Source organism: Symplocastrum torsivum (assembly GCF_059505465.1).
On record NZ_JCACKQ010000045.1, the window covers coordinates 226210 to 274179 of the forward strand.

A 47970-nucleotide genomic window follows, 5' to 3' on the forward strand; every position below is an offset into this window, starting at 1 on the left:
AGGCGCTGGACTACCTTTGCTTCTGGGATTTGTTGCTGCTTTATTGTTGTTTGCCTCAGTTTTGGCACATGAACTGGGACATAGCTTTGTCGCGATCCGACAAGGAATTGAGGTTAAATCGATTACACTGTTTCTCTTCGGTGGAATGGCAAACCTCGATAACGAGTCAAAAACGCCTGGTGAAGCATTCTGGGTTGCGATCGCCGGCCCAGCCGTTAGCATCGTCTTGTTTGGTCTCTTAACAGCCATCAGTATGGGGGCAAATCTCTCAGGACCATTGGCAGCAATGGTACAACTGGTTGCTTACATCAACTTAGTTCTGGCACTATTCAACCTGATTCCGGGCTTACCCCTAGATGGCGGTAACATCCTCAAATCGCTGGTTTGGAAGATTACAGGTAATCCTTACAAAGGTGTAGTCTTTGCCAGCCGCGTTGGTCAGGTTTTGGGGTGGATTGGAATCGCGATTGGACTACAAGCGATTTTGGGTATCAGCACTTTCGGTAGCTTCTGGACACTGTTGATTGGTTGGTTCTTGCTACAAAATGCGGGTCGATCTGCTCAATCTGCTTCTATTCAAGAAAAGCTAACAGGTCTGAAAGCTGAAGATGCTGTGGCTCCCAACAGCCCGATTGTATCTGCTGACTTGTCATTAAGAGAGTTTGCCAACAACTACATCATTGGTAAGGCGGAGTGGCGCAGGTTCTTAGTCACCGACGAACAAGGTCAACTCCTAGGTGCGATCGCTGTTGATGACTTGAAAACAGTTCCTACCTCCAACTGGCCGATTACTCCAGTCAGAGAATTGATGCAGCCTGTAGATCTGTCTACAACCGTTCAATCTGACCAGTCACTCTTAGACGCGATCGTGCTTTTGGAAAAAGCCAAACTCAATGAAGTGCCTGTAGTTCGCGACAACGGTGTGCTTGTAGGAATGCTGGAAAAAGCTTCGATCATCCGCCTCATTGAGCAACAAAGATCGCAAGCTAAACCTGCTTGATGAGCAATCTTTGAGTAACCTTTAACTAGCTTTCCTTGGACAAAACATCTTTGCAAATGTCCAGGGAAATTTTTTGTGCCTAAGTTGTCCGTTATATCAATTTCATTAAAACTTGCGCTAAATACTGAAACCTTGACCCGTCAATGTTTCCCTTCTGCCTTCTGCTATCTGTTTAGACGGGATACAGTCGATCCAGTTTCAGAAAAGTTTGCAGCAGCATATTCGATCCTTGAATACATTGCTCAGGTGAGGTGTACTCATCTTCAGCATGGCTAATTCCAGCACGACTGGGAACAAAGATCATTCCCATGTCAGTGAAGCGTCCTATTTCTTGAGCATCGTGTCCTGCACGACTCGGCAGATGGCAATAGCTCAAGCCCAATTCTTCACAAACTTGAACAATGGTATCTATGATTTTGGGCGCTGATAGCGTCGGCAGCACATGCAACACTTGGTGCATGACAATTTCGGTTTGGGTAGCAGTTGCGATCGCATTAAACTCCTGCTCCATCTGGCGAATCAAATCCTCCAAATGCTCTTGGGAAAGGTCGCGCAGGTCAATTTTTAGATCGACTTGTCCAGGTACAATGTTCACTGCATTGGGTGACACATTAAAATAACCTACGGTTGCAACTTGTTCCCCTGGCGTTTCAACACCCAATTTATTGACAGCCAACACCACTTGAGAGGCAGCAACGAGCGCATCTTTTCGCATATTCATTGGCGTGGTTCCCGCGTGGTTGGGTCGCCCTGTTACAGTTACAGCGAAACGATACTGTCCGACAATGCCTTTGACAACACCAATCTGAGCCTCTGTAGTTTCTAAGACACCCCCTTGCTCAACGTGCAACTCGACAAAGGCAGCAATCTCAGTGCGATCGCGTTTGGCAGTTGCAATCTTTGACCAATCGCCACCAATCTTTTCCAGACAAGTCTGAATCGGCGTACCATCATTGCGACGGTAGTATCCTGGGTCATTGACAACCTCACCCGCCATCGCTTTACAGCCAAGTACAGTACACTCTTCATCAGTGAAAACGATAACCTCAATTGGGTGATCTAGTCGCAGGTGATTGTCATGCAACACCCGCACCACCTCAATCCCTGCCAATACTCCCAAACAGCCATCATAGCGCCCTGCCACTGGAACGGTATCAATATGTGAGCCAGTTGCCAGTGCCGCCCTACCTTCGCGCCGTCCGGCATACTTGCCGATAATATTACCAGCGGCATCCGTGCGAACCGTCATGCCTGCTTCAATCATCCAGGACTGAACAAGCTGACGAGCGAGTAAATCTTCAGTGGTGAAGGCAACTCGACTCACACCCCCATGGGGTAATTTGCCAATTTCTGCGAGTTGGGCAAGGCTACGGTTAAGGCGATCGCCATTTATACTCAGTAAGGGAAGCACTTCCATAGATGAACTCCTGATATTTCTATTTATCATCTGGCTGGATCGAGAAGCTGGCATTGTGTTCGGATGTTACTCACTCTACTAATTCCAGCAGACGGAACTTAGCAATTTGGGCAATCTCGGTGAGGGCAAGTTCCATTTCAACATCTACTGGATTTTTCAATCTGCACTCAAACGCTTCTATAAGCGTTGCTTTCGTGTGGTTCTTCACAGCAATGATGAACGGAAAGCCAAACTTGTCTTTGTAGGCTTGATTGAGCAATAGAACGCGATCGTATTCTTCAGGCGTTAACTGATTCAATCCAATACCCGCCTGCTCTTTCACCGAAGCTTCTGCCATTTTTGCCTTACTCCCTAAATCCGGATGGGCACGAATTAACGCTAGTTGCTCCGATTGACTCATCCCTTGCACCACCTCCACCATCTTTTGATGCAGAGTATTGACATCAAAGAAAGGGCGTTGAGTCCAGGCTTGTTGTGCGATCGAAGGCGTATGCTCAAACACTGCTCCTAATGCTTCAACAAAAGCCTCTTCATTCATCTGGTTGAGTTCAGTAATCGTGTAGGACATTCATTAATAAAGGAATAGTTCTAGCAGTCGCCAAGGCAATTAGGACAAAGTCAATTACTGAAACATGACCAGTTAATCTTTTTCCTTAATGCGAGCTAAGCAGGCATTTAGACCAACCGCAAACTCATAGCGGCTTAAGCTTCGATTACCACGATACGTTTGGTCAGGGTAGCCAGCAATACAACCATACTGTTCGACAAGAGATAGTAGTGCCTGGTACGCCCAATCACTCGGTTGCACATCTGCAAGTTGAGAAACAGAGGTCACTTGTCCCATGACTGGTTCAACAACTAGAGAGGACTCATCTGGTTGTGAGATAGGCTCATAGCGAGTTTCAAATGAATCGACCACACGCAGACCTCTCTCCAAACCTCTCTCCTGCAAGGAGAGAGGCTTTGATTTCTCCCCTTCCCTACGAGGGAAGGGGCTGGGGGTTAGGTTCTCATATTCGGATCTAATTACCTGAAAACTGCTGTCAACGCCTGTTTCTGGCTCTAAGGAAGTTTCTGAATCCTGGACAACCTCGATATGAATTGGCGATCGCTCTTTAGTAACCGTATCTAATTCCTCTATCTGTGCGGGTTCGGCTGTTGCACGTTGGGTAATCCCAAGACCCCCGATAATTAAGACGGCTAACAAAGGTTTCCACAGGTTAAATTGCACCACAAATTTCCTCACACTTAATCGACAAAAAGAACGGGATGAAAAGTTATCGATCACGCCTATCTCATAAGGCGCAATCGGAAGAAATCAACTGCCGCGATAGGTACTGTACGACCACGGTGAAGCGAGTAGCGGTACATGGTAGTGAGCAGTGGGATCGGCAATACCAAACTGAATGGGAACGCGATCGAGAAATGGCGGATTGGGGAGATTGGGCATCTTCTGAGCAAAATACTCACCCACGACAAACACCAGTTCGTAAACCCCCACATTAAATTCATCATTGATGAGTAAGGGTGCATCGGTACGCCCATCGGCATTAGTTGTAGTGGTTTTTAGCAAGGTTTTCTGACCGGATTTGGAATCCACAGACCACAGTTCAATTGCCAAATTAGCTGCCGGACAACCGTGAACTGTATCAAGGACATGAGTTGTGAGTTTGCCCATATTTTGAGTTCTCCAGTTAGCTTGGCTCAGCCTTTATCAATGCAAGGGTCCTGCAAGAATCGTTTTCGAGATGGCAGCAATAATGTCGCTTCCATCTTCATCTTTCAGTGCGCTATACCATTGCTGGGTCTTTTCGGGGTCTTTGCCGTGAGTCATATCCGATCGCTTCCGTGCGCCGAGAATCACTTGAGCGGTTCGCTCCTTACGCGCTGCTTCGTAACGCTTGAGCGCATCTTCAACGCTGAGATTCGTAGTTAGCAGACAGTTAGCCAAGACCAATGCATCTTCCATCGCCTGACAACCACCTTGTCCTAAATCTGGCGCGGTGCTGTGTCCGGCATCTCCTAACAGAGCAACTCGACCCTGAGCCAATTTCTCCAAGGGTTCAATGTCGTGAATTTCCACACGATTAGTTTTTAACGGATCGAGGCGCTGGATTAGAGTTTGGACGGGTTCAGCCCAACCTTTGAAGAATCCAGCGAGTTCTTCCCGACGCTGTTCGGGTTCACTGACAGTGCCTTTGGGTAGGGGAACATCAAAAAAGAAATAAAAGCGATCGCCTCCTACTGGCATCATTGAGGCACGCTTGTGTTCGCCGACATAAATCACCCAGCTATCTTTTGGAGCGAGATCGTCGCTGATGGGAACTAGACCATTCCAGTTGACATAGCCAACATAGCGGCGTTCGGAAGCATATCCCAGCAGATAACGACGCACCGTTGAGTGAGTGCCATCTGCCCCAATTAGAACATCACCTGTTGCTTTGTGTCCGTCTTCAAAAATCGCTGTGACGCTATTTGCATCTTGTTCCACGGCCACACATTTTGAGTTGAGTTGAACATTCTCTGTCCCAAATGCATCCAGCAACATTTGCTGCAAATCAGTTCGAGAAACCGGATACGGGCGCTGCCCTACCTGCTCAACTAAAGGTGAAAGACTAAAATCAGTCAGTTTTTCCCCAGTATTGCTGTAGTACGCAATACGCTCCATTTTGCCACCAATACTGGCAATTTCCTTACCCAAGCCCAGCCTGTTGAGAACCTTCACCCCATTTGACCAAAGAGAAATTCCGGCTCCTGCGGGGCGTAATTCACTAACCTTGTCGTAAATTTCCACCTCGTAGCCAGCCTGACGCAACGCAATGCCAGTCGCTAAACCGCCCATTCCGGCACCGATAATCACGACTTTTAGGTTGTCCATGGGTGTTTCTTCCTCCTTAGTTATTGATGAAACCCTGACAATTACTTGAACTAGAATTTCAATGCCAGTAAACTGTATAAATTGGTACAGAAATTAATTCAACGGCTTATTCTTTTATTACTGAATTAATTCCTGACCGAGCGATCGCAGAAACGGTAGTAGAGAAAAATGCGATCGCTAAGCGTTTCTACTGAATCGAAACGTAACTCGCTACACGATTACGAAGTAATGACCAATGAAATTTCAACATCACAACTCGGCTAAAAAATCCCACTGGCAAACCTACAAAGCTTTAGAACTCATTCCTGACTCAACACCAAATCCTCAAGCTAACAAACGAAGCTTTGCATTTGGACTCAATCATCTCTGGCGAGTCGTTCTCATCACACTCACGGAAGAGATGCTTGAGGAACAACAAGTCGAGCATTTAGAACGGTGTTGGGCGCTGAATGCTGATGAACTGGTTACAACCTCGACCGCGAACAGTTGGCGTAGACTCTGGTGGGATGTCCTGACACAATAACGTCACAAGCCATTTATTGAAACTCGGTGCAGCGCGGCGGAAATAACTATCCAGTTGGACATTGGCTAAAAGGTTTACTATAAAAGCGATATTACTTCTGCCTCCTGCCTCCTGCCTCCTGCCTTCTTGCACTCAGCTATCGAGTTCCGATTCAGCGGATTGCTCAACGATAGGACTATCCATCTGCTTAGGCAGGAACGCATTTAAAAGAATCGCCGTTAGTCCACCCGTAGAGATGCCGGACGAGAAGATGTTCTTGATGAGTGCTGGTTTATCATTCAGAATTTCAGGGACGTAAACAACGCCTAAGCCCAAAGCGAGGGAAGCCGCTACGATAATCAAGGCGCGACGATCGATTTCTGTTGACGCAATAATATTGATTCCGGCGACGGCAATGGAACCGAACATGATGATGGTTGCACCACCAAGTACGGGTTGAGGAAGGGCTTGAAAAATTCCGCCCACGATGGGTAGTAAACCTAAAACGGCAAAGATACCCGCCACGTAGAAGCCAACATAGCGGCTTCCCACTCCAGTCATTTGAATCACGCCGTTGTTCTGGCTGAATGTTGTGTTGGGAAAGGTGTTGAACACGGCAGCGAGGAGCGAGTTTATCCCATCCCCCAATACACCTCCTTTGATGCGACGGAAGTAGAGGCTTCCTTTAATCGGTTGTTTTGAGACAGCAGAAGTTGCTGTTAAGTCACCAATCGTTTCAATGGCGGTAATGAGGTAAAGCAAGATAAAGGGAACAAACGCGGCGAAGTCAAACCTCATCCCATAACGAAATGGAATAGGCAGACTAAATAAGGGCAGCCGACCCAAAACACTGAAGTCTACAAGTCCCAAAAATATTGAGATGATATAGCCGACAAATAAACCAATTGCGATCGCGCCCATTCTCAAGTATCGATTTCCCAAGACGTTGAGCAGGATGATGATCGCAAGAACTAATCCTCCCAACGCTAGGTTTTGACTACTCCCAAACGTCCCATTCTGCTGAGCAACAACGCCTCCTGCCATGCTGATAATTCCGGTTTTAATCAAGCTCAAACCAATAACCATTACCACCGTGCCGGATACAACTGGGGTGATGATTTTTTGTGCAAGGTGAAGGAAGCGACTCAGAATGATTTCAATAAACGAACCAAAGAAACATACACCAAAAATTAGGGCTAAGGCTTCTTGGGGAGAACTTCCAGCTTGTACTGCCGCTGTTCCAATTCCGATGATCGGCCCTAAAAAGGAAAAGCTGGTTCCTTGCAGACTCAGCAACCCAGAGCCAACCACACCAATTCGTTTGCACTGAATGAATGTGGAGACACCTGAAATGAACAACGACATACTGACGATGTAGCTGGTTTGTGCCGGATCTAACCCCAGCGCATTGCAGATGATTAACGGTGGAGTGATGATGCCAACGAACGCTGCAAGGACGTGCTGAAGTGCGACAAAAAAGGCTTCAACTACTGGTGGTCTATCATCTAAGCCATAAATGAGTTCAACATAGACTTTTGCTTTGTTCGGATCTGGAGCTTCGTCTACAGCTAATTCATGATTGGACTGCGCCATATCTCCTCCTTTGAAGGTGCAAGTTTCTAACTTTCGGAATCACAAACTTGTTGCTCAGTGACCTGGATTGTGTTCTACAATCCATTAGTTATGTATGCTGTATACAGGCTGATGTTGTATGCTGTATACAATGAACGCTGAGATTGAAAAATAAAGTATTTGAGGATACAAATTGCCAAATTGATCAACATCTTGCGATCGCTCTTTAGTTGTACCAACCGCATCTGGCAAAGTGGCAGTTCTGTTTACGCAAATGCCCTTTGGGCCGTGCCTAAGGCAATCGTGCTTTAAGACTCGTTTAGAGCGATCGAAATAACCTTGATCTTCGTAACACGATGCATGGGTTTACTGGGTTTCTCAGTCGTTATCAGTTCCTCAGCATTCACCGACATCATTTTGCCCACGGGCTGCTGCAATCAACACACCTGTATCAATGAAAGTACGCTTCATGGAATGTTCTAGCCGTTTTCGCCTCAACGTTCAGCTACTTCCCGATTGACTTCTTCCCAACCTAGAAGGGGTTCACCCGTAGCAACAATTTGCTGACGAATTCGAGAGAGTTTCCTACCTAAGGGTGTTTGCCCTACTTCTACTGTGTTAGCTGAGAGCAAACGCTCGTATTCAGCGATGGAAAGCATAACCACCTGAGGCTTCCCCTCAGATTCGATAATGAGAGGCTGCTGCTGTTCAACAACCTGCTGGATCAATTCACTAATGTGGTTACCGACTTCTGTTGCGTCAATTGCTCGTGACATTGCTAACTTCCTGATTGCTCTGTTCTCAAGGTTAACTTGTTGGAATGGCAGGACAGCACTTCTTGCTTTACAAAGGCGATCGCTCTTTAGTCGTACCAACCGCATATTCAATGCTTGAGGTTGATTGTGTTTTTGACGGCGAAACCGAGTTCCCGCCTAGTCCCTACGAACCCAAACATGAGAGGGAGGAATAACTTGTGAAAAGATGGATTGTCTTCAAAACTGAATCCGCTTCATCGAAGGAGTGGAAGGAACGCAAGTTGCAACCTGCTGGACACTTAACCCGGATGCTGGCTGAATATTTGGATTGTTCTGACAAGGTATTGCCAGAACCAGGCTATCGTCCGCGTGAGTTTGCCCGCTTTGAAGAGTCCGTCGATCCAAACTTTCCAGATGCTAGTACTCATGTTCGTTGGTCTGACTGGGAAGTGAGTCGGGTTGAGCGGTTCAAGTCCGTTGATTCGGCTGAGTATGATGAGATCGTTGTGTGCTATTGCCGCTACTCACCGATTGAACCGGAGTGGAAGGAGTTACCCAAGATTGGTGTTTTGCAAGAGGGTAACTTTAATCCAATCACTTGATGAGCAGGACGCTGCCTGGAATAAACCAGAACGAAGAGATTAGGAATAATATGATAAATAAATGCATTAGATTAGCAACAAACAAATTTCTATGATTAACGATATTCCATCAGATATTTGGTTTTGGAAAGCTCAGCACAAATTTGTGTGGGATAGTGACACTTTTCTTGATTATATTGAGCTGATGAAAGAAGTTATGAATAGATTGATTAAAGAATATTCTTCTACTCCTAAAAACGCTGAGATATGGGTTTCGCCAGAAATAGGATTTTTATACTGTAACGCTCCTCAAAATACCACTCAATTACATTTTTTTTTAATTTACATTGACAAAGTTAAGATAAGAGAGCTAAATACTACACTTTTCAGTGAATTTAAACGTCGTTATAGGGTTCACAGAGATCTATTCTCAGAAGAACTAGCCAGAGAACTTAGAGAAATACATGGAGATAAGGCTGAGATTATTATCACGAGATTAAGAAAACGAAAACAACTAAACAAGCATTTTAAGAGCCTAGCCAATAAATCATTAAACCATCGACGAGAAATAAGCCCCCAACTTCGATATCAGGTATTATTACGAGATAAATCTACTTGTCAAATGTGTAGACGAAGCGCTCCATCTGTTGAGGTAGAAGTTGACCACAAGATTCCAGTCGCATGGGAAAAAGATTGGAAAGCTAGTAGCAATATTGATGATTATCAAGTGTTATGTAGAGAATGTAATGTAGGTAAGGGCGATATGTCTTGGCTATGGAGCCTGTTACAACCGCTCAAATAATCATAGTTTTTAAGGCTATAGTGTGTAGTGGTTGGTGCGGAAGAATGTAAAGCTACCGCTGATTGCGATCGCACCACTAACCCTATCATCCTCTACTCAACAGAGACACAATGTACTGATTGAGACTCACATTTTCTCCGTCTGCCTTCTCAGCTAAACGACGATGCAAAGATTTAGGCATCCGCAGGAGTAGCTTACCGTTGTAGGTATCATCAGTACTGGGTAAAGGAATCTCATCTCCAGCTTCGTAAGCAGTTTCAATCCACAACTCCCGCGCCTCATTAATGTTTGCGATCGCTTCATCCAGCGTTTCACCTTGAGTTAGACATCCAGGCAAGTCTTTAATCTGAACCACATATCCCCCCTCTGGATCGAGGTAAAGTGTTACTGGATACTGAAGATTCAAATAATATTCCAGTAGCTGCTTCTCAATCTGCTTGTTCTTCTGATTCAGTGTCGTCATCGCTCCATTCTTCCAAGTTCAATAGTTCAACAATTTGCTGGACATAAATTCCCTTAACGAGAAGCGGTAAGCGAAGCCATGCCGTAGGCTTATCGCACATAAACTGCAAGCATGAGGATACTGAAGTAGAGAGCGATCGCAACCTAGAAGCCACTGCTCACGCAATTCGAGAACACTTGATTGCCAGTAAAGAACGAGTCATTCGAGGGATTGGACAACTGGATCAAAAAGCTAGCATCATTATCAAGTTGAGGGATTTATGTTGTAATTGTTATTGATGTGTAATTTCGCGAAACTCCTTCAAAAATTGGCGAAATAGTGGATGATTCCACGAGTCATACCGATAGTTATCAATTGTTTCCAAGGGTCTTAACTCCATCATTGTTGCGGCTAAAAAAGCACCATCAAAATTCCCAAGTTCATCAGGTCTTATATCGCGTTCAACCACCTCAATTCCCAAAGATTGGGCAATATCAAGCACTGTGTCGCGGGTAATACCGGGGAAAATATTTGGAGTCAGCGCTGGCGTAATTACAGTGTCTTTTTGAAGGAGAAAAAGATTAGCGGCAGTTGCTTCGGTGATTCGACCTTCTTGGTCAAGCAGAATTGCATCATCGAATCCACTCAGTTGGGCTGCACGACGGCTTAAGTAACTGTTGACATAGGTTCCACATATCTTCCAAGTAATTGGAATCGCATGACCTGAAACGCGCTCAAAGCTTGAAATGTGGCTTTTAATCGGTTTGTCTACATCCCGTGCGATGGTAACCCCCAAAATTGTCACATCCACGGGCATTGTTTCACTAAAGTTTAGGTAAGCTCCAGCACGGTAAACAATGGGTCTGATGTAGTAATTAGTTTGAGGTAGTTGATCCAGGAGTGACTTAATCCCTAATGTTAGGTCTTCATTCGACCAGGAGAAGGCAAGCCCCATCTGCGTAGCCGCGTGACGAAGGCGGGTTAGATGCGCTTCTAGACGATGAATGTAATAGCGATCGCCATTCCAGTAAGCCATGATGCCATCAAAGACACCGATGCCAAGGTGCAGTGAATGGCTAGCAATGGAAGGTGCAGCTTGTTCGCGTTGAACCAGCTTGCCGTTATGCCAAACAATTGGCGTAGGTTCAAAAAACATTCAGCAAATAATAGGCTAGTTTTGGATCAGTAGGACTTAGACAAAATATGAACGGCAGATAGCTTAGAAAGACACAAATCAAAGTCAATAGAGGACAACCAAAAACCAACAACTAACTAACAACCTCTACCTTTTGCCAAGCCAATTTTGCCGCACCCACCATCCCAGCTTGATTACCCAACTCAGCCGTGAGTAGTTGTAAACCAGCACGGGAACTGTAAAGAACTCGTCGCTCAATTTCTGCTAATGCCGCCGGGAAGAAAAATTCGGCACTCGCACTCACTCCACCACCAATGACAATGGCTTCTGGCGTTAGGACATAGATGAGACTCGCCAAACCAGCACCGAGATTGCGCCCGTAACTTTCCCAAAATTCGAGAGCAAATTTGTTGCCTTCTCTTGCCATGACACCGAGTACATTCGGTTCTTTGCCAGTACAACGGCGAATTGCTTGAACGGAGGCGTATTGCTCTAGAGAACCCTGATTGCCGCTATTACACATTGGTCCATCTGGGTTCAAGGTAATTAACCCCAACTCACCAGCCGCACCCTGATGACCTGTGAAGAGTTTCCCATCTAAAATAATTGCGCCTCCAACACCCGTGCCTAAAGTCAGCAAAATTAGATTGCGAAATTGACGACCCGCACCTAGCCAAGCCTCTCCTAAGCCTGCACAATTGGCATCATTAGCAAGAACAGTCGGGTAACCCGTCTTTGCTTCTAACCAATCCGCAAGGGGGACATCCTGCCAATTTGCCAAGTTGATAGCAACTCTAGCAATCCGACCCTCGGCATCAGCCGGCCCAGGAGTGCCAACACCAATAGCGGCTACCTGATGACTAGCCTCTTCAGAATTTAATGAATTGATTGCCTCCACCAGTGCCTCGACAACAGCCGTAGGCGTTGCTGGTTGGGGTGTTGGTACGCTCAAAGACTGGCAGCAAGTTCCATCCTGACGAAATCGCCCCAGTTTAATTGCTGTTCCCCCTAAATCAATGCCAATTACTTCCGGCTCCATCACACCCGCCAACCCAAAACTGCTTGCTAAATTGCTACAGCATCTTAGCGCCACTTCTGCAAGAAGTCTAATTTTCCCGCCGCCATCGGGGATTGATAAACTCGCTCAAGCCCTCTCCGACGAGAGATAATCCCACTACCATTAATGTCATGGCTAAACCAGGGAAAAGCGCTGTCCACCAAATACCTGTCGGTAAAGCATCGAGTGCTTGACGTAAGTCATGTCCCCATTCGGGTGTCTGTTCTGGTAATCCCAAGCCTAAGAATCCCAAACCGCCTAAGAGCAAAATCGCGTCAGCCGCATTGAGGGTAAAGATTACTGGCACACTCTGAATCACATTGAGAAATAGGTAGCGAGACAAAACTGTTTTCGTCGAAGCGCCCATCGCTTGTGCTGCTTCGATGAATAGTTCGTTTTTGACGCTAGTTGTGTGGTTACGGACTACTCGAAAGTACTGGGGAATGTAGGAAATACTAAGTGCGATCGCGGCATTCAAAACCCCTCGTCCTACCACAAATGCTAGCGTGACCGATAGCAAAAACCCAGGCAGGGTGTAGATAGTATCCATCAAAAACAGCAACGCCCTATCCAGGTTGCCACCCAGATAACCACTCACCAAGCCCAAAGGAACGCCAATAATTAGACTCAGGGTTGTGGCAAGAATTACCACTTGCAATGCCGCTTGAGAACCAAACAAGGTACGGGAAAAGACATCATACCCCTGGCGATTGGTGCCGAACCAGTACTTCCCTCCAGGCGGTTCATGAATCGGGTTAATTAGAGATGCTGTCGGGTCTTGCAGCCATCCCCAAGCCTGAAACGTGGAAGCGAGAAGTGCAACTGCTATGAAGGAAACTGTAATCACAATTCCCACGAGCATCAACTGCATCGAGAGACTGCGACGTTCAGAAAGGCGTAAAGACTTGGGTAATCGGAGTCTGGTTAAGGTCATTAGTGTCTGCCGTAGTCACTTGCTATCGGCAAATAATAACAGGACGCATCACTACTGTGTGCGCCCTCTGATTGCTACCCCAGATTAAAAGCATCTGGATTAGCTTAATTTTCTCGTGTCAGCCAAGCTTACCTAGCGCCTGAAACACCTGCTGGTAAGTAGCGCTCAATCACCTTGCGGAATTCGCTCTTTTGCTTAACGCCTTGAAGTTGCGCCACTAATTCTTTGTCCTTAAAGAACTGCACAGTGGGTGTCCCTGTAACCTGGGCATTCTCAGCAATATCCCGGTCTTTATCAATGTCAATTTCGATAAAGTGTATCTTGCCATCAAACTCATCCACCACTTTGTTGAGAATCGGCTTGAGGGTGTGGCAAGGTCCACAGTTGGGTGAGACATACTTTACCATCAGAAGGCGATCGCTTTCATGGAACAACTTCCGCAGTGCGTATCCCCCTTCATGGCGAGTGTTGTTGATATAAAATACCTCTTCCGGTGTTGCTGCTGTCTTCTCTTCAATGACCTCAGTTGTCGGTGGCGTTTCTGAGGAGTGTATCTGAGGAAGATGATACTCCTGAATCAAACCATGCACTGAAAGCCAGCGCTCTGCCAACATTGCTGCCATACAGCCAGTACCAGCAGCAGTAATTGCCTGACGATATTCATGGTCTTGAACATCTCCAGCCGCGTAGACACCTTCCACACTAGTTTCTACTGACCCAGGCTTCGTCACAATGTAACCAACCTCATCCAGTTCTAGCTGTCCCTCAAACAAAGAGGTATTGGGTTTGTGACCGATCGCGTAAAATAGCCCTTTAACATGAAGGTCACGCTCCTCACCTGTCTTCGTATCGCGGAGTTTCACGCCCGTCATCCGACCATTCTCACCGAACACATCCACTGGCTCAGTGTTCCAATGAAGCGTAATTCTAGGGTTATTCAAAACCCGGTCTTGCATCGCTTTACTTGCCCGCATCTTATCAGTACGCACCAGCATATGCACATGGTCACCATACTTCGTCAAGTAAACCGCTTCCTCAGCCGCCGAGTCACCACCCCCAACTACAGCCAGTTCAGCACCGTGGAAAATCGGTGTCGCCCCATCACAAATCGCACAAGCTGAGATACCGTGACTCCAGAACTCACCTTCACAGGGTAGCCCTAACCGTTTCGCCGTAGCACCTGTCGCAATCACAATACTGTTGGTTCTAACTTCCCGTTCCTCAGAGCGGACAACAAACGGACGCTGGCTCAAATCAACAAAGGTAACATCCTCTGTGTACAGTTCTGCTCCCCAACGCTCTGCCTGCGCTTTCATCCGATCCATTAGCTGCGGTCCAGTAATCCCCTCTGGGAAGCCTGGAAAGTTCTCCACCTCCGTCGTGGTCATCAACTGCCCGCCAGGTAGTCCGCCAGCTTGAAAGCCTTCAAACACAAGCGGCTTCAGATTTGCCCGTGCCCCATAGATAGCAGCAGTGTATCCAGCAGGCCCAGAGCCAATGATTACGAGATTCTCTACAGTTGGGTTGGACATAAGCTAAATGAACTCATAACGACTACGCATAGAAACCAGTATAGCGGTTTTTGAGCAGATAATATAGCCTCTTCTCTGTTAATGTAGTCTGCCAGCCTGGTCTAGCCTTACCAGTACTGCCACAACCCACGTTTATGTGTTCCTCTCCAGACTTTAGTCTCAGACTGGCTGACCGATGGAGGCAAAGTAACTTTTACTTGTCAGTTTACTTTTAATTGCAGAAGGGGAATACTTGTATCTAGCTAGATACCCTTCCAGCTCGACTCTCACGAATACCAAAAAAGTTTCTGCATTTGGAGATAGCACTCATGGATGAAAAATCGGCTGAAATAATCGAAAAAATTCGTCAACAATTTGACTTTGGTCCTTACCCAAGAATCGAAATAGACAAATCTCCTAAAGAAGATAAAAATAAACTTTATTTTCACGATATAGTAACATCTTACTATTTGAGAAATCATCAAGTTATTGATACCAAAGATAAACTGATTCTTGATGCTGGATGTGGCACAGGATATAAATCCTTAGTCCTAGCTGAAGCTAATCCTGGTGCAAAAATTATTGGTATTGACCTTTCAGAACAGTCTTTAGAGCTAGCCCGCAAGCGCTTTCAGCATCATGGTATTGAAAACGGAGAATTCCAACAACTCTCTATAGATGAATTACCCAATCTTGGTTTAGAGTTTGACTACATCAATTGTGATGATGTTCTTTACCTAGTTCCTGAACCAGTTGTTGCTCTAGAGGCAATGAAGTCGGTTCTTAAGCCACAGGGAATTATTCGCAGCAATCTACACAGTTCACTTCAACGAGCTGCCTTTTTTCGCGCTCAAGAATTATTCCGGCTAATGGGATTGATGGATAGCAATCCCGAAGATGTAGAGATAGAAATTACGCTAGAAACACTGAAGGCTTTGAAGGACGATATTGACCTTAAAATCAAAGTTTGGAGTCCTGGTTGTGAGGGAGAAAAGGGAAAACAGACAGTTTTGTCAAACTATTTAATCCAAAATGATAAGGGATACAATATTTCTGAGGTATTTTCTGCTTTGAGAGCAGCAGATCTAGAATTCATTAGCATGGTGAACTGGCGGCAATGGAATTTAATGAATTTATTCAAAGAGCCAGACAATTTACCTGTGTTTCTGTCAATGAGCCTGCCAGACATTTCCGTAGAACAGCAACTGCGTTTATTCGAGCTTTTACATCCCATCCACCGACTGCTGGACTTCTGGTGTGGGCATCCCAATCAAGCGCAACCTCATGCACCTATTGCCGAGTGGACAACTTCTGACTGGCAAGGAGCAAAGGCGCATTTGCATCCTCAGTTGAGAACGCCAGCCGTGAAAGAAGAAGTAGTCAGGTGTACCACCCAACTCAACCCGTTTGAAATCAGTAAGTATCTTCCGGTTACTGGAAAGCAATTCCTAGTAGACAGTACCATTGCGGCTTGCCTTTTACCTCTGATGGAATCCGCTCAGTCAATACAGGCGCTGGTGGAGCGCTGGCAGAAGTTGCGTCCTGTGCATCCTGTTACCCTAAAGCCAACGGCTGAGATAGAGGCTTTTGAAATCGTGATACAAGCACTGACTGGGCTGGAGGCAAATGGATATGTGCTTCTGGAGCGTTAACCCTGAGTGACTTCCGGCACTCCGGAAGAATTTTTTAATGGGGTGATAGGAAAGGGAGTACAACTGGGTAAGTTACACCCAGGAGTAAGAAGTTAAGCATCCCGCACCTCAAGGAGAAATCTCTTTATGAAGCTCGATTTACAAGCAAAGTTCCTGCAACACCTCAACAAGAAAAAGCAGGATGAAGGTTTTACACTAATTGAACTGCTCGTTGTTATCATCATCATTGGTATTTTGGCAGCTATTGCTCTCCCTTCCTTCCTGAACCAAGCGAACAAGGCAAAGCAGTCTGAAGCAAAAACCTATGTAGGTTCAATGAATAGAGCTCAGCAAGCTTTCTTCCTAGAAAACAATTACATGACTGAATTCGATGGTGGTAAAGGCTTCGCTGCATTAGGTCTTGGCGTTGCCACTCAGACCACTAATTATACTTACAACATTGACGGTGGTGCTACTGAGGCACCACCTACGGTTACAGTTGGTGATCCGTCTGCTCAGGTAACAAACCAGGCACAACCAAGAGCAGCATCAATCAAAGCTTACATTGGGGGTGTAGCCCTAGGTGAGATAGCAGATACAAGTGAGGCAACTACGCTAGCTGTATTGTGCGAAGCTAAGATTGCTAGTGGAATTCAGGGTGGTGTAGATGGGTCGCAACCCGCCACGTTTGATGCTGCTGGAGGTCCACCAACGTGCCCAGATCCCGACTATAAACCAGTAGGCGGCAAATAAGCCAACTGATAACTATTGGGAGTAGGTGGGTAGAGTGATCTACCCACTACTTTTAATAACCTTCTCCTAAGACGAATGGCACTAACTCAAAAGAAAATTGCAATAGTTCTATCTTTAAAACAGGACTCCTTGCTTCAAGGTTTACTAAATTCAGTTTGATTCTTTACCACGTAAACAGATAAAAACTAGGTTGTGAAGTCACCGGAAAAAATAAATCTTACAACGGCTGAATCTGCTTTGCGAAATTTGGTTAACTGGCAGCAGCAAGCCCATCAACATCTGGTTTTGGGAGACTACAGTAAGGCGGAAAATCTGTATGAGGAAGCAATTACAGCCGAACCTGAGGTCAGGTCTCACTACTGGAATTTAGGCTTGATGCTGCTGCTGCAAGGGCAAGAATTAGAAGCTCAGACAACCTGGCTGTTGGCTATGGCGGAGGGTGAGCCGGAACAGGTTGACCTTTGGACAGCAGAACTCATACAGGTTCTGCAAAAAGAAGCGACTAGGCAGGAAGAGCTAGGAAGTTATTCAGTCGCTTGGGCACTCCGACAGCACATAAGAGAAATTAGCCCAACGGAGGCTAACAATTTGCTGCATTTGCTTGAGCTAGCGTTTAAGCAAGAAATTTTCTCTGAGGAGCAGTTAGTTTCTCTAGGTGTTATAGAACTTCTTAAATTGGAGGAATCACTTAGTCTTGATTCTGATTTACTACTAAAGGTATTACAAAATGTCTTGGATAACGCTTTTGTAGCTCCATCATCTCTGGAATTGGTTGAAGTTTGTTTACCTCATGTCCAAGATGTTAGAGGCTTTTTAGTTGTTGTGTTACCCGCATCACTTAAAATTGCTTACTCTGTAGGACATCCGGGGTTAGCAGCACGCTTCCTTGAATTGTATTTAAGTTTAGATCCAGATAATGTTGAAGTTCTACGGCATTTAGCCTGTTTTTATCAAAACGCGAAGGATTATTCCAAAGGAATAGACACAGCAAAACTATGCCATTCTCTATCAAAAACATTACCAGATCAAATTTTTAGCAGTTATCTAGTGCTACGTGGGTTCATGAGCGCTGGTGGATATTGGCAAGAAGCTGATGAAGTCTCGCAGCATCAAGAGTCTCTGATTTTGTCATTAATCAAAGAACAACCACTACTGTCAGAGCAAGCAACAGTCCAACGGTTATTTACTAGCGCTTATTTTCTACCCTACTTACGAGACGAGCCAGAACATAACAGATATATCTATAATCAACTTGCTCAACTTTGCCAATTCAATATTCAAAGTTATGCAAAAGAGCAGGCAGAGAGATACACTCAGAGAGTAGTAAAGAATCAAACGAAATTACTTAAGATTGGATATATTTCTCATTGTTTGAGAAACCATTCTGTAGGTTGGTTAGCTCGTTGGATTTTCAAATATCATGATCGTGAGCGTTTTCATGTTTATTCTTATCTGGTTAACTACAGTCAACGCAATGACGAATTACAAGCGTGGTATGTTAACCAAGGAGATCAGGTTTACAAAGCAGGTAGCAATGGCTTAGAGATTGCTGAAAAAATTCATAAAGATGAAATTGATATATTAATTGATCTTGATAGCATTACTTTAGATACTACCTGTCAGATCACGTCGTTGAAACCAGCACCTATTCAAGCGACTTGGCTAGGCTGGGATGCGTCGGGAGTACCGGCAGTAGATTACTTCATTGCTGACCCTTATGTTTTACCGGAGTCAGCCCAAGATTACTATACAGAAAAAATCTGGAGACTTCCTCAGACTTATATAGCTGTTGACGGTTTTGAGGTAGCTGTGCCTACCCTCCGTCGAGATCACTTAGATATTCCTAGTGATGGTGTAGTGTATCTTTGCTCTCAAAGAGGATACAAGCGTCATCCAGATACCGCACGACTACAACTAAAAATCCTTAAGGAAGTGCCAAATAGTTACTTCCTAATTAAAGGTTTAGCGGACAAAGACTCAATTACAAGCTTCTTTAGCCAAATTGCTGAAGAGGAAGGCGTAAATTGCGATCGCCTACGATTTCTGCCACAGGTGACTTCAGAAGCAGTACACCGGGCTAACTTGGGTATTGTTGATGTAGTCTTAGATACCTACCCCTATAACGGCGCTACCACAACTCTAGAAGTTCTCTGGATGGGTATTCCATTAGTAACGCGAGTTGGACAACAATTTGCTGCTCGTAATAGCTACACCATGATGATGAATGCAGGTATCACAGAAGGAATCGCGTGGACTGATGAAGAGTATGTAGAGTGGGGAATTCGCTTAGGCAAAGATTCCGATCTCAGACAGCAGATATCCTGGCGACTACGACAATCCAGGCAAACAGCACCGCTATGGAATGCGAAGCAGTTTACTCGTGATATGGAAGATGCTTACGAGAAAATGTGGTCAAATTATGTTATGAATAATATCTCTTAGTCACTAACTTTTTTCCTGGTACTTATGCTCATTTTCGGTACAAACTTATGTGATTCATTACTCAAAAGCCCATAGGTTTGCTCAATATAGTTTCAATCGTCTTCTAAAGTTTAACTATAAGTAACAATGAAACCTCTCAAACTCCATATTGGTGGTAAGGAGTCTCATCCTGAATGGAAGATTTTAGATGTCGAACCTCGTCCTGAAGTAGATTATGTAGCTAATGCTAATGACTTGAGTCTATTTGAAAGTAATTCTATCGAGTCGATTTACGCTAGTCACGTCTTAGAACACTTCTACTACGGTCTGAATAATCAACTCATAAATACCTTAAAAGAATGGCATCGCGTGCTTAAACCAGGAGGTAAACTTTTAATTAGTGTACCTGATTTGAAAACCTTATGCTGGCTTTATCTAAATCCGAATTTAATGCCTCTTGAACGGCATCACCTAATGCGAATTATATTTGGTGGTCAGACAAATATCTATGATGTTCATAAAGTTGGTTTTGATTTTGAAATCTTAGCACTTTACCTAGAAGAAGCAGGTTTTCAAGAATATGAGCAATTCTCAGAGTTTAAGATTTTTAATGACTGTAGTAGTCTACGGATATTAGACACTTTGATTAGCCTGAATGTTATTGCAAAAAAATCCCTAGAAAACATCTAGCGAAATCTTTTCATGGCTCAGGTTATGATATCTTTCCTATCTCGTCCTAATGTAGGTCAATCAATCGGGCTATCCTTTATCGCCCTCTTATCTATTTTTGCACTTGGGGCGCTACAGATGCCTCAACTGGCTCAAATAAGAGGCGGAGCCAAAAACGCTTCACCAGAAGCTCTTCAAACGGAAGTCAAGGCAGAAAAAGTGCGCCTCAATCTGCTCCAGAAAGTTCCTGCCTTTGGTTTTGATAATTTGCTTGCAGATTGGGCATTTCTAAATTTCATACAGTATTTTGGTGATGATGAAGCTCGCGCAGCGACTGGCTATCGGCTTGGTCCAGATTATTTTGATGTAATCATCGATCGCGACCCCAAATTCTTGCAGGCGTATTTTTTCCTTTCTGGGAGTGGTTCTTTATACGCAGGAATGCCAGAACGCTCTGTAGCGCTGATGGACAAAGGGCTAAAGTCGCTTGCTCCTCAATCACCACCTAAGTCCTACTATGTTTGGCGTTATAAAGCCACAGATGAGTTGTTGTTTTTAGGCGATGCTCAAGCAGCAAGACAATCCTATGAGAAGGCAGCCGAATGGGCAAGTACCTATTCTGATGAAGAAAGTAAGAATATAGTAGCAATTTCTCGCCGAAGCGCTGGGTCTCTTGCCCGTAATCCCCTGAGCAAATCAGCCCAAGTCAATGCTTGGTCAATGGTTTTAAGTAATGCGCTAGACGATCGCACCCGTCAACTTGCGATCAGTCGCATTGAGGCACTCGGTGGCAAAGTCATTGTTACGCCACAGGGAGCGAGGATTCAATTGCCGAAAACCGATTGAGTTCTAAGCTAAACACTTAAGGCTTCATCGCTTTAAGTCTTCCATACTTCTAGCGCCCGTCAGCTTAAATTAGCTGATGCATAATCACCCCTAAACTAAAGCCACCCAAGGAAACGGCAGAGATAATCCCAAAGGCTTGCCATTCCCCGTAATCTGCTGTCTGAAGATCTAACCTGACCAAGGCACCAGCAGCAAGCAAAACCAATATGCGAACAACAACCTCAAGCCAGCTAAGGATGATTACCGCAAAAAAAGCTCCAAAAATCACTGAAAAAAACGCTCTAGTATCCGATTGCAGCCAACCCGTGTAAAAGTTTCTAATTAACGTCAAAGGAGCCGCCAAAGCGAAAGCAATGAGAAAACTATAAATAGCTCCCATTAGCCAGAGCAACCAAGCAGTATTCCCCAACGTTAATGTTGTGCTAGTAAGTTTTCGAGCATCAACATTAGCGAGTCTTTCTGCGTCAGTAGATAGCAACCAGCCAAAGACACCGTAGGTAAAAAGAAGGAGCAAGAGTGAAACCCAAGGCAGTTTTTTCACAAACACCATTGATCTAAGGGAACATGACGTGCTTAACACTTTTCAGAGCTAAAGCCAGTGATTTCTCCTTTCGCTAGCCATCTCACTTAGCGGAACTCAGAAGCAGAAGTAATGCTTTTGAGCGTTTTCTGAACAGTGATCAGATTCACAGCACTTAGCTGATCAAGATCGTCATCCTCAGGCTGCTAACTTTTGCATACTAAATCATGACTGAACTCTAGCCGAGTCATCAATAGGGAACACACAACCAGCCGACAGGTTCTGAGTAGAGACTGTCGGTTTTTTATTCGATTAAGAACGACCTCTCCCGATACTAAGCCGTTTACCCAGCTAGAATTAAATTTTAAGGACTTAATACCCCATTAAGAGCTACTTCAACTAGGAAAAAGTGCCTCCAGCACCTTTGCTGGAGGTTATATTAGGCAAAAAATATACTTAGCCCAAAAATCAAGACATAGCTTGAATGATGTAATCAAAGTAGGGAGCTGCTGCCGAGACATCCTCTTGGCTAAGCAATCCTAGAGAAGCATTTTTTAAGCAACGGATTGATTCAGCCATCCCTGAAACTGGCACACCAAGAGAGTTGTACATTTCTCGCACCCCAATTAGACCGATTTTTTCAATGGGTTCCTTGTCACCGGACAGGACTCCGTAGGTAATCAGTCGCAAGTACCAGCCGTAGTCGCGTAAGCATAGCGCCCGTTGACGCTCCCCGTAAGCATTGCCACCTGGAGCAATAAAGTCAGGACGTTTCTGCCAAAGCTGCTTGCTAGCTTCCTGAACAATCTTTTTTTCATTTTCAGCGAGAGTGGTAGCAATCCGCACCCGTTGTTCACCTGTTTTCAAAAACTCATTGATACTGTTGAGTTCTCCGGAGCTAGGATATCGGAGTTGGTCGTCTGCTTGGAGAATAACTTGGCTAACTACGCTCATCTTATTGGTTTAACTTAGGTAACATTTGTAGTTTAGCGACTCTAGGCTACACAAATAAAGAGAGGAAAATACTGTGTCTACGACTCAACTGCCTGGTAGTGCAGATAAAAAAAACGATGATCCCCGCCTAGACCAATGGCAACAAGGTCAGTTGGTTGAGGTAAGGATTACAGATTTGAATGATACTGGCGAGGGTGTTGGACGTTTGGGCAGTCGAGTAATCTTTGTTCCAGATACGGTCACGGGCGATCGCATTCTAGTTCGGCTGGTACATGTCAAAGCCAACTATGCCAATGGCAAACTTCACCAAATCTTAGAACCATCTCCCCATCGCATTCGACCCAACTGCATCGTCGCAGACAAATGCGGTGGTTGCCAGTGGCAGCACATTGACTACGGGTATCAGCAATCAACGAAACATAATCTAGTCGTTCAAGCCTTAGAACGCATTGGTGGCTTTACTCAACCTCCTGTCGCACCCATCTTGATCAGTGACTCATTCCTTGCCTACCGCAACAAAGTGACCTATCCCTTAAAACGATCCGCAACGGGTCAAGTTCAGGCAGGCTACTACCAAAAAGGAAGTCACCAGCTAATTAATCTAAATCAATGCCCTGTGCAAGATTCGCGCTTAAATCCGCTGTTAGCCGAAGTTAAGCAGGATATTGAGCGAATGGGGTGGTCAGTATATGACGAACGCCGTCATCAAGGACGCATCCGTCACCTGTCGCTGCGGATTGGGCGCCGTACCGGAGAGATGCTGCTGACGTTGATCGCAACTGATTGGAAGCTAGGAGATCTTGATGTTCAAGCGGAAAAGTGGATGACTCGCTACCCCAAACTGGTGGGGGTTTCGGTGAATCGTAACCCAAACCGCACCAATGCGATTTTTGGTGATGAAACTCGCTGTATTACGGGTCAGCCTTATTTGAAAGAAGAGTTTGCTGGTCTTGAGTTCCAACTATCGCCTGAAACCTTCTTCCAGGTCAATACAGAGGCAGCAGAGGCACTATTAAATGCGATCGCACAACAACTAGCGCTTAAGGGGGATGAAGTACTAGTCGATGCTTACTGTGGCATTGGTACCTTTACTCTGCCCCTAGCGCAACGAGTGCAGCAGGCAATTGGTTTAGAAGTACAACCTGCCTCCGTAGAACAAGCCCAAAGCAATGCCCAGCTTAACGGGATCAGCAATGTAATCTTTAAAACTGGAACGGTGGAAACCTTGCTGCCAAAACTGGGGATCACACCCGATATTGTTTTACTTGACCCACCTCGTAAGGGATGCGATCGCCAGGTCATCGAAACCCTTCTTCAAATCTTACCCAGGCGTATCGTTTACATTAGCTGTAAGCCAGCTACTCTGGCACGGGATCTCAAGCTCATCAGCCAGACTGGTAGCTATCAGTTAGATCACATACAACCTGCTGATTTCTTTCCTCAAACACCCCACGTTGAATGTGCAGCCTTCCTAACACGACAAGGCTGAAGCAAGGCAAGGGAAATGTCTATGAGTACATCTCTTAGAGGCTGAAACCGTACTGACATTTCTCTACTTTATCCAGATAAAAAAGTAAGAGTAGAACATCCTTTAAAAACAGAGGAATCCAGATGGGGCGGTTATTTGAAGCCACGATCTGGTGTTTAAGAGAGTGTTTCGTTACAATGGTATGTAAAGGTTCCTCTCTAAACCGATGAGAGAAAACCGATCCTCTCTAGAGGCAAGAAGTTAGCGCACTTCACCCCGATCCGTTGGTAAGCGAGCAATAGCTCCAAGCAATTCAACGGAAAAGGTCAAAGACCAAACTCTAAACTGAGTGTTAAAGTTTCGCGCTAGCCTTGCGGAACTCAACCCCTGTAGAGTCAGCGTCGAAAGCCTGGACACTTACTAAGATTCATATAAACAGCCTGAGCCAGGGAGATCTGGTTTTAGGAAAGATGAGAGAAGAAACATGGCAGCTAGCTGTGTAACGTATCAAGTCCACCACATGAAAGCTAGAGGTTTTTTGAGTGATTGCTATATCTTTGCGTCCGGTTGGACGCGACTGGGGAACGATTAGCTTCGCTTCTACCCTCTATCTTTGCCCCATCCTCGATTTGCTTCTTGAACAGATTCCCCGTAGATGGCAACCGGAACTTCGGCTGGGGTTGCAAGAAGCATTGGTAAATGCGGCAAAGCATGGTAACAATTTAGACCCAAGTAAGACGGTAGTGGTTCACTTTTCAGTCATAAATGACGAATACTGGTGGATAATCTCGGACGAAGGTTCCGGCTTTTCTCCTCCTTGTAGTCATCAGATCGATGATTGTAGTTTGCCGAGTGATGAATCAGAAAATGGCAGAGGCTTATGTCTCCTCCACCAGATTTTTGATCAGGTTCAGTGGAATCGCCAGGGAACAGAACTGAGACTTTGTAAGCAGGTCAACAGTCGTTCCCGTCTACCCTTGGTTCCTTGAGGGGCGCTGATCCCCGTGAGTTGGACAAGGAGGGGCGGAAATTGATCGGTCTAACCATCCTGAGGCTTGGCGAAATCTCGCAAGTGCTTCTTCTGGCTGTTCCTTCAGGAGAAATACTAGGGCAGCGGCAGCTTGTTCGCTAGCGCGTGCTTTTCGATTAGACTTTAATCGGTGCCACTCAGTCGGTGTGATGGCTAGACGCTCCGCCAGCGCTTGAGCTAGCTCAAGGGTACTAAATTCAGTTAGGGGATTAGTCTTAGTGGATTGGGTTGGTTCAGGCATGATGGCAAGCACACTCGCATTTACTCTTACTCTAAGGCATTAGAAGATGCCGCAAAAACCGTCATCCTCATCGTCCCCTGGTTCAGAACCCAACCAGCCGGATACGGGTGCAGACGAGTTTCAGGAAGCTTTGTCAGAGGTAGAGCGCTCTCTTCAAGCACTCAAAGAGCGTTATGCTCAGGTGCAGCGCGATCGCCAACGGCAAGCTGAACTTCAGCAACGTCGAGAGCAAGTCAGGAGAGAATTGCGTCAGTCTAGCAATCGACAAGCGCTGCAAGCTGAATTAAAGCAAATAAAAGAACAACTGGAAACAATAGAACTAAACTTAGAAAGCCAATTATTTTCCTGGGGTAGTCTCAAAGAACCTTTTTGGCAAGCCGTCCGTTTTGGGGGACTGGGTATTGTTATTGGCTGGATACTGAAATCCTGTGCTAGCTAACCTTTCAGAACAGAGGTTAGGAGTTTAGTTGTTGCCTAGCAGAGGTGGACTGAGGGACGAAGTAGAAATTGTTGAATCCGACCCATACTGGTCAATTCTATTTGAACAGGAGTCTACACGAATTCTTAATGCATTAGGTAGTGACAAGGTTATTGCCATCGAACACTTTGGTAGCACAGCGGTTCCAGGTCTGGCAGCAAAGCCTATTATTGATTTGATGGTCGGGGTACATTCCCTAGAAGCCGCACAATCACTTATCCCGTTATTAAAAGCTCTTGAATATGTTTACTGGCGAGATGATCCCCGACCAGGGCGGATGTTTTTCGTTAAAGGAATGCCTCCCTATGGTTTGCGAAGAACGCATCACGTTCACGTCGTTGAGGCATATGGTGAGTTTTGGGAGCGTCTGTTGTTTCATGACTACCTGCGATCACATCCAGAAGAGGCAAAACGCTACGAGGTGCTAAAACGTGATTTGGCAGTGCGTTTTCGTACAGACCGTGAGGGATATACGAAAGGAAAGAGCGCTTACATTCAAATAGTTATGGAGAAAGCACGTCGCAGCCAAAGGTAGTAAATTGGGAGCGGCAAAGCTAAAGGAAGAATGAAGGATGCCATACAGTTCCAGCCCGAACCCAGTGGCATAACCATTAAACTGAAGTTAATATCTATTAGTTCTCCTGGTCTTTGTATTGTAAGCGTGACTGAAAGCGTGGCTATTTGAAACATGATGACTCAACGGATTGCGGAAATATTACGAAATGGTCAGCCTGATGAGTCGGTGACAATCAAAGGCTGGGTACGCACGAAGCGGGAATTGAAGGGATTTGCCTTTATAGAAGTTAACGATGGCTCATTTCTCGCTAATCTACAAGCCGTATTGAATGCTGACTTGCCAGACTATGAAGAGGTTCTCAAGCGACTGAATACGGGTGCTTCTGTTGAAGTGACGGGTGTGCTGGTGCCATCTCAGGGGAAAGGACAGCGAATTGAACTGAAGGTATCCTCGATAAAGGTATACGGGGAAGCTGATCCTGAAACCTACCCATTGCAGAAGAAACGCCATTCCTTTGAATTTTTGCGGGAGATTGGGCATTTGCGATCGCGTACCAATACTCTTGGTGCTGTCTTCCGAGTCCGCAATGCTTGTGCAAACGCCATCCATCAATTTTTTCAGGAACGAGATTTTTTGTGGGTTCATACCCCGATGATCACGGCGAATGACTGTGAAGGCGCAGGTGAGTTGTTCACCGTCACCAACCTAGACTTGAAGGATATTCCTAAGACAGACTCCCAAGACGTTGATTTTAGCCAAGACTTTTTTGGACGCCGTGCTTACCTTACCGTTAGTGGTCAACTGCAAGCTGAGGTGATGGCACTAGCGTTTCGGGATGTCTATACTTTTGGCCCCACGTTCCGCGCCGAAAATTCCAATACCTCGCGACATTTGGCAGAGTTCTGGATGGTGGAACCAGAGATAGCATTCTGCGATTTGAAAGGGAACATGGACTTGGCAGAAGCGTTTCTCAAGTACATCTTCAAGTCAGTGTTGGAGAAGTGTCCAGAGGACATGGAGTTCTTCAACCAGCGGATTGACAATTCGGTTCTCGCCACGGCTGACAATATTATCAACAACGAGTTTGAGCGGATTACCTACACAGATGCGATCGCCCTTTTGGAAAAAAGCGATCGCAAGTTTGAGTACCCCGTTAACTGGGGCTTAGATTTGCAGTCAGAACATGAGCGGTATCTCGCTGAAGAACTATTCAAAAAACCCGTTATCGTTAGCGATTACCCAGTAGGGATCAAAGCATTCTATATGCGTTTGAACGATGATGAGAAAACCGTAGCCGCAATGGACGTTCTCGCTCCCAAGATTGGTGAAATTATCGGCGGTTCCCAACGGGAAGAGCGACTTGATGTTCTGGAGCAGCGAATTAAAAACCAGGGAATGAATCCAGACGATTTATGGTGGTACCTAGATTTGCGCCGCTATGGTACTGTTCCTCATGCAGGGTTTGGCTTGGGATTTGAGCGTGTGGTGCAGTTTATGACAGGTATGGGAAATATCCGTGATGTGATCCCATTCCCTCGGACACCGTTGAATGCAGAATTTTAAAGACAACACAACTTGCCTGGAACGATACTAGGCTGATGTGCCTTTAAATTTCATTGTTCAGATTCGGGAGATGGACTTGGTTCAGGAGGCTCAATATCAGGCACAAGCTTAATAGTTTCTCCATTTCCAAATAGGCAAGAGTCTATCTCTTCCTCGTCTAATACAACCTCCCGGTGTACCCAAGCTAAGGTATTGTTAGGGAGTTTAACCTCCATCCAGCCTCCTTTTGTCTGCTTTCCAGTAACAGGTAGCTGTTCCCTAAAAACAGACTTGACAATGTTATCCCGAAAAGGAGCAGGCTCAGAGCGTAAGTTTCCACTAACAACAGCCGAGCAACCTTCACGCTTGGGTGAAGCGGTAGGGTTAGGAGATGGAGCAGTGGTAGAACTAGAGTTTTTGTTAGAATTTGTCGCCGTGGGAGATTGCGTTGGTGAAGGATTCAGTGACGACAATTCGGTATTTTCTGACTTGGATAGAGGCGAGTTTGGTGAGCGAGTAAAGATGCTAATCGTTAGTGCTAAAGCTGCTAAGCCTCCTCCAATTCCCAGCAAGAGAAGAAACTTGTTAGGAAACCTAGAAACAGAAGCGGGACTGGTTTGTGATTCGGCTAACCCTGATGATGAATTTATGGGAAGAGGGGGGTTTGTTAGTTGTATAGATTGGTTTGGTATGTACCCCGGCGAAATTGCACTAGGCGTTGAAGGCAACCAGTTTGCTTGGCTCCCAAGTCTTAATTGCGTTAGCTCATTCGCCTTATTGTCAGATTGAGAGTTATTCGCTAACTTTGGAGCACTTTCTTCTTCGATTGGGATGACATCTTCATCTCTGAGTCCCAGAAACTGTTGAAGACAGGTTAACTCCTCACGAGCTTGAGCGTTGAGAGGGTAGCATCTTTGGAGGGATTGCATATACACCCGCCGATATCGCTGTAATTTTTCTTGGTACTCTTGATAAGGTTTTAGGACTTCAGCTTCAATATTTGCACGCTCTTCAGAGGTTAGCCCCAAGCCCCACGCCAATGAGTTCAAAATATAACGTCCTGATGGCGAAATCTCGCCGCGACTTACCCGCCGTTCAGCTTCTTTGCGATATTTCAGTTTTGGGTCATTAGTTTGTGCTTTAGCTAAGAGAATTTTATTTTCTTCCTTCAGGAAATAAAATTCTGGCTTCATCGCTGGAGCCGCTTCTTGAACCTTGCGGCTGGCATATTCATGTAACTCATTCACCGCAATCCAGCTATCACCATCTAAATCGGCGGCTCCCGTTTCAATTCCTTCAACCAAGTAACGGGTGTAAACCGAAAGCTCAGAACCTCTCTGGCTAGAGGAATATTGCGTGGAAGTAAAGGATGTGAGGAGTGCTCGTCCTTGGCGACTCAGTTGAGCTTTAATATCTACACTAGTATCACCTGTTGTTGTGATTTCTGGAGGAGAGGTGTTACTGAAGCAACAGTCAAGGATTATGACTTGATGCTTACAGCTACTGTTACTCATAAGGTCATGAATAAAACTAGCAGACACAGTGCTTGACTTGACCAGTTCTCCTGTGGAGGTTCTGCCAGTATCGCGAGTGGCAAAATGGAGTGTACCACTATCATCCTTGACACTATGACCGGAGAAAAACAGTAGGATTAAATCATTTTCAGTAAGGCTTGCAAGCAAAACTTCAAGGGTTTCCTGCATCAACAACGAGTTAGGATTTGTCAGAGTTTTTACCTCATCAAAACCACCCATCTCTATATGCTGCAAAACTTGTTGCATTGCCTTAATATCTCTGATAGCGCCAGGGAGTGGATCTAAACCAGGCTCGTACTCACTGACCCCAATCAGCAGTGCTACCTTCGCCATATTTAATTCCCTAGACTGCTACAAATTTTTGTACTACCTGAATCGCTACCATGCGCTACTTAAATTTACAGGTTCCTTCTGTTATATCCGGGTAAAAATTCAGGCGCCACAGAAACGTTAAATCTTTAGCGCTTCTTCGCAAAAGAATTGAGTCTTTAGAGATGAACTTCATGCCTTATCTACAATGTTTGCGATCGCAAAGCGCAGGTTATGAACTCTACTTGGATAAAGTTCAAGCCATTTTTCAAGATAAAACAGTCATTCTACAACGCCTCAACGAGCTTAGATGAAAGTGAGATCGCGCTTCTAGCCTAATGTCGTGCTTTTTGCTTTCTAGAGCTTTTGTCTTCCAACTTAAATCTGTTAAGACTATTTCGCAGCAGTCGTTCCTGTCGCTTGAGTTGTGCAATCAATTTAGCATTCTGGAAAGCGTCAGCCTGATTGACCCCTGCATTGTTTCTCACTTTCAATGACAGTTGGTAACAAAACTGAGATTTTTCTAAGAGTTTGAGGATCGAAGGTGCAAATTTAGCAAACCTTGCTTCATCCTCTTTCGTAAAGCCAGTCCTATCAATTCTTCTAGACAAGTCGTCTTCAGGATCATGATTCGCCTTCAACTTGTTGATTAATTGCACAACAGCAACTAAATCTTTTTGCTTATTCAATACAGGCCAAGCCAGAAGCGAGTAAGTACGGTATCCCGTTTTCTGATCTGTATTCTTCGCCGCTTCAGAACGTGGATCGTCATAGACATCAAAAGGAACATTGATGACTTGTGAGGACGTGGCAGCTAGACCAGCAATCCCTTTACCAACAGGGATATCAATCACTAGCCCACCCCCCTCGCCATCGTCAGCAACAACCGTGCCCAGTACTCTTCTGTGCTGATCGAGTAAAAAAATGCTGGTGCGATCGGCCCTTACCAAATCCCCCGCTTTTCGGGTAAGGCGATGCAACATCTCACACAGAGTGCTAACTAGCTCATTTATCGCCTGATCAACGTCATTAACATCTCCAGTTGTATTAGAGACAACAATAGGAGGACGGGATGCGCTACTAGCGTTTGCCTTACTAGGATTTTCCCCTACCCTTGGGGATGAGATCGGCTTCTCCTGCTCCTCTACACCAGCAATTTCTCGCCAGTTTAGCCCTAAGAACTGACAAATTTCTATAAAATTTACACGATTAACAGGTTCGCCTTTGAGAAAAAGCTTATCAATAACCAGACACAGAGACAGCCCTAATCTTTCGGCAAGGTCTTTCTTGCGTCCTTCACTCTTACGCTTCCAAGCCAAGTTGACTTCTTGGAGGTACTTTGGATGTACTCTATACGACCTTGCCATGTCTAAGCATTAGAAAACAGTCCATGCTCCAATCTTAGACGAGGAATGATTATTGTTGATTATTGTAACAAAGCTGAAAAAACGAGGATAAAGCTCAGGGCAATTCTCGCAGTACCCCTGCGAGAATCTCAAACATTTCCTTAATGTGGTATTTCTGAATAATTAAAGGCGGAGACAAAGCAATAATGTCCCCTGTCGTGCGGATGAGTAACCCGTTGTCATAACAGCGTTGGAGACATTCCACAGCCCGTGCTGTCGGTTTCCCTGGAATGGGTTCCAACTCAATCGCCCCAATAAGCCCTAAGTTACGAATATCAATGACATGAGGTAAATCTCGCAGGGAATGCAGACACTCTTCCCAGTAGCTAGCGAGATGGTGGGCATTAGCAAATAACCCTTCCTCTTCATAAATAGCAAGGGTTGCCAGTGCCGCTGCACACGCAGCCGGATGACCTGAATAGGTGTAGCCGTGAAATAATTCGATCGCACCTTCTGCCGACGCTTCCATAAACGTGTCGTAAATACCTTGGCGGGTAAACACTGCCCCCATCGGAATCGTACCGCTAGTAATTCCTTTCGCCACCGTTACCAAATCAGGAACGACACCAAAGTACTCCGTTGCAAAACTTGTACCTAAGCGTCCAAAACCAGTAATGACTTCATCAAATATTAAGAGAATGCCGTACTTGTCACAAATGGCACGTAGACCTTCCAGATAACCCACTGGCGGAATCAGAACCCCTGTCGAACCTGCAACGGGTTCAACAATTACTGCCGCTATTGTTGAAGCATCATGCAGCGTGACAATTCGTTCCAGTTCATCGGCTAGATGTGCGCCCCACTGAGGTTGACCATGACTGAAGGCATTGTGTTCAAGATTATGAGTGTGGGGGAGATGATCGACACCCGGAATTAAGCTACCAAAAAACTTGCGATTGCTGACAATCCCACCGACAGAAATTCCGCCAAAACCAACACCGTGGTAGCCACGTTCCCGTCCAATCAAACGCTGACGAGTCCCTTCGCCTCGCACTCGATGATAAGCGATCGCAATTTTCAGCGCTGTATCTACCGACTCTGAACCCGAATTCGTGAAAAACACATGGTCAAACTTCCCACCTGGCATCAGCTTAACCAAACGTTCCGCCAGTTCAAAAGGACCAGGATGCCCCATTTGGAACGTAGGCGCAAAGTCAAGGGTTGCTACCTGTTTCTGAATCGCTTCAACAATTTTTGGGCGACAATGACCCGCATTTACACACCACAACCCAGCGATTCCATCAAGGATTTGACGACCATCAGCCGTCGTGTAGTGCATATCTTTTGCTGCAACCAACATCCGTGGTTTAGCTTTGAACTGTCGGTTAGCAGTAAATGGCATCCAGAAGGCTTCGAGTTGGCTTTGCACAGGTCTTGCTCCGGTGACAGCGGCTCTATTAACAATGATTGTTTGCTTATTATGAACCGAGTTGAGAGTGTCGCGCTTTCGCTAGAGTAAAATCTTAAGTTTTTAGCCTATCTGACTAGACTCTCTCTTCTACCCAAAGCCAGGATTTTGGGTGACAGTCATCAGGAAGTCAAAAGTCAAAAGGAAGATGTCTTGCTTTCTGATTACCATGAGAGATACTTAGGGTGCGTTCTAAGGGTAGCCGCTTGAGAATCAGGGGAACGAGAGAGCATGGACAGCTTGTACACCTTTAAATTCAACCACTCCAGTGCCCTACAAGCACTTGCTGATGGGCAATCCGACGAGATTAACTACTACGAAGCCCGGAAAAAGCTGTTCAGCTTATCCGTGATGGCAGATTACGACCAACTTGTCTGCCTCCCCACCCTAACTGCAATAGACAAGCACTGGTATCAAATCGAAACCGCCCGAAAAGTCCTCAGACAACTGGGAGGACGTGCCCTCCTCGCCGATGAAGTAGGACTGGGAAAAACCATCGAAGCTGGACTCATCTTAAGCGAGTACCTAGCGCGAGGCATGATTCAATCCCTGTTGATTCTCACCCCAGCGTCCCTCGTCTCTCAGTGGCAACAGGAATTGCAAACGAAATTTGGTATCGACACCGTTACTAGCGACGACAAACAACTCCAACTCAACCCCGGTGAATTTTGGAGTACAAATAATCGACTGATTGCCTCCCTCAATACGGCTAAATCAGCAAAGCACTTCAACTTAGTCACAACTCGTTCCTGGGATTTAGTCATCGTTGATGAAGCGCACCACCTGAAGAACCGCAGCACCCTCAACTGGAAACTCGTCAACGCCCTAAATAAACGATTCATCTTAATGCTCACCGCCACCCCCGTCCAGAACTCCCTGGTGGAACTATTCAATCTCTTAACCCTCCTCAAACCAGGATTGTTGAAGACAGAAGCCGCGTTTAAAAAAGAGTACGTTTCCTCAAAAAATGGACGAGTGCCCAAAAATCCAGAAAAGCTGCGGCAGTTAATGCGGGAGGTGATGGTACGCAATACCCGTTCTTTAGTTGATGTTCAACTCCCCAAACGCTTCGCTACCACCATCACTGTTAGTCCTTCCAAGAGTGAAGAGAAACTCTATCAAGACTTGACTGAGTATGTGCGTTCTCTTGAAATCGGTGAATCCGACTCTGCCAAAACACAGAAGTTAGACAAATTTTCCCGTACCAATCTCTTAATGCGGGCAGGTTCTTCGCCTCAAGCCTTAGCCGATTCTCTCAAGAACCTTGCAAAAAAATTCCCCAGTGATGAACTAAAAACGTTAACTCGACGCGCCTCACAGGTTAAACAAGTTGAAAAAGCTCTAGCTTTAGTAGACTTACTCAAAAAGTCAACGCAAAAAACCATCGTTTTTACTACCCATCGAGCAACAAGTGCCTACTTAGCCAAAACACTCGAAGAAGCGGGTATCACGTTTGCTCAGTTTCTGGGGGATATGTCGTTAAAAGAGAAAGATGCGGCAATTGAAGCGTTTCGCGATCGCGTTCCTGTCTTACTAGCTTCTGAGACTGGTGGAGAAGGACGAAATATCCAATTTGCAAATGCGATCGTCAACTACGACTTACCCTGGAACCCGATGAAAATTGAACAACGCATTGGGAGAATCCACCGCATCGGACAGACACAGGATGTCTTTATCTTCAACTTTTGTCTCAAGGACAGTATTGAAGAATATATCCTGAAAATCTTGCACGATAAAATCAATATGTTTGAACTAGTGGTAGGAGAAATCGAAACTATCTTAGGAAACGTTGACGAAGAGTTTGATTTCAGCGAAGTAGTGATAGACATTTGGTTAAAGCATCAAGCCAAACCCGAATTAGATACAGCGTTTGAAAATCTAGCTACCGAGTTGATAAAAGCTAAAGATAAGTATCGGGAAACAAGTGAACTTGATGAACAGATTTTTGGAGAAGACTTTGAAGCATAATTTAGGCAGATGGCAGATGGCAGAAGGGAACTAATGAAGGTAGAGGGTAAAGAACAGGAGCTAGGAGCTAGGAGCGAGTTACTATTTACTCATTTGCTGCAAAAGTCAGGAAGTAGATTAAATTCTCATAACAGCCTCCTGCCTTCTGCCTTCTATCTTCTGCCTTCTTTTGTGTATTCCTTATCTCAAAATGGTTTCTGATCCAATTCTGTCTACCCTGGCACAACTCATCTCTTTACACGAAGGAATCGCTGAACCGGATGGTGAACAGGTGTTGAATGTCCTGTTAGCGACTAATATCGCGAAAGCTCTCGACTTGCCTGAAGAAGTTACTTTAACCACCAGAGCGGATATTCCTGAGAGCCATTTTGTCACCTATCACTCGACTCTACTCAATAAGTTTTCTGAACTGCTAAGTGATAGAGGATGTGTGGCAGCAGTCGGGGTGAAGTATGATAGCTATCTAAAAACTACAGGATTTGAGAAACTCCTACAACAAAATATTGTTCCTCAAAATGGCTTAATTCGATTTCTGGAAGCTAAACCCGAAACGACTCGTTATATCTGGTGCAATGTTGCTTACACAGCGGAAGCCGATGAACGAAGAATCGGGATGGTTTCCTTTATCATCAATGAGCTAACCGGAGTGACACCCATAGACATTGGAGATGCTTTGTTTTGGGAAGCTGACCGAATTGATGTCAACGATTCTCCAGACTTAATAACAAAGCCCTTTGAGGAGTTATCGAGTTTAATCGAACAGACAGCCGCGAAATTAATTAAAGCTGAACTAGAGAATTGGAGCGCTAAGTTAACACGAACTCTAACGAGAGATTCTGAACGACTTCACGCTTATTACGGTACGATAGCGACTGAGATTGCTTCAAGGATTGAGTATAAAGGTTTAATAGGTGAGGAAAAAGAAAAGGAGTTAGCTCGTATTGAAGCAACTCAAAGGGAATTAGAGAGGAAGCTGGCGGATATCAAGGAACGTTATACCCTAGTAGTAGATGCTTTTTTACACAGTGCTATGGTCATCCATTTACCCACAGTCCATATCAACTGTGAATTGGTTAGAAAGAAAGCCAAACGGACAGTAACAGCGGTTTGGAATCCCTTCACGAAAATTCTTGAACCTTTACGTTGTGAATTAGGCGGAGAACCTGTCTATGAATTTTATTTAGATGATAGGACGGCTAAAATTATCTCACCCAGTTGTTGGAATAAGTGAAGCCATGCCCCATCCGTCGATTGAGTCTTCAATTACCTTTTTTTACACCCATGACCTTGAAATCTCGGCACAGTTCTACGAAGATGTATTGGGATTGAAGTTATGGCTCGATCAAGGTAGTTGTCGGATTTATCGGGTCAGTGGTGATGGGTACGTGGGCTTATGCCAAAGTAGCGAGACAAAAACTCCGCCCACTGAGAAGCAATCGAATGTGATTTTTACCCTCGTAACGCAGTAGGTGGACGAGTGGTTTAACTATCTTACTCTGCGGGGTGTCGAATTTGAAAAGCCGCCGGATCTGAATGAAAAGTACAACATTTACCACGGCTTCTTGCGCGATCCAAATGGCTACCTAATTGAGATTCAACGCTTTGAAAACGCTTCGGGGAGAGAGTGAAAACTATAATGTATCCGACGGTGACTGTAAGCCTAGAAATTCGCGGATTTCCTGGGGGATAGTGGCTTGTCCCTCAGTGATAATGTATTGCAGTAACCATCCCAATATTTCACAAAGTCTTTAGAGTGCGATCGCATCCCAGTAAGGCGGATTACCAAACCGCTTCATCAGGAACTCGATCAACGTTTTAACCCGCAGCGAATGCCTGCAATTCGGCATATTCTGTATATCTGATAACTCGACTATTCGCCCCTCATCGTTAAAACCTCGTTCAGTTTCCTTCATTGCAATGCAGTGCTATGCTGCTTTTCCCTGCCAATCTCTACGCAAAATTGCTAGTAATGCCACATCCTCAAACACCCCCCACTTCCTCACTCGTTGGTGTAGCAAACCTTCTTGGACAAACCCGTTTTTCTGCAATACCTTCCCTGAAGCTGGATTTCTGACCATGTGGTAAGCGCAGAGTCTATTGAGTCCTAAATCTTCAAAGGCAAAACGAAGCACAGGTTTCAATGCTTCACTCATGTAACCTTGTCCCCGTGCTTCAACGGCTAACCAGAAACTCAGTTCAGCCTGAGAATGTTCCCGTTCAATATCTCGAATCTCAATGAGTCCGCTAAATACTCTGTCAAACTTACGCTCGATTACAAATGTGACAGAATGACCATTTTCAAACTCTGCAAGTTGTTTGGAGATGTATCGCTCAGCCTCACCATCCGGGTATGGATGAGGAATGGAAATCATAGTGTCAGCAATCTCACGAATACTCGCAACTGTCTGGATTGATGGTGCATCCGCACGAGTGAGTGGGCGCAAGATTAACCTACTTGTCTCTAGCGTGGATTGAGTAAGCATGAACTGTATCTTATCGCGCTCTACGCCTGCGGCTTAACACCATTTGCCAGCAGGACTTACACAAATTGCTCATCTAAAGACTATTCGTAGTAGTAGTAGGTGACACTGCCCACCCTACATGTAGAGGTTCTGCGTAAGCCCTGCCTAGAAAAACTTTAATGCTATTTACAAATCTTTACAGATTGACACATAATATATGTATCCTTGCAAAATTTTCTGAGATAATTACTTTTGGTGATCTATATCACCTTGTGTCAAAGGCTTCGTCACATTTCTTTTCCGGGTCTTATCACTAGCCGTGAACCTGTCGATCACTGAGAATTTCCGTGAAATCGCTGATAGTAGAATTACAGAGCGTGCCAAGAAGTTATGAAACCGACACAAGTTTGCTTCCCTAAATTTCCAGTTCAACAAGTTGCCAATCGGATTATTTACCTACGCAAGATTACTCGCGTTGACCAGCACTTATTTATGTCAGCAGTATTGTCTAAAAAATTACTTTCGCTAGAGGAAAAAAACCTAGTTGAACAGGTTTATCAAGGCTTAAATAAAGGCTGGATTAGAGTAGTGGATTAGTAATCCAGTTCTAATAATCATTCATGGCTCTGTTTTCGATGAATCTTTGGCAGTGGAGTGGCTTTGCAGATGAGGAAAGTTTAATTCTCAAAGTCTCCCACTGTCTTTCTTTAGGTAGTTAAGGTTTTAAGAATAAAGACTTAGGTAACGGTAACTCTTAAATAGACAAGAATTATTTTCTTGGATTTGTGATGTAGTGCGATCGCATTCCTTGGAGGCTAAAAGGGCGATCGCTTTTTTCTTAAACTAAGTGCTGGTAAGCAATCCTAGACAAAATATAACCGTAGCTGCGAGAGAAAATCCCATCATCAACCCCGCAGGCATAAAAGTCCGAGTACGGAGAAAGCGTGTTACAAAGACCACAAACAGCACTAATCCAATCAATGCTGCTAGCCCTAACCCTACTATGGGTATCTGACGACAAAGCAACCAAGCAACCAGCAAGACTACTCCACTGCCTATCCCAGAAAATAGCGAGACTTTACTTTTTGCTTTGAGGTATCCCATTATGCCCCCAACTAGGACTAATAAGGCATATACAGGAATAGACCAGATAGCAATTTGAAATAAATTGTTCATTTTGAGGAAGTCGTCGATGTAGCGCGTTAGCGTAAAAATGAGAAGTTAGGAGATTTAGGGTTATGACCCAGCACGATTTGTTAATGTTAGTACTGCTACTGAGTCCTGGTCTTTTGCTGTCAGTAATTCTTATGCTGACCTTTGCGGCAGGCGGCTAAGCTTGTCGGTTCCACTCTCAAGTACAGCAAGTCTAACCAGGAAAAACAATGCTCATAAAAGAGCGGGGCGGTCACAGCAAGGGCGGAACCGACTAAAAGAAGACGACAGCAACAATCCCCCGTACCCGATTTAAGTGTAGCGGGGGTGTGTATGCGTATCAAAAAGCACGGCGTTTACAGCTCCGTTTGCCTAGAGGAGTCATTGGGCTTTTCACCGTGATGCGGTTTTGGCTTAGAAGGTTCACTGCGACGCAATGAAATTGAGTCAACTAAGGTTTCTTCTAGTTCCATGCGTTGTTCCATCTGGCGCAGAAAGTAGCCAGTCATCATTGCTGAAGCTAGCAATCCTGCTAAGTTTTCCCGATCAGTTGTGATTTGCACGTTAAAGTTTTCTGAAGGGAGCATCCCCACTAGTCCCTGAACGTTTTGAGAAATGATTTGTTGAATTTCTGGACTTGCCGACTTGGCAACTCGCGACAAAACATCTGGGGATTGGTGCTGGAGATAGTTCAGAAGTTGATTTACTTGCTCATCTTCAGGTTGGGAATTGAGAAAGTCAGGATTAAATACCATTAGTAATCTTCGGTTTGACTTGCTTAGTTTCTACTCTAAACGATTGTGATGTCTGGCGACTCCTACCTTGTATGATGATTTCTCGCTCTTTAGGAAGAGATTTTAGGAGAAATCCACGTTTGAAGAAAGGTTCAAAGCGCTGTCAGGATTGGGACTGCTTCTCCAGTGGTGGCAGTAGTTGATCAAGTTCAAAATGTTGATGAAATTTGTCGGTAACTTGTAACCAGTAGGAACGACCATCAGTTTGTCGGCGTCTCTGGACAAACCCCAAATTGATAAGCTCCTGAATATGTTGATAAGCACCACTACCACGCAGGTTAATCAGGTCAGGTTGTGCAATTGGGTCTTTTAGTGCGATCGCAGCCAGTGTTCTCAAGGCACCTGTACCCAATTCAGCAGGCACTAAACTTTGTAGTAAGTTTTGAAAGGATGAGCGTAACTGTAAGCTATAGCCAGATGGAGTTTCGACAACTTCTAGGGCACTATCCCGATGAGCATAGTCTGCCATTAGTTCAATCAGGGCATCTTCGGCATTATCGCGATCGCATCCTGCATATTCAGAAATTTCTGTAATTGAAAGGGGTTGTCCCTTCAGGTAAAGAATCGCTTCTATCTGGGCTGCTAAACAAGGCATGTATGATTCTTGAGTTTGGACTTTGGAATGGAAGGTTATTACAAAAGGCAGAAGGCAGAAGGCAGACGGCAGACGGCAGAGGACAAAGGAGACATAAGGAAGAAGTCCTTTAACATTTACCCATAAATCCACCTTGACGCTCTACTAGGGCGAGCTAATGCCTACTTACTATTACTACTACAACGGTTAGTTTTTCCCAATTCCCAATTCCCAATTCCCAATTCCCAATTCCCAATTCCCGACTCCTCAATCAAGTTGCCGTCCTGTAAGTTCAACGAAGATATCTTCTAAGTTGGCGGGACGTGCCATCATACCAGTTTTATTAGGTAAGCTGTCGAGGTAGGCGTTTGCTTGTGCCAAATCGGGGAAGAACTTGTACTCAAAGCGGTCGTCCACTTGCTTCATCACCAAACCTTCTCCATGTTGCTGCCGTAATTGTTGGAGGGTGCCAAGTTCAATTAGCTGACCAGTATCCATGATGCCAATACGGTCGCATAAAAATTCCACCTCGTCCATGTAGTGAGTTGTCAGCAACATTGTCATGCCCTGCTTGTTCAAATCCCGAATAATTTCCCAAAGGCGACAGCGGGTTTGAGGGTCTAGTCCTACAGTTGGTTCATCCAAAAATAGAATCTTGGGTTGATGCAACAGCGCCCTAGCAATTTGTAATCGACGCTTCATCCCACCAGACAGGGTTTTGACCAAATTGTCGCGTCGATCTGCCAATTCTACATACTCTAACCACTGATTAATCAGCCGTTGACGCCCAGGATTAGGAATGTGATGCAAGCGTCCATGCAGTTCCATATTCTCCCAAACAGAAAGGTCAGCATCTACACTTGTTTGTTGCAATACGACACCAATGTTCTGCTTAACCTGGGTAGATTGTCGCACAACATCATAGCCAGCAACCTCAATTTGACCCTGTGTCGGTTGAGTAAGAGTCGTTAGCATCCGGATTGTTGTAGATTTTCCTGCCCCATTAGGGCCAAGCAAACCAAACATTTCTCCTGATGCGATCGCAAATGAGAGGTCATTAACCACTGGAACGTTATTAAAAGTCTTGTAAACGTTTTGAAGAGAAACGGCAACTGACATAAAGGCATTAATAAAAAGGGTAAGGTTCAATCAAATTGGCTACCGTGTTCTTCTTGTTCAACTTGAGCGATGCACATGGGTTGATTCAAAAATCCGGTCAGCACTGGCAGCGACAAAGCCTTGATAAACAGTCCCATCAGCATCACGATAACGCCGTGCAAATTCGTAATAGCAGGTGGGAATTTCATGCACTTCACCTCCAGCAAACTCAACAGGCATCCGTTCGGCTAGAGTTGAGGCTTGTTCTAGCAAGACGGTTGATGAACCCTTAATCCGTCCACCTGACGTGTTGAGTGCCATACCTTGCAATTCCACAATCTCCAGCACACCCTCCAAGCTGGGAGTATGTACAAGATGATTGACGCTGAGGGTGAAGTGGTTCGGGCGCAGTCCTAATGCTGCCACCCAATCCGCATACTCACTCTCTTTTAGCAAGGTTTGATAATCAGCCCAACTGATTGGTGACCACAATCGTCCTGCCCAAAATATATCAATCTCCTGCACACGTTCTGGCTCTACCTGTACACATAGTTGGCGGAGGATTTCCTGCACACTAACGCTAAAGGCACTGCAATCGAGTTCGCTGAGGAAGATACGGGGTAAGGTATCGTGAGGTGGGATATAGCCCCAAGCTTGTAGCTTCTTTTCGGGAAACTGATAAGGAGCAAATCGACGGTAGCCCATTGCCAGAAAATGAGGTTCTAAGGCAGTCAGTTGGATGGGTTCTAGATTGAAGGTACGCAAGGCAATATGGTCGTTGACTACCTGCTCACCACGCTCAAGGAATACCTGCTGTAGTTGTGCCGCTGCTGGTGCCATCTGGATGTAGTCTTGCCAGAGGTGTTCAAAAAAGGCTTCGGTATTTAAGGAAGCAACTTGAGCCATCATCCTTAGTCAGAATCTTGATACCGCAAGGATACATCTTTTTCTTTTGTTGCTTTCATGGCAAAGTGCTTAAATAATTCGTGGAGAGATTCCTGACTTCTCAAAGAAGTCGGGAATCTGAACTTCTGATATCTTACAAGTCAAATCGGGTTGCTATATCTACTCAAACAAGGCGTATCAATCAGTCTTGAGATTACCCTGCCTGAAGGGTTTTAATGCAAGTACAAAACTTTCTCGATCGCTATCGACAAGGAGAACGTGATTTCTCCCATGTTGACCTCAGTGGTGCAAGTCTAACAGGGGCGAATCTTCGCCACATCAATTTAACGGGTGCTAACCTGACTAACACTAACCTCAGTTGGGCTTGTTTAAGCAATGCCAAGCTGACGGGGGCTTGTCTACATCAAGCTGATTTACGCAATGCTGCACTCAACAACACTAACTTTAACCAAGCTACTTTAAGTCGAGCCAAGCTTAGTAAAGTGGATTTGCGGGGGGCACTGCTTGAAGGCGTTGACTTAAATTGGGCAGATTTGACTGATGCTGATTTGAGTGGAGCAAATCTTCAAGGGGCAAAGCTAGATCAGAGTAATCTCGAACAAGCGAAGCTTAACAACGCGGTGCTAGTTGGTGCCGAGTTAATGGAAGCCAATCTCCGCCGCACGATGCTGATTGGAGCTAACCTCACAAGTGCTAATCTGCGGGAGGCTCAGTTAGACAAAGCGAATTTGCGAGACGTAATTTTAGTTGATGCCAACTTGACAGAAGCGAACCTTAATGCTGTCTACCTGCGTGGCTCAAATCTCAGTGGGGCAGACTTCCATCGAGCAATTTTAACAGGTGCAGACTTGAGTGAAGCGATCTGCGATCGCACGGACTTCAGTCGGGCAAATCTCACGGGTGCTTATTTACTCAAAGCCAGCTTGCATAAAGCGGATTTGCTGCGAACAATTCTCCACGATGTTTATTTATTGCATAGTGACTTGAGTGAAGCGAATCTACGAGGGGCAGATTTGCGACGGGCAGACTTAAGTGGCGCTTACCTGAAGGATACAACCTTGAGTGAGGCGAATTTGAGTGAAGCCTATTTCTTGGAGACTTATTTGATTCGTACCAAGCTTGAGGGGGCAGAACTAACAGGCTGCTGCATTCACGGCTGGCACCTTGAAGAGGTTGATCTATCAACAGTTAACTGTCGTTACTTATTTACCCAGTTTAACTATGCGACGAAAAGCCCTAGCTATCGCTATCCGGCTAGTGGTGATTTACAACCCGGAGAACTGGCGCTTAGAAACACGAAAGATATTGGCATCGAAGTTCGCTTTCCCAAAGCCCCAAATTGGGAGGCATTAGTGTTTACGCTAACTCAGGTAAAACTGGAGTGCCCAGACATCCTGTTGGCGATTAAATCTTATGAATTTAATGACGGAAACTACGTGCTGCGGTTGTCGGCTAATCAGTTGGTGAATACCAAACTCGTGAGTCAACGCATCCTGCAACTCTACCCAAAAATCTTGGAGCGTTTCCTAATTCAACGCCAAACCCTCCTGAACTTACTAAACATTAAGGAAAATCCAGAGTCGAAGATCAAACCTCTATCCCGGAGTTCAGTCTTACCCCCTCCTCCAGGTTTCGCTGAGCGCCGACGGCGGATGTATCAAGAAGTCATCAATCAGATAGAACGAATTATCATCTCCCAAGCCCCAGAGCAGTTTGTGGAGAGTGTACAGCGACTGCTGGACTTTTTGAGACAACAGAATCTTTCTACTGAAGAAATCCAGAAGAAAGTTATTGTTCAGGCAATTATGAGGCGAGCGGAACAAGACGAAATATTCCAAAAGCTGCTACTACATTGGGAAGGAACGGCAAATGAGGCAGCACGGTTTTCGATAGTGGGACAGGCAGTACGTTTAGCGATCGCGCTAATCTTATCCCAAGGTCAGCCTAGCTAAATCATCATTTGGGTGTGGCGTTTGTCAGCAAAAGAAACCTAGGAGAACTGGCAAGAACCTTTAGTATCTTAACAAAGTCATTAATCGAATTGCATAGCACAACCATTATTAAATCGGCAAGGAATTTGATAGTTCTACATACAAATCTTGGCTAAGTGAGTACGGTATCAAGTTAAATTACTTTAAATCCAACTAAAGAATAAAAACAAATTAACGTTCTGTCTTAAATCTCAGCTAAAATCAAACGCGAATAAGGTGTTTCGAGGAGTAATAGCACCGTGAAATCCTGTCCAGATTATCAAAAGGCAGCATCTTCAGCATTGGTATTTGCAACCCTTAGTTGCTTTGCTGCCACTATCTCAACCGCTCAAGCTGCACCAGAGATTAGTGCAACAGCAGTGACATCGGCTGAGGCTTCAACTCAGGAATTCCCGGCATCTACAGGTTTATCGATAGCAGAAGAAGCGGAGGTAGCCTCAGCTACGAACCAGCCAACGGTAGCAGAACTGACCAATCCAGTAACTGAGTTAGAACTCGCGCCTAACCTTGTATCGGAGGAAAAGCGATCGCAATCGGAACAAGAAGGACAAGGAGAAATTCTCAATTCTCCCTCTCCTGTGTCTCCCCAACAGGCTGCGACTGACAACACTCCAGTACAGGCAACAGAAACAGCCACTGGTGAGTTAGCCTTAGCTGCACCAACTGGTTCCCCAGCTTTGCCCAAAATTCTCCTTCCCGAATCAGAAGCGGCTTCTGACTCAACGGAGGCAGTTAAAACGAATGTCAAAGACTTAGCGCAAGCCTTGCCTACAGAGGGAGATACCAGTGAACCAATCGCTCCGGCAGAGGGGCAATTGGACTCTCTAGATCCAATGCAAGCCGATGACCCAATGGGTCAAGTCACCAATGTTACCCAACTGTCTGATGTCTCCCCAGGTGAGTGGGCGTATGAGGCACTACGAAATCTTGTAGAGCGCTATGGCTGTATTGCGGGTTATCCAGATGGCACATTCCGAGGTAGTCGTGCCCTCACCCGTTATGAATTTGCCGCAGGCTTAAATTCTTGCCTACAGCAGGTTGAACGGTTGATTGCCGCTTCTAGTGAAGGCTTTGTCGTCCGTGAAGACTTAGAAACACTGCAACGCTTAGTGCGTGAGTTTGAAACAGAACTGGCGAACTTAGGCACACGAGTGGACGAGTTAGAAGGTCGCACAGCCGCTTTGGAAGATAATCAATTCTCCACCACCACAAAGCTCTTTGGACAAGCAATCTTTGGGGTTCAAGGACGCAGTGAAAATGAATTTGATTTCTTCTTAGACCGATTCGAGGACGACTCCACCAATGTTAATGTCATCGACAATGTGCAGTTGAGTCTGTTCACTCAGTTTAGTCCTCGCAGTCTTCTACTAACTGGACTCCAAGCAGGTGAAGGCTCAGGCACAGGTGTCTTTTTAGAGAACTATGTCGGCTTGGGTTATGAAGGAGACAACAACAACGACTTTGAGTTGAGTGACCTCAACTACCGTCAATTGTTTGGTAATAACTTTGCCCTCATCGTTGGTCCAGTAGGTGTTAACCCAGTTAACGTTTTCCGGGGAGTAAATCGTGTAGAAAGTGCTGGGGCTGGACCACTTTCCCGCTTTGCCCAACGTAATCCGATTATCAGTATTGGTGGAAACGGCGGCGGTGTCGGTTTTGACTGGCAACTCGGAACCCGGTTTAGCTTGCAAGGTGTCTACTCAGCCAACAGAACCAACGATTCCATTAATGGTGGCTTATTTGGTGGAGATGAAGGGACAACGACAGCAGGTGCCCAGTTAGTCATTTCTCCTACCAATACAATTGATATCTCCCTTCAATACATCAACTCCTACTCACCCTCTGGTCAATTGGGCACAGGTGTTGGTGATGACATCTTGGCAATCCAAATCCCGAATGCTAACGGGTTCCTCAGAGCGCCGATGTTAACAAATGCCTTTGGTGCAACCTTAGAGTGGCGACTTACACCAGGCTTCACTGTTGGAGGTTGGGGTGGTTACACAACATCTGACTTCACGGGTGGGGATGGAACTGTGGAGACATTCAACTGGATGGCTTTCCTCAATTTCCCTGATTTATTGGGTGAAGGGAACTTAGCTGGCATCTATGTCGGACAGCCTCCCAAAATTACCAGTAGTGACATCTCTGATGACAATGGTGGGAGAAATATTCCTAGCTTCGTAAATCGAGGTGACTTCACATTCAGTGAAGGGGGTCAACCGGATACAGCCACTCATGTAGAAGGCTTCTTTCGTTTCCAGGTGACAGACAACATCAGCATCACCCCTGGAGTTATTGTGATTTTCAATCCGAATCACAACGATAACAACGACACGATTACAATTGGAGCAATTCGGACAACCTTTAACTTCTAGAGGTTTCAGCACTATTGCTTTTCTCAATTCCAACGAATAGACCGGAAAGCTTATCGGTCTGTTCTCTTTAAAAATTTCAGGGTGAAAATTGCTAACGCTTCCTCAAAGTCAACTGCAAGCTCAGCGAGTGGACAATCTAGAAAAATTTCGCTTAGTCAGGAACTTCCAACCGCATGACAGCGTCCTTGACTCCAAAGCCGTGTATGGCTTTAGGTAGGTCTGTGTTGTTCAGGCGCGACCCTAATTTTTATGCCTAACAATTTGTAAGAGTCAGGACACTCTATACCACTTTTCGTAATACGTCTCGGTGGAACCGCGTTCGGGATAAATTAGTGAAAAAAGTACTGTGACCTGTTGAGCTTCCAGTTGATCAAAATCTCTTAGTTTCCTCTCTCCTTCGTTCATTCACTTACGGAGTCTTAACATGATTGCCAAATCAACTCGTTATGCTATTTGCCTAGGTTTAGCTGGAGGTTTAGCAGTTGCGATCGCTCCTGCTGTTCGTGCCCAGATTCAAGTGACAGGCGGCAGCACTGCTGGACAAGCTGCTTTTTTTGTACCTGTACCAGGAGGCAGTGGCACAGGAGTAGAACTATTTGATGTTGGAATCAACAGACTCCGATTAGAAACTCCAAATGGCAATACAAGCACAGCAATCTTTACACCAACTGCTGCTAGCTTCGACGCTGGAGCAGATAATCAGCCTAATGCGGGTGATATAGGCACACTACAAGGTGGTTTAGCGGGTATAGCCTTCTCTGCAAATGGTGGTACTCCTACTCCGTTCCTAAACCGGGATACAGTCCTGAACTTTACCTTAACAAGCTTTCAGTCCAACTTGGGTGTAGTTGACGGGACATTGATTAGCCCTCAGACAGCGGGTGATGCTCCGTTAGTTTTCCTGCCAGCCGTAGAAGCTACAGTTGCTAATGGTTCTAGCTTTCAAGCCACACTTGGAGAATTACAACTAGGTGACTTCGAGGCTGACATCAATGATGGTGTAATTAATCTAGCTTCAAATCTTCAGTTCCGCGAATCGGGTAGCACTTCCACAAGTACAACATCATCAGCTAATTTGCAGCGACGAATCAAATTTACGTTTGAAGGGGAAAACGTCACACCGGAAGATGGTACTGACTTCGCCGTAGATGGCAACGGCAACAGTATGGGTGATGATGACGATAACGGTATCGGTGATGATGATGACGATAACGGTATCGGTATGGGTGATGATGACGATAACGGTATCGGTATGGGTGATGATGACGACGATAACGGTATCGGTGATGATGATGACGACGATAACGGTATCGGTGATGATGACACTGGCAGCATCAGATTTGTTGGTGAAGTCAATAAAAAACTCCAGATTCAGAGCGTTGGGACTCAAGGAGAGCGCGAGTTCCAGATTGAAGCGGATTTGGCTGCTGTAGATATTGCTATCGACGGACCTTTTAACATTCAGACCGATGATGGATTAAATGAAAACAACATCATCACCAAGTACAAGATCGAAGGTGAAAGTGAAGGCATTATTTCAGACTATGCTAATGCCTTCGGCTTCAGTGGTACTGCCCGCCGGGATACACAGTTCACATTTGAGCAAGGAACAAACAAATTAGACGGTCGCAGTAGTGGTGATGTAGACTTCTACGCTGCTGCTGGGGTGACTAGCATCAACAGAGATATACAATTCACTGACATCCAAGACGACGACTTTAATAGCGGTTCTGGCAATTCTGGCGGTTCTGGTAATTCTGATGATTCTAGTGAATTCTCTTTCTGTAATATCTGTGGCGTTACACTTGTCAGAAATAGCAGCCTAGTAGTTGGGGGCACCGATATTACAGTTGGTAGCCCAATAATTGTCGTTACAAATAGTGGGAATGCTGGTGGTAGTAGCAGTAGCAGCACTTCAGCTAGCAGCAGCGTCTCAAACACAAACACCACATTCGCTAATTCAGTCAACGTCAATGTTTTCAGCTTAGCAACAGCTTTTACGTCTAGCACAGCTCGCGCTCAGTATCAAATCCTCGCATCTAGCAACATCCGGATTGTTACAGACATTGATGCTGATTTTGGTGATGATGTTGCTACTGGCAATGATGATGAAGATCGTCGTCGGACTCGTGTACGGTTAGTTCAACGGGGAGGAAGACGCTATTACGTCGTTGTACGCGAAGGCAGTAGTGGCGGGGATGATGATGATCAGCAGACTGCCAATGATGATGACCAGGATGATGACCAGCAGACTGCCAATGATGATGACCAGGATGATGACCAGCAGACTGCCAATGATGATGACCAGGATGATGACCAGCAGACTGCCAATGATG

At 45.3% G+C, this 47970-nt stretch carries 49 protein-coding genes and 1 pseudogene (1 of these 50 only partly in view); 24 read left to right on the forward strand and 26 right to left on the reverse strand.

The genetic code is table 11. From position 1 onward, the window contains the following. Window positions 1-1000 carry the 3' portion of a site-2 protease family protein gene (locus tag AC5JL3_RS14705; RefSeq protein WP_192217194.1) on the forward strand. The gene continues 128 nt to the left of window position 1, outside the view, so 1000 of the gene's 1128 nt are visible here — the last part of the coding sequence; its start codon lies beyond the left edge, outside the window; it ends in the stop codon at window positions 998-1000. Between the two features lie 172 nt (window positions 1001-1172). Here the strand turns inward: AC5JL3_RS14705 and AC5JL3_RS14710 are convergent, their stop codons facing one another. The 5 genes and pseudogenes from AC5JL3_RS14710 to hpxO all read right to left on the reverse strand — a co-directional run bounded on the left by AC5JL3_RS14710 (window position 1173) and on the right by hpxO (window position 5295). Next, window positions 1173-2417, reverse strand: a complete 1245-nt coding sequence (locus AC5JL3_RS14710; RefSeq protein ID WP_496075179.1) for a Zn-dependent hydrolase — start codon at window positions 2415-2417, stop codon at window positions 1173-1175. Between the two features lie 70 nt (window positions 2418-2487). After that, on the reverse strand, window positions 2488-2985 hold the full coding sequence (uraD, locus tag AC5JL3_RS14715; RefSeq protein WP_496075180.1) for a 2-oxo-4-hydroxy-4-carboxy-5-ureidoimidazoline decarboxylase: 498 nt from the start codon (window positions 2983-2985) through the stop codon (window positions 2488-2490). 81 nt (window positions 2986-3066) lie between these two features. Continuing rightward, window positions 3067-3354 (reverse strand): annotated as a pseudogene (locus tag AC5JL3_RS14720) (iron uptake porin); the annotation flags it as partial. A gap of 381 nt (window positions 3355-3735) precedes the next feature. After that, window positions 3736-4095: a hydroxyisourate hydrolase gene (gene uraH, locus AC5JL3_RS14725; protein ID WP_496075181.1), complete on the reverse strand. Its 360-nt coding sequence runs from the start codon at window positions 4093-4095 to the stop codon at window positions 3736-3738. Between the two features lie 36 nt (window positions 4096-4131). Then, complete coding sequence (gene hpxO, locus AC5JL3_RS14730) at window positions 4132-5295, reverse strand: FAD-dependent urate hydroxylase HpxO (protein WP_496075182.1); 1164 nt, start codon at window positions 5293-5295, stop codon at window positions 4132-4134. A 235-nt stretch (window positions 5296-5530) separates the two neighbouring features. Here hpxO and AC5JL3_RS14735 point away from each other — a divergent pair, with 235 nt between their 5' ends. Next, window positions 5531-5818: a hypothetical protein gene (locus AC5JL3_RS14735; protein WP_496075183.1), complete on the forward strand. Its 288-nt coding sequence runs from the start codon at window positions 5531-5533 to the stop codon at window positions 5816-5818. Between the two features lie 132 nt (window positions 5819-5950). Here the strand turns inward: AC5JL3_RS14735 and AC5JL3_RS14740 are convergent, their stop codons facing one another. Then, entirely contained in the window at window positions 5951-7390 is a 1440-nt protein-coding gene (locus AC5JL3_RS14740; RefSeq protein ID WP_496075184.1) for a uracil-xanthine permease family protein, read from the reverse strand. A gap of 473 nt (window positions 7391-7863) precedes the next feature. After that, the gene (locus AC5JL3_RS14745) at window positions 7864-8145 is read right to left on the reverse strand and encodes a type II toxin-antitoxin system Phd/YefM family antitoxin (protein ID WP_496075185.1); all 282 of its coding nucleotides are present in this window, start codon (window positions 8143-8145) and stop codon (window positions 7864-7866) included. A gap of 44 nt (window positions 8146-8189) precedes the next feature. Between AC5JL3_RS14745 and AC5JL3_RS14750 the strand changes: the two genes are divergently transcribed. From AC5JL3_RS14750 to AC5JL3_RS14760, 3 genes are all read left to right on the forward strand, one after another. Continuing rightward, window positions 8190-8339, forward strand: a complete 150-nt coding sequence (locus AC5JL3_RS14750; RefSeq protein ID WP_496075186.1) for a hypothetical protein — start codon at window positions 8190-8192, stop codon at window positions 8337-8339. 3 nt (window positions 8340-8342) lie between these two features. Continuing rightward, on the forward strand, window positions 8343-8726 hold the full coding sequence (locus AC5JL3_RS14755; protein WP_496075187.1) for a hypothetical protein: 384 nt from the start codon (window positions 8343-8345) through the stop codon (window positions 8724-8726). A 91-nt stretch (window positions 8727-8817) separates the two neighbouring features. Beyond that, window positions 8818-9507 (forward strand): HNH endonuclease, encoded by a 690-nt coding sequence (locus tag AC5JL3_RS14760; protein WP_496075188.1) that lies wholly within the window; start codon window positions 8818-8820, stop codon window positions 9505-9507. 85 nt (window positions 9508-9592) lie between these two features. On the opposite strand, the gene AC5JL3_RS14765 is transcribed toward AC5JL3_RS14760, so the two are convergent. From AC5JL3_RS14765 to trxB, 6 genes are all read right to left on the reverse strand, one after another. Next, the gene (locus AC5JL3_RS14765) at window positions 9593-9970 is read right to left on the reverse strand and encodes a type II toxin-antitoxin system HicB family antitoxin (protein ID WP_496075189.1); all 378 of its coding nucleotides are present in this window, start codon (window positions 9968-9970) and stop codon (window positions 9593-9595) included. Further along, window positions 9936-10070: a hypothetical protein gene (locus AC5JL3_RS14770; RefSeq protein WP_496075190.1), complete on the reverse strand. Its 135-nt coding sequence runs from the start codon at window positions 10068-10070 to the stop codon at window positions 9936-9938. Before AC5JL3_RS14770 ends, AC5JL3_RS14765 begins: the two co-directional genes overlap by 35 nt. 171 nt (window positions 10071-10241) lie before the next feature. Beyond that, window positions 10242-11105: an aminotransferase class IV gene (locus AC5JL3_RS14775; RefSeq protein ID WP_496075191.1), complete on the reverse strand. Its 864-nt coding sequence runs from the start codon at window positions 11103-11105 to the stop codon at window positions 10242-10244. 112 nt (window positions 11106-11217) lie between these two features. Further along, complete coding sequence (locus tag AC5JL3_RS14780; RefSeq protein WP_496075192.1) at window positions 11218-12123, reverse strand: ROK family protein; 906 nt, start codon at window positions 12121-12123, stop codon at window positions 11218-11220. A gap of 67 nt (window positions 12124-12190) precedes the next feature. Next, window positions 12191-13075 carry an ABC transporter permease gene (locus tag AC5JL3_RS14785; protein WP_496075193.1) on the reverse strand — a complete coding sequence of 295 codons (885 nt, stop codon included), beginning with the start codon at window positions 13073-13075 and terminating at the stop codon, window positions 12191-12193. A 128-nt stretch (window positions 13076-13203) separates the two neighbouring features. Continuing rightward, entirely contained in the window at window positions 13204-14607 is a 1404-nt protein-coding gene (trxB, locus tag AC5JL3_RS14790) for a thioredoxin-disulfide reductase (protein ID WP_496075194.1), read from the reverse strand. A gap of 308 nt (window positions 14608-14915) precedes the next feature. Between trxB and AC5JL3_RS14795 the strand changes: the two genes are divergently transcribed. The 5 genes from AC5JL3_RS14795 to AC5JL3_RS14815 all read left to right on the forward strand — a co-directional run bounded on the left by AC5JL3_RS14795 (window position 14916) and on the right by AC5JL3_RS14815 (window position 20906). Then, complete coding sequence (locus AC5JL3_RS14795; protein ID WP_496075195.1) at window positions 14916-16238, forward strand: class I SAM-dependent methyltransferase; 1323 nt, start codon at window positions 14916-14918, stop codon at window positions 16236-16238. 126 nt (window positions 16239-16364) lie between these two features. Next, entirely contained in the window at window positions 16365-16970 is a 606-nt protein-coding gene (locus AC5JL3_RS14800) for a type IV pilin-like G/H family protein (RefSeq protein WP_496075196.1), read from the forward strand. A gap of 192 nt (window positions 16971-17162) precedes the next feature. Continuing rightward, a complete protein-coding gene (locus tag AC5JL3_RS14805; RefSeq protein ID WP_496075197.1) occupies window positions 17163-19412 on the forward strand; it encodes an O-linked N-acetylglucosamine transferase, SPINDLY family protein in 2250 nt (749 codons plus the stop codon). Window positions 19413-19538: 126 nt separating this feature from the next. Then, entirely contained in the window at window positions 19539-20081 is a 543-nt protein-coding gene (locus AC5JL3_RS14810; protein WP_496075198.1) for a class I SAM-dependent methyltransferase, read from the forward strand. Window positions 20082-20093: 12 nt separating this feature from the next. Next, entirely contained in the window at window positions 20094-20906 is an 813-nt protein-coding gene (locus tag AC5JL3_RS14815) for a hypothetical protein (RefSeq protein WP_496075199.1), read from the forward strand. 64 nt (window positions 20907-20970) lie between these two features. On the opposite strand, the gene AC5JL3_RS14820 is transcribed toward AC5JL3_RS14815, so the two are convergent. Both AC5JL3_RS14820 and AC5JL3_RS14825 read right to left on the reverse strand, forming a co-directional pair. Further along, window positions 20971-21447 (reverse strand): hypothetical protein, encoded by a 477-nt coding sequence (locus AC5JL3_RS14820; RefSeq protein ID WP_496075200.1) that lies wholly within the window; start codon window positions 21445-21447, stop codon window positions 20971-20973. Window positions 21448-21894: 447 nt separating this feature from the next. After that, the gene (locus AC5JL3_RS14825) at window positions 21895-22380 is read right to left on the reverse strand and encodes an allophycocyanin subunit alpha-B (protein ID WP_192217217.1); all 486 of its coding nucleotides are present in this window, start codon (window positions 22378-22380) and stop codon (window positions 21895-21897) included. 88 nt (window positions 22381-22468) lie between these two features. On the opposite strand from AC5JL3_RS14825, the gene rlmD reads away from it, so the two are divergent. After that, the gene (gene rlmD, locus AC5JL3_RS14830) at window positions 22469-23869 is read left to right on the forward strand and encodes a 23S rRNA (uracil(1939)-C(5))-methyltransferase RlmD (protein WP_496075350.1); all 1401 of its coding nucleotides are present in this window, start codon (window positions 22469-22471) and stop codon (window positions 23867-23869) included. A 521-nt stretch (window positions 23870-24390) separates the two neighbouring features. After that, window positions 24391-24837: an ATP-binding protein gene (locus AC5JL3_RS14835; protein ID WP_192217219.1), complete on the forward strand. Its 447-nt coding sequence runs from the start codon at window positions 24391-24393 to the stop codon at window positions 24835-24837. Here the strand turns inward: AC5JL3_RS14835 and AC5JL3_RS14840 are convergent. Further along, window positions 24820-25119 carry a DUF6439 family protein gene (locus AC5JL3_RS14840; RefSeq protein WP_192217220.1) on the reverse strand — a complete coding sequence of 100 codons (300 nt, stop codon included), beginning with the start codon at window positions 25117-25119 and terminating at the stop codon, window positions 24820-24822. The two genes, AC5JL3_RS14835 and AC5JL3_RS14840, sit on opposite strands and share 18 nt — an antisense overlap. Window positions 25120-25165: 46 nt before the next feature. Between AC5JL3_RS14840 and AC5JL3_RS14845 the strand changes: the two genes are divergently transcribed. The 3 genes from AC5JL3_RS14845 to asnS all read left to right on the forward strand — a co-directional run bounded on the left by AC5JL3_RS14845 (window position 25166) and on the right by asnS (window position 27677). Continuing rightward, a complete protein-coding gene (locus tag AC5JL3_RS14845) occupies window positions 25166-25558 on the forward strand; it encodes a sll0565 family protein (RefSeq protein ID WP_192217221.1) in 393 nt (130 codons plus the stop codon). Window positions 25559-25586: 28 nt separating this feature from the next. Further along, complete coding sequence (locus tag AC5JL3_RS14850) at window positions 25587-26132, forward strand: GrpB family protein (protein ID WP_496075201.1); 546 nt, start codon at window positions 25587-25589, stop codon at window positions 26130-26132. Between the two features lie 153 nt (window positions 26133-26285). Further along, window positions 26286-27677, forward strand: a complete 1392-nt coding sequence (gene asnS / locus AC5JL3_RS14855) for an asparagine--tRNA ligase (protein ID WP_496075202.1) — start codon at window positions 26286-26288, stop codon at window positions 27675-27677. A gap of 50 nt (window positions 27678-27727) precedes the next feature. On the opposite strand, the gene AC5JL3_RS14860 is transcribed toward asnS, so the two are convergent. After that, complete coding sequence (locus AC5JL3_RS14860) at window positions 27728-29524, reverse strand: caspase family protein (RefSeq protein ID WP_496075203.1); 1797 nt, start codon at window positions 29522-29524, stop codon at window positions 27728-27730. A gap of 161 nt (window positions 29525-29685) precedes the next feature. On the opposite strand from AC5JL3_RS14860, the gene AC5JL3_RS14865 reads away from it, so the two are divergent. Then, complete coding sequence (locus AC5JL3_RS14865) at window positions 29686-29814, forward strand: hypothetical protein (protein WP_496075204.1); 129 nt, start codon at window positions 29686-29688, stop codon at window positions 29812-29814. 21 nt (window positions 29815-29835) lie between these two features. Here the strand turns inward: AC5JL3_RS14865 and AC5JL3_RS14870 are convergent, their stop codons facing one another. Together AC5JL3_RS14870 and aptA are read right to left on the reverse strand one after the other, a co-directional pair. Next, a complete protein-coding gene (locus AC5JL3_RS14870) occupies window positions 29836-30867 on the reverse strand; it encodes a GAF domain-containing protein (RefSeq protein ID WP_496075205.1) in 1032 nt (343 codons plus the stop codon). Between the two features lie 94 nt (window positions 30868-30961). Beyond that, window positions 30962-32275, reverse strand: coding sequence for an omega-aminotransferase AptA (gene aptA, locus AC5JL3_RS14875; protein WP_496075206.1), 1314 nt, complete (start codon window positions 32273-32275; stop codon window positions 30962-30964). A 270-nt stretch (window positions 32276-32545) separates the two neighbouring features. Here aptA and AC5JL3_RS14880 point away from each other — a divergent pair, with 270 nt between their 5' ends. The 4 genes from AC5JL3_RS14880 (at window position 32546) to AC5JL3_RS14895 (ending at window position 35910) form a co-directional block, all read left to right on the forward strand. Continuing rightward, window positions 32546-34282 carry a DEAD/DEAH box helicase gene (locus AC5JL3_RS14880; RefSeq protein ID WP_496075207.1) on the forward strand — a complete coding sequence of 579 codons (1737 nt, stop codon included), beginning with the start codon at window positions 32546-32548 and terminating at the stop codon, window positions 34280-34282. Window positions 34283-34472: 190 nt separating this feature from the next. Beyond that, window positions 34473-35513 (forward strand): hypothetical protein, encoded by a 1041-nt coding sequence (locus AC5JL3_RS14885; RefSeq protein ID WP_496075208.1) that lies wholly within the window; start codon window positions 34473-34475, stop codon window positions 35511-35513. 4 nt (window positions 35514-35517) lie between these two features. Continuing rightward, window positions 35518-35751 (forward strand): VOC family protein, encoded by a 234-nt coding sequence (locus AC5JL3_RS14890; protein WP_496075209.1) that lies wholly within the window; start codon window positions 35518-35520, stop codon window positions 35749-35751. Further along, on the forward strand, window positions 35752-35910 hold the full coding sequence (locus tag AC5JL3_RS14895; RefSeq protein ID WP_496075210.1) for a VOC family protein: 159 nt from the start codon (window positions 35752-35754) through the stop codon (window positions 35908-35910). Between the two features lie 120 nt (window positions 35911-36030). Here AC5JL3_RS14895 and AC5JL3_RS14900 read toward each other — a convergent pair whose 3' ends face one another. Together AC5JL3_RS14900 and AC5JL3_RS14905 are read right to left on the reverse strand one after the other, a co-directional pair. Next, complete coding sequence (locus AC5JL3_RS14900; RefSeq protein ID WP_496075211.1) at window positions 36031-36195, reverse strand: hypothetical protein; 165 nt, start codon at window positions 36193-36195, stop codon at window positions 36031-36033. A 12-nt stretch (window positions 36196-36207) separates the two neighbouring features. Further along, a complete protein-coding gene (locus AC5JL3_RS14905) occupies window positions 36208-36765 on the reverse strand; it encodes a GNAT family N-acetyltransferase (protein ID WP_496075212.1) in 558 nt (185 codons plus the stop codon). Between the two features lie 369 nt (window positions 36766-37134). Between AC5JL3_RS14905 and AC5JL3_RS14910 the strand changes: the two genes are divergently transcribed. Beyond that, on the forward strand, window positions 37135-37341 hold the full coding sequence (locus tag AC5JL3_RS14910) for a hypothetical protein (RefSeq protein WP_192217231.1): 207 nt from the start codon (window positions 37135-37137) through the stop codon (window positions 37339-37341). 246 nt (window positions 37342-37587) lie between these two features. Here the strand turns inward: AC5JL3_RS14910 and AC5JL3_RS14915 are convergent, their stop codons facing one another. The 5 genes from AC5JL3_RS14915 to AC5JL3_RS14935 all read right to left on the reverse strand — a co-directional run bounded on the left by AC5JL3_RS14915 (window position 37588) and on the right by AC5JL3_RS14935 (window position 41271). Beyond that, window positions 37588-37920, reverse strand: a complete 333-nt coding sequence (locus AC5JL3_RS14915; RefSeq protein ID WP_496075213.1) for a TMEM14 family protein — start codon at window positions 37918-37920, stop codon at window positions 37588-37590. A gap of 332 nt (window positions 37921-38252) precedes the next feature. Beyond that, entirely contained in the window at window positions 38253-38651 is a 399-nt protein-coding gene (locus AC5JL3_RS14920) for a DUF760 domain-containing protein (RefSeq protein WP_496075214.1), read from the reverse strand. 142 nt (window positions 38652-38793) lie between these two features. Next, complete coding sequence (gene scpB, locus AC5JL3_RS14925) at window positions 38794-39285, reverse strand: SMC-Scp complex subunit ScpB (protein ID WP_496075215.1); 492 nt, start codon at window positions 39283-39285, stop codon at window positions 38794-38796. Between the two features lie 246 nt (window positions 39286-39531). Beyond that, window positions 39532-40383, reverse strand: coding sequence for an ABC transporter ATP-binding protein (locus tag AC5JL3_RS14930; RefSeq protein ID WP_496075216.1), 852 nt, complete (start codon window positions 40381-40383; stop codon window positions 39532-39534). Between the two features lie 57 nt (window positions 40384-40440). Beyond that, on the reverse strand, window positions 40441-41271 hold the full coding sequence (locus AC5JL3_RS14935) for a DUF1338 domain-containing protein (RefSeq protein WP_496075217.1): 831 nt from the start codon (window positions 41269-41271) through the stop codon (window positions 40441-40443). 212 nt (window positions 41272-41483) lie between these two features. Between AC5JL3_RS14935 and AC5JL3_RS14940 the strand changes: the two genes are divergently transcribed. The 3 genes from AC5JL3_RS14940 to AC5JL3_RS14950 all read left to right on the forward strand — a co-directional run. Further along, window positions 41484-43220, forward strand: a complete 1737-nt coding sequence (locus AC5JL3_RS14940; RefSeq protein WP_496075218.1) for a pentapeptide repeat-containing protein — start codon at window positions 41484-41486, stop codon at window positions 43218-43220. Between the two features lie 278 nt (window positions 43221-43498). Continuing rightward, a complete protein-coding gene (locus AC5JL3_RS14945; protein WP_496075219.1) occupies window positions 43499-45634 on the forward strand; it encodes an iron uptake porin in 2136 nt (711 codons plus the stop codon). A 424-nt stretch (window positions 45635-46058) separates the two neighbouring features. Further along, the coding region (locus tag AC5JL3_RS14950; protein WP_496075220.1) for a hypothetical protein at window positions 46059-47970 on the forward strand (1912 nt) is incomplete at its 3' end.

What these genes read in the sequence shown, in the direction of transcription:
- AC5JL3_RS14710 (WP_496075179.1), bottom strand. Translation starts at nt 2,417, where the DNA reads ATGGAAGTGCTTCCCTTACTGAGTATAAATGGCGATCGCCTTAACCGT.
- uraD (WP_496075180.1), bottom strand. Translation starts at nt 2,985, where the DNA reads ATGTCCTACACGATTACTGAACTCAACCAGATGAATGAAGAGGCTTTT.
- uraH (WP_496075181.1), bottom strand. Translation starts at nt 4,095, where the DNA reads ATGGGCAAACTCACAACTCATGTCCTTGATACAGTTCACGGTTGTCCG.
- hpxO (WP_496075182.1), bottom strand. Translation starts at nt 5,295, where the DNA reads ATGGACAACCTAAAAGTCGTGATTATCGGTGCCGGAATGGGCGGTTTA.
- AC5JL3_RS14735 (WP_496075183.1), top strand. Translation starts at nt 5,531, where the DNA reads ATGAAATTTCAACATCACAACTCGGCTAAAAAATCCCACTGGCAAACC.
- AC5JL3_RS14740 (WP_496075184.1), bottom strand. Translation starts at nt 7,390, where the DNA reads ATGGCGCAGTCCAATCATGAATTAGCTGTAGACGAAGCTCCAGATCCG.
- AC5JL3_RS14745 (WP_496075185.1), bottom strand. Translation starts at nt 8,145, where the DNA reads ATGTCACGAGCAATTGACGCAACAGAAGTCGGTAACCACATTAGTGAA.
- AC5JL3_RS14750 (WP_496075186.1), top strand. Translation starts at nt 8,190, where the DNA reads ATGGCAGGACAGCACTTCTTGCTTTACAAAGGCGATCGCTCTTTAGTC.
- AC5JL3_RS14760 (WP_496075188.1), top strand. Translation starts at nt 8,818, where the DNA reads ATGATTAACGATATTCCATCAGATATTTGGTTTTGGAAAGCTCAGCAC.
- AC5JL3_RS14765 (WP_496075189.1), bottom strand. Translation starts at nt 9,970, where the DNA reads ATGACGACACTGAATCAGAAGAACAAGCAGATTGAGAAGCAGCTACTG.
- AC5JL3_RS14770 (WP_496075190.1), bottom strand. Translation starts at nt 10,070, where the DNA reads ATGTGCGATAAGCCTACGGCATGGCTTCGCTTACCGCTTCTCGTTAAG.
- AC5JL3_RS14775 (WP_496075191.1), bottom strand. Translation starts at nt 11,105, where the DNA reads ATGTTTTTTGAACCTACGCCAATTGTTTGGCATAACGGCAAGCTGGTT.
- AC5JL3_RS14780 (WP_496075192.1), bottom strand. Translation starts at nt 12,123, where the DNA reads ATGGAGCCGGAAGTAATTGGCATTGATTTAGGGGGAACAGCAATTAAA.
- AC5JL3_RS14785 (WP_496075193.1), bottom strand. Translation starts at nt 13,075, where the DNA reads ATGACCTTAACCAGACTCCGATTACCCAAGTCTTTACGCCTTTCTGAA.
- trxB (WP_496075194.1), bottom strand. Translation starts at nt 14,607, where the DNA reads ATGTCCAACCCAACTGTAGAGAATCTCGTAATCATTGGCTCTGGGCCT.
- AC5JL3_RS14795 (WP_496075195.1), top strand. Translation starts at nt 14,916, where the DNA reads ATGGATGAAAAATCGGCTGAAATAATCGAAAAAATTCGTCAACAATTT.
- AC5JL3_RS14800 (WP_496075196.1), top strand. Translation starts at nt 16,365, where the DNA reads ATGAAGCTCGATTTACAAGCAAAGTTCCTGCAACACCTCAACAAGAAA.
- AC5JL3_RS14810 (WP_496075198.1), top strand. Translation starts at nt 19,539, where the DNA reads ATGAAACCTCTCAAACTCCATATTGGTGGTAAGGAGTCTCATCCTGAA.
- AC5JL3_RS14815 (WP_496075199.1), top strand. Translation starts at nt 20,094, where the DNA reads ATGGCTCAGGTTATGATATCTTTCCTATCTCGTCCTAATGTAGGTCAA.
- AC5JL3_RS14825 (WP_192217217.1), bottom strand. Translation starts at nt 22,380, where the DNA reads ATGAGCGTAGTTAGCCAAGTTATTCTCCAAGCAGACGACCAACTCCGA.
- AC5JL3_RS14840 (WP_192217220.1), bottom strand. Translation starts at nt 25,119, where the DNA reads ATGCCTGAACCAACCCAATCCACTAAGACTAATCCCCTAACTGAATTT.
- AC5JL3_RS14845 (WP_192217221.1), top strand. Translation starts at nt 25,166, where the DNA reads ATGCCGCAAAAACCGTCATCCTCATCGTCCCCTGGTTCAGAACCCAAC.
- asnS (WP_496075202.1), top strand. Translation starts at nt 26,286, where the DNA reads ATGATGACTCAACGGATTGCGGAAATATTACGAAATGGTCAGCCTGAT.
- AC5JL3_RS14860 (WP_496075203.1), bottom strand. Translation starts at nt 29,524, where the DNA reads ATGGCGAAGGTAGCACTGCTGATTGGGGTCAGTGAGTACGAGCCTGGT.
- AC5JL3_RS14865 (WP_496075204.1), top strand. Translation starts at nt 29,686, where the DNA reads ATGAACTTCATGCCTTATCTACAATGTTTGCGATCGCAAAGCGCAGGT.
- AC5JL3_RS14870 (WP_496075205.1), bottom strand. Translation starts at nt 30,867, where the DNA reads ATGGCAAGGTCGTATAGAGTACATCCAAAGTACCTCCAAGAAGTCAAC.
- AC5JL3_RS14880 (WP_496075207.1), top strand. Translation starts at nt 32,546, where the DNA reads ATGGACAGCTTGTACACCTTTAAATTCAACCACTCCAGTGCCCTACAA.
- AC5JL3_RS14885 (WP_496075208.1), top strand. Translation starts at nt 34,473, where the DNA reads ATGGTTTCTGATCCAATTCTGTCTACCCTGGCACAACTCATCTCTTTA.
- AC5JL3_RS14890 (WP_496075209.1), top strand. Translation starts at nt 35,518, where the DNA reads ATGCCCCATCCGTCGATTGAGTCTTCAATTACCTTTTTTTACACCCAT.
- AC5JL3_RS14900 (WP_496075211.1), bottom strand. Translation starts at nt 36,195, where the DNA reads ATGAAGGAAACTGAACGAGGTTTTAACGATGAGGGGCGAATAGTCGAG.
- AC5JL3_RS14905 (WP_496075212.1), bottom strand. Translation starts at nt 36,765, where the DNA reads ATGCTTACTCAATCCACGCTAGAGACAAGTAGGTTAATCTTGCGCCCA.
- AC5JL3_RS14910 (WP_192217231.1), top strand. Translation starts at nt 37,135, where the DNA reads ATGAAACCGACACAAGTTTGCTTCCCTAAATTTCCAGTTCAACAAGTT.
- AC5JL3_RS14915 (WP_496075213.1), bottom strand. Translation starts at nt 37,920, where the DNA reads ATGAACAATTTATTTCAAATTGCTATCTGGTCTATTCCTGTATATGCC.
- AC5JL3_RS14920 (WP_496075214.1), bottom strand. Translation starts at nt 38,651, where the DNA reads ATGGTATTTAATCCTGACTTTCTCAATTCCCAACCTGAAGATGAGCAA.
- scpB (WP_496075215.1), bottom strand. Translation starts at nt 39,285, where the DNA reads ATGCCTTGTTTAGCAGCCCAGATAGAAGCGATTCTTTACCTGAAGGGA.
- AC5JL3_RS14930 (WP_496075216.1), bottom strand. Translation starts at nt 40,383, where the DNA reads ATGTCAGTTGCCGTTTCTCTTCAAAACGTTTACAAGACTTTTAATAAC.
- AC5JL3_RS14935 (WP_496075217.1), bottom strand. Translation starts at nt 41,271, where the DNA reads ATGATGGCTCAAGTTGCTTCCTTAAATACCGAAGCCTTTTTTGAACAC.
- AC5JL3_RS14940 (WP_496075218.1), top strand. Translation starts at nt 41,484, where the DNA reads ATGCAAGTACAAAACTTTCTCGATCGCTATCGACAAGGAGAACGTGAT.